This is a genomic window from Thermosynechococcus sp. HN-54, assembly GCF_023650955.1.
GTDB lineage: Bacteria > Cyanobacteriota > Cyanobacteriia > Thermosynechococcales > Thermosynechococcaceae > Thermosynechococcus.
In genome coordinates, this window is the sequence record NZ_CP098039.1 from 461,374 (window position 1) to 519,044 (window position 57,671).

Here is a 57,671-nt window from a genome sequence, read left to right on the forward strand (position 1 = left end):
CTGAGGTATTGATTGCGGGAACTGAGGGCGAGGCCATCGACATCGCGGACAATCGGGCAGCTAATGATCTCCACGTCCAGATTCAAATCGGCGACACAGCGGCGAATCATCGCTAACTGCTGGGCATCTTTCTGACCAAAGTAGGCGCGATCTGGCTGCACTAGGTGCAACAGCTTCAGGACAATCGTCGCCACCCCGCGAAAATGGCCAGGGCGCGATCGCCCACAGAGACGCTCTGTTAACTCCCTTGGTGGCTCAACCACCGTGAGACCGTCCATGCCTGCTGGATAGAGTTCACCGACACTGGGTGTAAATAGGATGTTCACGCCCAACTGCTGGCAAAGGAGGGCATCAGCCTCAAGGGTACGGGGATAGCGGTCTAAATCCTCCTGAGGACCAAACTGAAGAGGATTAACAAAAATACTGACAACGACAACATCGCACTCTTGCCGTGCCCGTTGGATCAGGGCAGCGTGACCCCCATGGAGTGCTCCCATTGTGGGCACAAAACCAAGGGTCGTCCCAGAGGGGAGGGTGGCAAGGGCAGCCTGTAAGCCCGCCGTGGTGGTTAAATGGTAAAACTTACCCATAGAGCGTTGGAGGGGCGATCGCCCCGTGCAGTTTTGATACAATCTGTCATACTACAGCCCTTTTCACACCGAGAGAAGACATTCAAGCTTGTGAAAGCAACGATCAGAGAGGCGGGTTGGGTGTATCCGAATTTTAGAAAAGGGTTGTCCAACGCTCTTGGCCGCTTTTTCTGACCAAAGTTTGTACATTTGTTGCAAAGACTTTAATCTTTGGGGTAGGTTTTCTAAAATTCGAGTACTTTCGTTGCTCTGTACTAGCTAGCAGTGTAACGCGATCTCAACTTTCATCCCCAACTTAGCGAACGCTCGTTTTTTAACTGCTCAGCATACGCCGCGAGGATAGCCCCTATGGCCAATGAACTACAAAATGGTTTACAAAAATACCGTTTCGTCTGCACCCTCACCTTCGGGGATATTTATGGCCAAGTCATTGTTTGGCTGATTGTGATCTTTATTGGTTTGGCTGCGTCCCTCACCCTCTACAACAATCCCGTGCAGGCGTTTCTGGTCGGGGGGCTAATTTTGGTTCTAACCTTGCCCTTTTTGCTCTTTGCCTTTGTCACCACACTGCTCAACCATATTGAAATGCGACCTGTGACCGTCACAGAGAAGAAAAAGCGCAAAGATGCCGCCGTGGCCTCAACCACTGAGGTGGCTCCAGCGAATTAAAGAACCCTTAAAAATAGCGGGCGATCGCCCCCAAAATGCCATACTGGAGTTACCGCTGAGGGGGCAGATTGATGCTGTACTGGCTCACATTTCTCCAAGCATTACCCAACCCAGAATTGCCAGCTCCACCCCGAACGCAAACCCAAGCAACGGTACTTGCGGAACCTCCCCCTCTTGTCATGGGCAGCATGGGTGGGTTGCTTTTCTTTCCCAGTGTGATTGCCGGTATTGTCATTTTACTGCTGCTGAGCATTTGGGCCTATACCCGCGTCTATGTGATTACCCCCAACAACGAAGCCTTTGTGCGCACGGGGGGTGTTTTTGTGAAGAAAAAAACAGTCATCCTCAATGGTGGCTGCATTGCCCTGCCAGGGTTCCATGAGTTGACACGGGTGCCCCTGCGAGAAATCTCCATTGATGTGGAACGGACGGGCAAATTGGCGGTGCGTACCCAAGATTACTTGCGGGCTGATATGCGGGTCACTTTCTATGTCTGTATTAACGCCACCGAGGAAGATGTGCTCACCGCCGCTGCGCGCCTCTCCCAAAATAATCGCATTACTCCGGAAGACATTAAAAATGCCCTCGAAAAACGCGCTGACGATGCCATTCGTGCCGCGGCAAAACACAAGTCCTTAGCAGAAATTGACTCCGACAAGCTAGGCTTTGCCCAAGAGGTGCTCAACCTGATGCAGCAGGATCTGCAAAAAGTCGGACTCACGCTCAACAACATTGCTATTTCAGAGGTTCAGGAGAGCGACACCTACGACGAAAACAACTTTTTTGATGCCCAAGGGGTGCGGTTGCGCACGGAAACGATTCAACGCTCCATCCAGCAAAAACGAGAAGTCGAACTCTCAACCCGGGTGGCGATCGAACAAAAGGAACTGGATGCCCAAAAACGCTCTCTGCAAATCGAAGAGGAAAAAGAAGCGGCTCTGTTGAGCCAACGCCTGAAGGTGGAAGCGCTGAAAGCACAGCGGGAAAGGGAAATTGAGGAGGCCAAAGCAGCAGAGGCAGCCGCGATTCAGCGGGCAAAATTGCTCCAAGCCCAAGCGGTTGAGGAAGAAGAAATCCGCAAAAGACTCGCCATCCAACAGAAGGAAATTGAGGCCAGCATTGAACTGGAGGAAAAAAATAAACTCCTCAAGGTGACGCAAGCCCAACAACAACAGGAGGCAGAAATCGCCGAAATCAGTCGCCAGCAGCAGGTGGAGGCCAACCGTCTGCAAGCCCAAGCAGCTATTGCGGAGTCGGAGCGCCAAGCGCGCCTTGCCCAAGAGGAGGTGGCGATCGCCATCGCCATGAAGAAAAAAGAAAGTCTGATTGCCGAAGCCGAGCGAGCACGGGCAGAATCCGCGGTCACCACCGCCATCGAAGTGGAAAAAGCCGATCGCGAGAAAAACCTAGCCATCATTGCTGCAGAACGGGAAGCGGCTGAAAAGCGGGTGCTAGAGCAAAATGTGGTGGAGATTGATGTCTTCCGCCGCCGTCGTCAAGCGGAAATTGCCCAGCAGGCAGCTGAACTTGAAGCCGAAGCCATTCGTACCCTTGCTGCTGCCAACCGCGATAAAGCCCTTGCCGAAGCTGAAGGGATAGAGGCCATGCTCGCAGCGAAGAATGTCATTAGCAACGCCAACCTGACGGCTCAAGTGATTACAGCCCTCTGGCCAGAACTGGCACCGCAACTGCCCCAAGTGCTCCAAGCCCTTGCCCCCCAACCTGGTGTGATTGGTGACGCCAAAATCTACACTTTTGCCAATGGTGGGGCAACCCCTGATCTCAATAAATTGCTCCTGTCCACCAGTGGTCTGGCCTTGATCAATGCCCTTTTTGAGGAAGGAAAGCTGGGACAACTCTTAGCGCAAATCAAATCCCTGTTGCAGGAAACACCCCCCACTGCCTAAAACTGCATTGCATACTCCTAAGGTCAAGATTGGATAACTTTACAGCAGGCTGTTGCAGCAAGTGAACCAATAATTGACTCGATTCGTCTATATTTCCGAAATTCATAGGACTTTATCAATGGGGCAAATATAAAAAAAAGATTAAGAACCGTCAAAGGTCAGTGTTAGTATTCCGAGGAACAGATTTAGAAATGTTAAGATTCTTAATATATGTGACATATCTCCGCAAACACTGTTAAAGCACCGTTGGCTTGGCCGCGATCTTTAGCAGGGGCGATCGCCCACCCTATAGAGTAAAGCGATATTCCTAAGCCTTGGACGAATCACTGCTGTCAACCTTGAGAACGAGCGAGAGGGACTATGGATACCTCAAAAGATTTAGTGCGCACTTACCTACGGGAGATTGGCCGTGTGCCATTGCTCACCCACGAACAGGAAGTGATCTACGGCAAACAGGTGCAGCAGCTTGCCGCCATGAACGAGATTCGCGAAAAGCTCGCGGCAGAACTCAACCGTGAACCCACCCGTGCTGAGTGGGCGGCAGCCGCTAACATCAGTGAAGAGGAACTGGAGACGATTATCGAGAACGGTGAGCGCGCTAAACGGAAAATGGTGGAGGCCAACCTGCGGCTCGTGGTCTCAGTGGCCAAAAAGTACATCAAGCGCAATGTGGATCTCCTTGATCTGATTCAAGAGGGGACGATTGGCATGCAGCGGGGGGTAGAAAAATTTGACCCCACCAAAGGGTATCGTTTCTCCACCTATGCCTACTGGTGGATTCGCCAAGCGATTACGCGGGCGATCGCCGAAAAAGGCCGCACCATCCGCCTGCCCATCCACATCACCGAAAAGCTGAACAAAATCAAAAAAGCCCAGCGACAACTATCCCAACGTCTTGGTCGCGCTGCCACGATTAATGAACTGGCAGCAGAACTGGAGTTGACCCCTGCCCAAGTGCGGGAATATCTTGAACGGGCGCGGCAGCCCCTCTCCCTTGATGTCCGTGTCGGCGATAATCAGGATACAGAATTGGGGGAATTGCTCGAGGATCCTTCCATTTCACCGGAGGAGTTTGCGGCTCAATCCTCGTTGCGCAGTGACCTTGAACGGCTGATGGCGGATCTGACCCCACAGCAACGCCATGTTCTCTCCCTACGCTTTGGTCTAGAGAATGGCCAGCCCCTCACCCTTGCCAAAGTGGGCGAACTGCTTAACATTAGTCGCGAGCGGGTACGCCAAATTGAGCGGGAAGCCCTCACCAAACTCCGCAAACGCCGTGGGGATATTCACGAGTACCTTGCCAGCTAACCCATGCTCACCGACGAACAGCACCGCCAAAAAATGCAGCAGCGCAAAGCCGTGCAGGCTCAACGCCTCGCGGAGCGCACCCGTGAAAAAGGTCTGATTATTGTCCATACGGGTAACGGCAAGGGCAAAACCACGGCGGCTCTGGGCATGGTGCTGCGTTCCTTGGGGCATGGCTACCGAGTGGCCATTATCCAGTTCATCAAGGGGGCGTGGGAGCCAGCGGAAAAAACAGTTCTTAGCCATTGGTCAGCCCAACTAGCCTTTCATGCGATGGGGGAGGGCTTCACCTGGGAAACCCAAGACCGCCAGCGGGATATTGCCTGTGCCCAAGCGGCTTGGGAGCTTGCCCTGAGCTACATCAGGAACCCTGAGTACCGTTTGGTGCTACTGGATGAAATTAACGTTGCCCTGAAGCTGGATTACCTGAATGTCGCGCAAGTGCTGGAGGGTCTTGCCCACAAGCCAGAAATGACCCACGTGATTCTCACCGGGCGCGGTGCTCCCCCAGCCCTGATTGACGCCGCAGATTTGGTAACGGAAATGACCCTTGTTAAGCATCCCTTTCGCGAGCAGGGAGTTAAAGCCCAGCCGGGGATTGAATTCTAAAGCAGGAGTTCGCCAGCGAAAATCGTAACCGCCTGACCCAATAGCAGCAGGCGATCGCCCCCATGGGGATGAATTTGAATCACCCCTCCCCGCGCTGAGGCTTGATAGGCCATTAATTCGTCCTTCCCCAGTTTTGCTCGCCAGTAGGGATACAGGCTACAGTGAGCCGAGCCAGTGACGGGATCCTCAGGGATGCCCAGTTGCGGGGCAAAAAAGCGGGAGACAATGTCGTATTCGGGGTCATCGGCCTGTGCCGTCACAATCAGTCCCCGACAGGGCAGGCGGGCAATTTCAGCTAAATCGGGTGTCAGCTCTCGCACGGCAACTGTCTCCCCCAGCTCAACCAAGAGATCGCTCCCCGCTTGCCCCATAAACACTGGGGTGATCCCCAACGCCCCAACAATCAATGCTTCTACCTGCTGATTCTCAAGGGGGGTCACCGGCTGCTGCGGAAAATCAAGGGCAATCCACTCGCCAAGACGCCGTGCTTGGAGCAAGCCACTGCGGGTATGAAAGTCTAAATCGCCGCTAACCCCCTGATGCTGCCAGAGGACATGGGCCGTTGCGAGGGTGGCATGACCACAGAGATCCACTTCTGCCACAGGGGTAAACCAACGCAAATGAAAGCCACTGGCCAGCGGTACGACAAAAGCCGTTTCCGAAAGATTCATTTCGCGGGCGATCGCCGCCAAGGTCGCATCCTCAAGAAACGCATCTAGAACACAAACCGCCGCTGGGTTGCCGCGAAAGGGTTCTTGGCTAAAGGCATCAACTTGGTACAGTGGTAGCGGCATCCGACCCCCGAAAACCGTAAAATCAATCCTGTAGATCGAGCAGAGGACATACTGCGTGGAACGGACATTTTTAGCCATTAAGCCCGATGGTGTTCAGCGTGGGCTAGTGGGGACGATTATCCAACGATTTGAACAAAAAGGCTACACACTGGTCGGTCTCAAACTGATGCGGGTCAGCCGCGAATTGGCAGAGCAACACTACGGCGAACACAAAGACAAGCCCTTCTTTCCGGGGCTTGTGAATTTCATTACCTCTGGACCAGTGGTGGCCATGGTCTGGGAAGGACGCGGCGTGATTGCCACTGCCCGCAAACTGATTGGGGCGACCAATCCTCTCAATGCTGAACCGGGAACCCTACGGGGCGATTTTGCCGTGGATGTGGGTCGGAATGTGATTCACGGCTCCGATAGTCCCGAAAATGCCGAGCGGGAAATCAATCTCTGGTTCCAAACGCAGGAACTGGTGCCTTGGGAACCGGCCTTTACCTCTTGGGTGTATGAGATGTAGGCTCATGGGTTGACTTGGAAAGGGTTGGAGGGGTGTCTGGCTCCTCCACCTCCCGCTTGGAAAAGCCCCACGTAAAGCAAAGCGCAATCAGGCTAATCATTAGCCAGTCAGAAGGCACCAGTTGCGGATTTAGCACGCGAATCAGCAGCCGCAAACCCACTAGCGTTACCGTAAAGTAACCTGCATCCTCCAGCCGAGGAAATTCTTTGAGCCAGCGGATAAATAGCTCCGCCATAAAGCGCAGCATGATCACCCCAATCGTGCCGCCGAGTAATACCAGCCAACGCTCATCCGAGAGGGCGATCGCCGTTGTCACGCTATCGAGGGAAAAGGCCAAATCCGCTAAGGCCAGCAGGGGCACCGCTTGCCAAAAAGAACGAATCACCCGCTCGTGTTCATGTTCTGGCTCGGTCGTAAAGAAAAAGTACTTTGCCGATAACCACAGCAGATAGAGTGCCCCCGCCAACTCAAACTGCCAGAATTTCAAGACCCACGTCGCTGTGAGGATTAGCCCAATCCGAAAAACATAGGAAATGGCGAGTCCCAGATTGAGTGCTCGCCGCTGCTCATCTAAGTTTTCGATGCCTCGTACCAAGGCCGCTAGGGCGATCGCATTATCCGCTGAGAGAACTGCTTCCAGTGCCAACAACACCACAAGTAACAACAGGGTATCCAGTCCCCAATTGGGCGAGAGTTCCAATAGTTCATCAATCATCGGGCGAGGGAAGTTCTCCAGATTTTTGGCTGCTTATATTTATCGTCGCACAGTAGCGGTACAGCCTTTTTCCCAAGGGGGGAACACCCTCAAATAAGTACAAGGAATCCTCAGCCCTGAGGTACGATGCGGCGGCTAAACTGCTGAATCTCCTCGCGAATGCCTCGTGGTAATTGATTTTGTTTAGCGATGGCTTGCTGGAAGTATTGCTGTGCCTGCGATCGGTTGCCACTGGCGGCTAAAATTTGCGCTTTCAGATAAAGGAGTTCTGGATTGTTAGGGGCAAGTGCCAAGGCTTGATCAACGGCGTTTAAGGCTTGCGGCCATTGCTTGCGATCGCGATAGGCCAAGGCCAAGCCTCGATAACTCAAGTAATTGGGAGCAGCGTAGGTTTGCAGCGTTTCAATGGCCCGATCCATACTGACAAAGCCGACATTACTGGCAATGCCCCATTCCATAAAACCGCGGATCAGGTTCAATTCCGGATCGCGAGGATTGACAGCTTCGGCTCGCCCCACATGGTCAAGAACCCGCTGTACGCGCAACAGAGCGGCTGGGGCACCGGCCACAGGACCTGAGCCAGCATCGGAGATCTCATAGCCAGCGATCAGAAAATGACCGACGGCTTGGTAAAGGTTCCCCCGCAGGGGATCGCGACTCGTCAGAGCTTGGGCAGCGCGGAGGGTCTCCTCTGCATAGCGTTTGTACCCTGCCCAGTCTTCATTGAGATAGGCAATGGCAGCCGCCAATGTCAGGGTAAGGGGTTCGCGGGAATCGCGCTCCAAGGCCGCAGGCAGTAACTCCTTACCTTTGACATAGTTGCCATCGCGAAAGAGGGCGACAAAGACGGCTTCCGTTTGATCCGAAATCGGTCGCGCCTGTGAGCCGGTACGAAAAGGATCTCCCGCAAGGGCAGCAGTACTCAGTACCCAGGGGGCGATCGCTCCACTAAGATAGAGAGCAAAGCGTTGCCACAGGCGCAATTGACGTACTTGCACGATCCTCACCTCCGGAGTCTGCATCTTGTTTTCAGTTCACCATCTCAGCTACCACCCTGCCGCCACCCCCCAGCCCATTTTGCAGGATATTAATTTAGACTTGGGCATGGCTGAACTGGGATTGATCATCGGACCTAGTGGATCCGGCAAGACCACCCTACTAGAGATTCTAGCGGGCTTGGCCACCCCCAGTCGCGGGATCATCCAGTGGCAGGATCAGGTACTGACACCTGACCATTTACAACAGTTGGCTGGATTGGTCTTTCAGTTCCCGGATCGCTACTTCTGTGGCCGCACGATTCTTGAGGAACTGCGCTTTGGCCATCCTGAAATTCCCTACGAAAACTTTTACCGTGCCCTTGCCGATGTTGGCCTTGATCATCTCCCCTTGCACACTCGCCCTGAATCCCTCAGTGGTGGTCAACAGCGTCGCTTGGCTCTAGCGGTACAACTGGTGCGGCAGCCCTACTTACTCTTGCTCGATGAACCGACCGCTGGCTTGGATTGGTCAATGCGCCGACAATTGGTACAAGTACTGCGCCGCCTCAAGGAGCATTGGAGCTTGCTGGTGGTGACCCACGAAGCAACGGAACTACAAGAGATTAGCGATCGCGCGTGGCGGCTGGAAAACGGTTGTCTGGTACCATTGATTTCTCATCAGTCAAGTCATGTAATAAGTTTTAATACTTAGGTAGCAAAACTTTGCAATTTGTTACCACAGGGGCGCAAAGTCGCTCCACAGCTTGATTTTCTGCTACAACCACAAGAGGTATATCCCACTTGGGGTTTGGTCTCGATCGTTACAAGGAGTTTGAACGCATGTTCACCCACGTCAAGTCCACAATTCGGCATATCGCGCCAGCGGCGTTAAATGGGCGATCGCTGTTGCGAGTAGTGTATGTGGTACTTGAAGCCCAATACCAGAGCGCGCTGTCGGCAGCGGTTCGCAGCATTAACGACACCCATCCACAGGTGGCCATTGAAATCAGTGGCTATCTCCTTGAGGAACTGCGCAATCCCGAAAATTATGCCGCCTTCTGTGAGGACGTGGCGCGGGCGAATGTATTCATTGCCTCCCTGATTTTCATTGAGGACTTAGCGGATAAAGTCGTCGAAGCCGTCCAGCCCTATCGTGATCGCCTTGATGTGGCAGTTGTCTTCCCCTCACTGCCCCAGGTAATGCGCCTCAACAAGATGGGCAGTTTTTCCTTGGCTCAAATTGGCCAATCCAAGAGCGTCATTGCCAACTTCATGAAGAAGCGCAAGGAGAAATCCGGCGCTGGCTTCCAAGATGCCATGCTCAAACTCCTGCGAACCCTGCCCCAAGTCCTGAAGTACCTCCCCATTGACAAGGCTCAGGATGCCCGCAACTTCATGCTCAGCTTCCAGTATTGGCTGGGGGGGTCACCCGAGAATCTGCAAAACTTCCTGCTGATGCTGGCCGATCGCTACGTCTTCAAAGGTCAGCAAACCAGCAACCTCAGCTACCAAGAACCCGTCACCTACCCCGACACCGGCATTTGGCACCCCCTTGCACCGCAAATGTTTGAGGATCTCAAAGAGTACCTCAACTGGTTCAACAGTCGTCGCGACATTGGTGCCGATCTCAAAGACCCCCTCGTGCCCACCATTGGCCTGCTGTTGCAGCGTACCCACCTTGTTACCGGTGATGACGCCCACTATGTCGCCATTGTGCAAGAATTTGAATCCCAAGGCGCACGGGTGATTCCCGTCTTCTCTGGCGGACTGGACTTTTCGACACCGCTGGAAAAATTCTTCTATGATCCCATCAACCCTGAAAAACCCGTTGTTGACACCGTCGTTTCCCTCACGGGATTTGCCCTTGTGGGGGGGCCTGCCAAGCAGGATCATGCCAAAGCTGTGGCGGCACTGAAAAAACTCAACCGTCCCTACATGGTAGCACTGCCCTTGGTGTTTCAAACCACTGAGGAATGGGAGGAAAGTGATCTGGGGCTGCACCCGATTCAAGTGGCGCTGCAAATTGCTCTACCGGAACTGGATGGTGCCATTGAGCCAATTATTCTTTCCGGTCGCGATGGCATGACCGGTAAGGCGATCGCCCTCCAAGACCGCGTCGAAATGATTGTGCAGCGGGCACTGAAGTGGGCGAATCTGCGCCGCAAACCCAAGGTGCAAAAGAAAGTCGCCATCACCATCTTTAGCTTCCCGCCGGATAAAGGCAACGTCGGTACGGCTGCCTACTTGGATGTCTTTGGCTCCATCTACAAAGTCATGGAAGCCCTGAAAAACAACGGCTATGACGTGCAGGACATGCCCGAGAGTGCCGAAGCCCTGATGCAGGAAATCCTCCACGATGCCCGTGCCCAAGTGGGGAGTCCCGAACTCAACATTGCCTACCGCATGAGCGTGCCGGAATACGAGCGCCTCACCCCCTACGCCAAGCGCCTCGAAGAAAACTGGGGCAAACCGCCGGGGCACCTCAACAGTGACGGCCAAAACCTGCTTATCTACGGCAAAACCTACGGCAACGTCTTTATTGGCGTGCAGCCCACCTTTGGCTACGAAGGAGATCCAATGCGGCTGCTCTTTTCTCGCTCCGCCAGTCCCCACCACGGCTTTGCTGCCTACTACACCTTCCTCAATCACATTTGGCAGGCGGATGCGGTGCTCCACTTTGGCACCCATGGCTCCTTGGAGTTCATGCCGGGTAAACAGATGGGGATGTCTGGGGATTGCTACCCCGATAATCTCATTGGCTGTATTCCCAACCTCTACTACTACGCCGCCAATAACCCCTCCGAGGCCACCATTGCCAAGCGCCGCAGCTACGCCAACACCATTAGCTACCTCACCCCACCGGCGGAAAATGCCGGTCTCTACAAAGGGCTGCGGGAACTCAGCGATCTCATTGGCTCCTACCAAACCCTGAAAGATAGCGGTCGGGGGGTTCAGATTGTCAACACGATCATGGACAAGTGCCGCATGGTGAATCTCGATCAGGATGTGGCTCTTCCCGATAAGGACGCGGCAGATCTCAGTGCCGAGGAGCGCGATACCCTCGTGGGCAAGGTCTATATCAAGCTAATGGAGATTGAAAGCCGCCTCTTGCCCTGTGGCCTGCACGTGATTGGCAAACCACCGACAACGGAAGAAGCAGTGGCCACATTGGTGAATATTGCCAGCTTGGATCGCTCTGAGGACGGCATTAAGAGCTTGCCCCGGCTCATTGCCGAGAGCCTAGGGCGAGACATTGACGAAATCTATCAAAATAGCGATCGCGGGGTACTCGCGGATGTCGAACTGCTGCGCCAGATTAATGAGGCCACCCGCGCTGCCGTCAGTGCCCTCGTCCAAGCCCAAGCCGATGCCGATGGTCGTGTGTCGCGGGTCTCGAAGCTGAACTTCTTTAACATGGGGCGCAAAGAGCCGTGGATTGAATCCCTCCATGGCGCGGGCTATACCCAAGTCGATGCCGCTGCCCTCAAGCCCCTGATGGAATACCTCGAATTCTGTTTGCAGCAGATTGTGGCTGACAACGAACTGGGGGCACTGCTGCAAGCCCTAGAAGGGGAATATATCCTCCCCGGTCCCGGTGGCGATCCGATTCGTAACCCCGATGTCCTACCCACCGGGAAAAATATCCACGCCTTGGATCCCCAAGCCATTCCCACCGCAGCGGCCGTGCAGTCCGCCAAAGTTGTGGTCGATCGCCTCCTAGCGCGGCAAAAAGCGGAAAACAACAACCAATGGCCAGAAACGATTGCCATGGTGCTCTGGGGCACAGACAATATCAAAACCTATGGCGAGTCCCTTGCCCAAGTGTTGTGGCTCGTGGGTGCTCGGCCTTTGCCGGATTCCTTGGGGCGGGTCAACAAGGTGGAACTCATCCCCCTAGAGGAGCTGGGGCGACCCCGCATTGATGTTGTCGTCAACTGTTCTGGGGTCTTCCGCGATCTCTTTATCAACCAGATGGCGCTCATTGACCGTGCCATCAAGATGGCTGCCGAAGCCGATGAACCCCTTGAGCTGAACTTTATCCGCAAGCACGCCCTGCAACAGGCCTCAGAATTGGGGATTGACCTGCGCCAGGCGGCCACACGGGTCTTTACCAATGCCTCCGGCTCCTACGCAGCCAATGTCAACCTAGCGGTGGAAAATAGCTCTTGGGAACAGGAGTCAGAACTTCAGGATATGTACCTTTCCCGCAAGTCCTTTGCCTTCTCGGCTGATTCACCGGGGACAATGCAGCAGGCGCGGGAACTCTTTGAAACGGCTCTCAAAACGGTGGATGTGACATTCCAAAACCTCGACTCCTCAGAAATCAGCCTCACCGATGTCAGCCACTACTTTGACTCGGATCCGACCAAGCTGGTGGCGGCACTGCGCGGCGATGGCAAACAACCCAAGGCCTATATTGCCGATACCACCACAGCCAATGCTCAAGTGCGTACCCTCTCGGAAACCGTTCGCCTCGACAGCCGTACCAAGCTCCTAAATCCCAAGTGGTATGAAGGAATGCTCTCCCACGGCTACGAAGGGGTGCGCGAGATCTCGAAACGGCTCGTGAATACGATGGGCTGGTCGGCGACGGCAGGGGCTGTGGATAACTGGGTCTATGAGGAGGCGAATGCCACATTTATTCTCGATGAGCAGATGCGGCAGCGGCTTCTGAATACCAACCCCCACTCCTTCCGCAAAATGGTCAGCACCTTCCTCGAACTCCATGGGCGCGGCTACTGGGAGACCAGTGAAGCTAATCTGGAACTGCTGCGGCAACTCTATCAAGAGGTCGAGGACAAGATTGAGGGAGTTGAGTAAGCAACGTTAAACGTTAATCGCATGGGGGGAAGCTCTCCCCCCTTTTTATTTGGTCGCAGATGTGATCGGAACCCTCCCTATAAATTGAGCGTCAGACCCCGCAGTACGTTTTTTCTGTGGAGGAGTTGACGATGTTGAAAACACTCCAAGTCGTTGGCCTGTCGTCCTTGACTGGTTTAGCTGTCCTTTCCTTTGCGGATACAGCCGCTGCGCAACTGAATGTCAACGTAAATCTTGGTGGTTCCCGTCAGCCGGTGTATGTGGTGCCGAGTCCCCCCAGCCAACCCGTCTATGTGGTGCCCACCCCTCAAACGCAACCAGTGTATGTGGTACAGCCAGGACTGGTTAGTGTTCCGCCAGCCTCCCTGCGATCGCGCCCTCACCGCAAAAAGCCCCATCCCAATCAACCGCAGTATGTGATTCCCGCCAATCCTAGTGGGGTGCTGATCACGTTTTAAGGATTCCAGCCAGAATCGCCACCCCTTCTGCTAAGATGGATTTACACATCGGTATTCCGACCGACTTATCGTAGATTCATGCAGCATGGGTAGTTGGCGACGAATTAGGGTTTGGTTGGTACTTTTCTTGCTTGGACTCGGTCTGAGTAGTCTCACGGGGGCTTGTCAATTTCAGGCCACCCTGCCCGATGGTCGCCCTGCTCAAGTCAACCTAACCCTTTCCTCCTTTGCTGTGACCAAAAAAGCCCACGAGGCTATTATGCCCTTGTTTGCAGCCCAGTGGGAACGGGAACATCAACAAAAGGTTCGCTTTCGCACCAGCTATGGCCCCTCTGGGAGTCAGTCACGGGCAGTGATTGATGGCTTAGAGGCCGATATTGTGCATTTGTCCCTTGGGTTGGATGTGGATCGCATTGCTCAGGCAGGGTTAATTCGTCGAGATTGGGCGAGTCAAGCTCCCCATAACAGCATTGTCACCACATCGGTCTGTGCCCTGATTACCCGTGGGGGGAATCCCAAAAATCTGCAAACATGGCAGGATCTCACTCGTGAGGGGGTGACGTTTGTCACTGCCAATCCCAAAACCTCTGGGGCAGCCCGCTGGAATTTCCTTGCCCTATGGGGATCGGTGACCCAAACCGGGGGAACCCCTCAGCAAGCCCAAGCCTTTGTGACAGAGGCATTTCGCCACGTGGCTGCTCTCCCCCGCGATGGCCGTGAAGCGACCGATGCTTTTTTGAAACAAGGACAGGGGGATGCCCTGATCAACTATGAAAATGAAGTCATTTTGGCACGACAAAAGGGGAAGACCCTGTCGTATAAAATTCCCGAGGCCAATATCCTGATTGAAAACCCAGTCGCGATTGTGGATAAATACGCCGATAAGCACGGTACCCGTGAGGTAGCCGAAGCGTACATTCACTTTCTCTATACCCCTGAAGCCCAAGAAATTTTTGCTCGCTATGGCTTTCGGCCAGTGGATCCAACCGTCCTTGCGGCTCATGCCCAAGAATTTCCACCCGTGCCCACGCTCTTTACCGTGGCCGATCTAGGGGGATGGGAGACCGTGCAAGCCCAATTTTTTGCCAATGGTGCCCTGTTTGATCAAATTCAGCAGGAGAATCAAGCCTGATGACCGTTACAAATCCCATGCCACCCGCCTTTGCTTCCCAAAAATCTCGCTGGCAGTTCCCTTGGGTCTGGAGAATCACGGTCTTTTACTTACTCGTGATGCTGGCTGTGCCCATTGCTGCCCTCTTGAGCCGTGCCAGTAGTGCTGGGCCGCTGCATTTTTGGCAGGTGGCAACGCGGCCGATCGCCCTCTCGGCCTACGAAGTCACATTTGTCACTGCTTTACTCACTGCCTTAATTAATGGTGTTTTTGGCACCCTGATTGCTTGGGTTTTAGTGCGCTACTCCTTTCCGGGGAAGCGTTTCTTCGATGCTGTTGTGGATCTCCCCTTTGCACTGCCAACGGCGGTGGCAGGTCTGACCCTAGCTACGGTTTATAGCGAAAATGGTTGGATTGGCAGTTTATTCACCCCTTTGGGAATCAAAATAGCCTTTAGCCGTTGGGGGGTAGCGGTGGCCATGCTCTTTATTTCCCTGCCCTTTGTCATTCGCACGGTGCAACCGGTGCTGACAGAGATGGAAAAAGAGGTGGAGGAGGCAGCTTGGTCGTTGGGCGCCAGTCATACCCAAACGTTTTGGCGAGTGATTTTGCCGCCGTTGATGCCTGCCATTCTCACGGGGGTTGCCTTGGGGTTTTCGCGGGCGGTGGGGGAATTTGGCTCGATTGTCATTATTTCCTCCAACACCCCCTTTCGGGACTTGATTGCCGCGGTGCTGGTGTTTCAGAGCTTAGAGCAGTATGACTATGAGGCAGCAACCATTATTGGTACGGTGATGCTCTTGGTGTCCTTGGGAATTTTATTTGTGATCAACCTACTGCAAGCGTGGGGACGTCGCTATGCGAAGTGTTAAACCCTCGCCCACGCAGGAGAACCCGTGGCTGCATGCCCTTTTAATTGTCATTGCCATCGGCTATCTTGCCCTTGTGCTTTTGATGCCGGCGGCCAATGTCCTTTTCCAAGCCTTTCACAAGGGAGTCATGCCCTTTTTGGAAAATTTGCTGGAACCGGATTTTCTCCATGCGGCGTGGCTGACGTTTGCCCTTGCCTTGGTAGTGGTGCCCCTAAACACGATCTTTGGCCTCTGTGCCGCTTGGGCGATCGCCCGCCATCGCTTTCTGGGACGCACCCTCTTGCTTAGCATTATTGACTTACCTTTTTCCATCTCCCCCGTTGTTGCCGGACTGATGCTGGTGCTCGTCTATGGCCGCAATGGCTGGTTTGGGGGCTTGCTGCAAGCTTTAGATATTCGCGTTATTTTCTCTTTTCCGGGGATGGTGCTGGCAACAGCTCTCGTGAGTTTGCCCTTTGTGGCGCGAGAAGTCATCCCTGTGCTGGAGGAAATCGGCACTGAGCAGGAGGAAGCCGCAAAAACTCTTGGAGCCAATGAGTGGCAAACCTTTTGGCGAGTCACGCTCCCCAATATCCGCTGGGGTCTGCTCTATGGGGTCTTGTTGACTAATGCGCGAGTGATGGGGGAGTTTGGTGCTGTGGCAGTTGTCTCTGGCAATGTGGCAGGTCTGACGCAAACCCTGCCCCTCTTTGTCGAAGACGCCTACAAAAACTACAACACGGAGTCGGCCTACGCAGCAGCAGTGATCCTTGGTTTGCTCGCCCTCGTGACGCTGGTGGTGAAGGAAATTTTGGAGCGGAAAACAGGGATCAAGTCCAACCCCTAGGAGGTACCCAATACCCGCAAAATCGAGGGTACAGCCTCAATATCCGCCATTTGGGCAATCTCGGCCATCGCTTGGCGAAACTCCCCTTCACGCACATGGTGGGTGACAATGACAATTTCTGCCAGCTCGTTGTGGCTGCCAATTTGAACCAAGGATTCTAGACTAACGTTATGGTTACCAAAGCAGGTGCCGAGTTTCCCCAGTACCCCCGGATGATCTTGGGCATGGACACGGGCATAGAAGCGACTATCCACCTCTGTCATGGGCAGCAGCGGGACGAACTGATCGTGCTGGCAGGTGAGTAGGGGATGACTGGCGCGTCCTTGGGGTAACAGTGCCGCAATGTTGATTAAATCCGCAACCACGGCACTGGCGGTGGCGCCGGCACCCGCCCCTGGACCATAGAACATCACCTGTCCCAACGGCTCTGCCTCCAAGAGGATGGCATTAAAAACCCCATTTACGCCAGCCAAAGGATGTTCAAGGGGCACCAGTGTGGGGTGAACACGCACCTCTAAGGGCTGACCGCTGAGTTGGCGGGCGATCGCCAGCAGTTTAATGCGAAACCCCAGCTTCTCGGCATAGGCAATATCCACGGCCGTGATTCCACGAATGCCCTCGCAATATACTTCCTCGCGGCGAATTCGCCCCCCAAAGGCAAGGCTGGCAAGGATGGCAATTTTGTCGGCCGCATCCCACCCCTCAATGTCAGCACTGGGATCGGCTTCGGCATACCCTAGGCGTTGGGCATCGGCGAGGATGGGAGCAAACTCCCCCTGCTCCTGCTGCATGCGGGTCAGGATATAGTTGGTGGTGCCATTGAGAATTCCCGTAATGCTGTGGATGCGATTTGCCCCCAGACTTTGTTTCAGGGCTTGAATGACGGGAATGCCACCAGCGACAGCCGCCTCCAGCATCACATAGACCCCTTGAGCATTGGCGGCGTCAAAAATTTCCGCGCCATGACGGGCAATGACGGCCTTGTTGGCGGTCACAATGTGCTTGCCATGGGCAATGGCCTTAAGCATCAGCGATCGCGCCGGTTCAATGCCGCCCAAGACTTCGACAACAATGTCAATCTCAGGATTAGTCACAATGCTTTCTAAGTCTGTTGTCAGGAGTTTCGGATCAAGGGCAACGGCACGAGGCTTATGGGGATCCCGTACCCCTACTTGGGCGATCGCCAGTTCCTTGAGTAGGGGATGGCGCCCCACTGGATCCGCAAGAATTTGGGCAACACCACCACCGACAGTGCCCAACCCCAGTAAACCAATGTGATACATCAGACCCGTCCTAGTGCACTGTTCCTATTATCCGCCGCCCTCGCCCTAGTCACACACATGGCGAACGTAGGGTTCCTCCTCAGGCAGAAAGGATTCAAAACTAGCCATCTGGGCAGCAATGAGATCGGGTGTGGCCTCGGCAATATCCCCCTGGCGATCGCTGAGACGACGGCGCAGTTCCTCTGGCGGCGCACTACAAAAATGAATCTCTAGGGGCACGTGCAGTTTTTCGGCTAAAGCAATCACGGGCTGCCGCAGAGCCCCGCGATCGTACTTCGCATCCAAAATCACCGTTTGTCCCTGCCGTAGCAACAATTCCGCATAGGCCAAGATCTGATCATAGGTTTTTTGGGTCATGGCCTCGGAGTAGAGAGCCACCTCGGGAAAATCACTGCTGCGGCGGTCAAGGGGTAAACCCGCCAAATGTTTGCGCACAGCATCGGAGCGGATTTGAATGGCTTGCTCCGCTTGGGCTAGCCCCCGTCCCCGTGTACTTTTGCCTGCCCCTGAGAGACCGCACATGACATAGAGCTTTGCTTGCCGCGGTTGGGTATAGCGATAGGCAGCTTCATAGTAGGCCGCAGCAGTGGCTTGAATCTGTGCCTTTTCGGCCTCGCTAATGGCGGGATCATTGAGGGCCAAGGCATTCACATTGCCGCGAATATAGGCCCTTACACAGAGGTACAGCGGCAAGAGCACTGCTCCCTCATAGTCACCACTCCATTCCAAGTAGGTGTTGAGGAAGAGATTGGCCAAGTCGCCGCGCCCGCGAAACTCCAGATCCATCAGCAAAAAGGCGGCGTCATAGATGCCATCAATATTGCGAAATTCTTCGTTAAACTCAATACAGTCAAAAATTTGCACCCTGCCATCGTAGAGACAGATATTGTTCAGGTGCAGATCGCCGTGGCATTCGCGGATTTTACCCCCAGCTTGCCGCTGCACAAACCACTCTTGATGACGGGTCAAAAAGTCGTCGGTAAAGGCTTGAATCGCCGCATACTGCTCTGGGGATTGACAACGACCGACAAACGGCGCTGCCAAGGCATGGCAATTGTTAATCACTTGGGCGATCGCCCGCGGCGAACCAAATTCACTAATGTGGGGACTAGTGGCAGCGGTGCGGTGGAAGTGGGCCAATGCTTTGCCGAGGGATTCAATCAGACTAGGGGTGACTTGGTTGGCAGCAAAGAGGTGCGATAACAGTTGCGATTGATCAAACTGCCGCATTTGCACGGCATAGTCAATCACCTCAGCCCCAGCCGGCAGATTTTCAGAGTCAGCAACCCAGTAGCGATCGCCCACCGCCACAATGGGCACCACGGCCAAGTACAGATCGGGAGCCAAGCGTTGATTAAGCCGCAGCTCCTCCTGACAGTAGAACTGGCGTTTTTCTAGGGTTGTAAAGTTCAAAAAACCAAAATCCACGGGCTTTTTCACCTTGTAGGCATACTCCCCCGTGAGAAACACATAGGAAATGTGCGTTTGCAGCAGTTGAATTGGGGGGGTCACCGCATGGGGGTAAGCAGCAGGCGTTAATAACGCTTCAACAAAGGCAGGCAAAGACATGCGTACTGTGGCCGACATCGCGCAATCATCATATCACTTCTACCCTATTCCCTGTGGCTAAATTGACGTTTTCGCCCTTCCTTTAGAGGATGGGGATACAACCCTCCGATGGTACATGGAATTATGGTGCGTCGCCCCGTGACATTGCCCCAACTCCAACAAAAAAAACAGCAGGGAGAGCCGATTACCATGCTCACCGCTTGGGATTATCTCTGGGCACGCCTATTGGATGCCGCTGGCGTGGATGTGATCCTTGTCGGGGATTCCCTTGGTATGGTTGCCCTTGGCTATCAAACGACATTACCGGTCACCCTCGACCAGATGATTCACCATGCGCAGGCGGTCCGCCGAGGAGTTACCCATAGTTTCCTCGTGTGTGATCTGCCCTTTTTGAGCTACCAAGAAAGCCCGGAACAGGCTCTGCGCTCAGCGGGGCGCTTAGTCAAAGAAGCGGAAGTCCAAGCGGTGAAAATGGAAGGTGCCTCGCCCGTAGTGTGTGCAGCAACACGGCGCCTAGTGGAGGCCGGCATTCCCGTGCTGGGTCATGTGGGCTTGTTGCCGCAGCAGGTGCATCAGTTGGGGGGCTGGCGACAACAGGGGAAGACGCCTCAGGGAGCGGAAGCGATTCTGGCAGATGCCCTTGCTCTGGCGGAAGCAGGTGCCTTTGGCATCATTTTGGAGCATATTCCTGGGGATTTGGCGCAGCAGATTACCGCCAAGCTGGAAATTCCCACAATTGGAATTGGGGCTGGCCCCCACTGTGATGGTCAGGTGCTCGTCACGGCTGATGTCTTGGGCTTGAGTCCGCAGGTGCCTCCCTTTGCCAGAGTGTATGCCGACTTGGGAACCCAAGCGATCGCTGCCATTGAAACTTACTGCCAAGCCGTGCGATCGCGACAATTTCCCTAAAACTTAGGCAAAAATTTCGACAACACTAGCCCACCCTAGACCAGCCAATGGGCACGAGGATTAAACGTACGTAGCGATCGCAACTTTTCGTAGAGTTCTTTTTCTTGGGCACTCAGGGATTTGGGAGGCACAATTTGCACCTTGGCAAGCAAATCTCCGGCACTGCCCCCACTGCTGCGCCACCCTTTGCCTCGCAACCGCAGCAATTGCCCGGATCGCGTGCCAGGAGGCACATTCAAAACCACATTTCCAGAGGGAGTGGGGATCGTGACTTGAGCACCCAAGGCGGCTTCATCCGGCGTGATTGGCAAATCAATCACCAGTTGATCCTCTTCAAAGCGGAAGAGGGGATGGGGTGCCACCTGTACCGTGAGATACAAATCACCCCGCTGTTGGGTGTAGGGGTTATATTGACCTTTGCCCCGCAGCCGCAACTTCGTCCCCGGCTTAATACCAGCGGGAATGGTGACTGTCACCTGTTCATCGCCAATTTTGAAGGTTTTTTGACACCCCTGAAAGGCTTCTTGGAAGCTAATTTGCACTTCCGCATCGACATCGGTACCCCCAAATGCCGATGGATCAAAGCCAGCGCTGCTCCAAGTGCGGGTACGCCCTGTGGTCGTGCCTGTGGCAAATCGCCCTAGCAATTCATTAATAAAGTCTTCAAAGCTGCTAAATTGGCTAAAATCAGCACCAAAGTCACCGATATTGACATTAAAGCCACCAGCTCCCGCCGCACTGGCCTGTTGCCAATACTGACCAAATTGATCGTATTTGCGCCGTTTTTCTGGATCAGACAGAACTTCGTGGGCTTCGTTAATTTCCTTAAAGCGAGCTTCTGCCTCTTTGTCCCCCGGATTTAAGTCAGGGTGATACTTGCGCGCGAGGCGGCGAAAGGCTTGCCGAATTTCGGCATCCGTGGCATTTTTGCTGACCCCGAGGATTTCGTAGTAATCTTTGAAGTCGGTACGCGCCATAGGAACATTCGCCTCTACGTAATCAAAAGATGAAGATTGAGTGTCAGGGCTGGCAGCAAATTAGGGCAAAAAGCTCAGTGTTATTATAGTTGAATCCCTTTATACCGTCTTGGCATGGCGACGTTTCTTCGTCCAGAACTGAGCAACCTCCGCGCCTACTCCACCCCCCCGAGCGACTCCCTACCGCCAGAACTGGATTACCTCGATACCAATGAGTTTCCGTGGGATTTGCCCACTGCCCTTAAGGAGGCGTTAGCTCAACAGTACGTCAGCACCCTCGCCAGTCATCGCTATCCCGACAGTCACCATTGGCCGCTGCGGCAGGCGATCGCCCGCTATGTCAGTGAACATAGCCCAACTCAAATCTCCCCACACCAAATTGCGGTTGGCAACGGCTCGGACGAGCTGATTCGCTCGATTCTGCTGGCCACAGCGATCGGGGGCTACGGTTCTATCCTAGTGGCCGAACCGACTTTTTCCATATACGGGATCCTCGCCCAAACCCTAGGGATTCCCGTCCATCGGGCAAAGCGAGATCCTGAGACCTTTGTCGTGCAAATTACTGAAGCCAATACCCTCATTGCCCAAGCAGATCCCCCTGTGCGCGTCCTCTTTATGCTGCAACCCAACTCGCCAACGGGAAATCCCCTAACCGCAGCAGAGGTGGACTGGCTACGGCAGCTGCCGGAGGAGATTTTAGTGGTGATTGATGAGGCCTACTTTGAATTTTCCGGCAAAACGCTAGTGGGTGAATTGGCCGAGCATTCCAACTGGGTGATTCTGCGCACGTTTTCCAAAGCCTTTCGACTGGCAGCGCACCGCGTGGGCTATGCCATTGCCAATGCAGAGGTCATTGCTGTTCTGGAAAAGGTACGTCTGCCCTATAACCTACCAACATTTTCCCAAGTGGCAGCGCAAGCTGCCCTAGAGCATCGGCAGGAGCTATTGGCAGGGATTCCCACAGTCCTTGCGCAACGGGAGCACCTTTATCAGCGGCTTCAGGCGTGCCCCCACCTGCGGGTATGGCCGAGTGTGGCCAATTTCCTCTTTTTCCGCTTGCAGGAGCCAGAGCAGACCCAGCCCCTGTGTGAGGCCTTGCGCACTCAGGGCACCCTTGTGCGGGCGATCGCCGGCGGAATTCGAGTCACCATTGGCACGCCAGCGGAGACGGAGCGCTTTTGGCAACGGCTGCAAGCTTTTTTGAACCAGCTTTAGCTAATCGGACAAGCGGCCATTGGGCAGGACTGTGCCCCGCAGGGCTGCCGTGGCTAAAGAGGTGTGGGTCAGTGTGGCACCCCGCAGGTTGGCGCGACTCAGGTTGGCTTGGTGCAATTGCACACCCGTTAGTTCGGCATTAATCAGCTTAACTTCAATCAGCTTGGCATTCGTCAAATCCACGTTGGTCAGTGTGGCATTGCTTAAATCCGAGCCACTGAGATCTGCCCCTGCCAAATTCACATCTTCTAGGGTGACACCGCGCAAATCCAGTCGCCGAAAGTCACGCCGCCCTTTAGCATAGTCTGCCAGCATTTGATCGGCTCTATTTTGATTAATAATGGCTGGGGCGTAGCGACTGAGAAAACCGTGTTTATCAAAGGCGTCTGAAGGTCGCCCCGAAGAAGCAGACATCACTAAAGTAGGATCAGGATTCTATCTTACTATAGCTTAAGCCTAGGGCAGCAACCGTTTTTTGGACTCGTGGCCAAAGAGCCTAAAGAAAGTGGCATACTGCTATAGATAAGGAACCAATAGGGAGATAACGCTGTGGGACTGTTTGATCGCATCAGCCGTGTGGTTCGCAGTTGGATGAATGCGGTGGTGAGCGCTGCCGAGGATCCCGAAAAAATTCTCGAGCAGACCATGATTGAAATGCAGGACAATCTGGTCACACTGCGGCAAGCGGTGGCTCAGGCGATCGCCTCCCAAAAACGGCTAGAGCAACAGTTCAACCAAAATCAAGAGCAGGCAGCAGAGTGGGAACGCCGTGCCAAAATTGCCCTGCAACATGGGGATGAGCAACTCGCTCTTGAGGCCTTGAGTCGCAAGAAAACAGCACTGAATGCAGCCATGGCACTCAAAGGGCAACTGGAGCAGTCCGTGACCCAAGTGGAAGCCCTCAAAAAACAAATGCAGCAGCTGGAAAGCAAGATTGCCGAAGCGAAAACCCGCAAAGAAATGCTGGTGGCACGGGCACGGGCAGCCAAGGCCTCAGAGCAACTGCAACAAACCTTTAGCAGCATCAACACCCATGCCCCCATGGCCGCCTTTGAGCGCATGGAGGAACGCGTTCAGGAAATGGAGGCTCGCTCCCAAGCCGTAGCTGAACTCAACAGTGATACCCTCGAAGCCAAGTTTGCTGCCCTAGAAGCGGGTAGTGTGGATGAGGATTTAGCCCGACTGAAGGCAGAATTGGCCAATCCGCAACTGTCACCGAGCAGCCCCCCTGCCTACGATCCAGAGTTGGAAGCCCTGCGGCGGGAACTGGAGAAAAACTAGTTATTTTCCATGGATCTGTTGCGATCGCTCCCTTTGGGGCTGTACCTTGAACAACCGGTGACTTGGTTGCACCGCCTTGATCCGCGGGTTAAGTTGGCATGGTTGATGACTTTTTTATTGGCACCCATTTTGGCGGATGTCACTTGGCGGTTGGGGCTAGTGGTCAGTTTAATTCTCTTGACGCTCCTGGGGGGGATTCCCGCGCGGGTGTGGCGGCAGCAACTGCTGTGGCTCCTCTTGGTGGGTAGTTTAATTCTGGTGATCACGGCTTTAATGCCCGATGGGATGGCGGTCACCTATCAACCCCGTCGTCCGTTGGAACCCACCGTTCCGCCAACGAGTTACAGTTATATCCTGTGGCAATTTCGTGCCCAAGTGGGTCAGTTGCCCATTCATCTGCAAGTCTCCCAGCGATCGCTGGAGTTGGGATTACGACTCAGTACGCTCCTGTTTACCCTGCTGTACAGTACCCACCTGTTTTTGCTGACAACTGCCCCCGAAGAGGTCACCGCCGGCTTGGAAAATCTGATGCAGCCCCTCAAGCGCTTTAAGCTACCGGTAGCAGAAATTGCCCTGACCTTGACGCTCTCCCTGCGTTTCATCCCTTTGGTGTTGGAAGAGGTGCAAAACCTGAGTCGCTCAGTGCGGACTCGTGCCATCAATTGGCGGCTGGTGGGCATTAAGGGCAGTATCAAGCTGTGGCTAGCCCTAGCTGTGCGGCTGTTGGACAATTTGCTGCTGCGGGCAGAACAGGTGGCCTGTGCCATGCAGGTACGCGGCTTTCAAGAACCGGGCACCTATGATAACCCGTGGCATCATCTGCGACTGCAACGGCAAGATTGGTTGGCTTTGGTGGGCATGGCGCTGTTTTGGTTGGTGCGTTTGGGTTGGTTGGGGGTTGAGCACTCGTGATCCGCCCCTGTCAGCCGTGGCTGTGGCGTTGTCTGCCCCTACGGGGTCGCACGGGTCGCGCTATTTTTCAGCAGTTATTTTTGGCGGAGCCGATTGCTGTTCTCCTCGAAAGTCCAGCCCAAGCCCCCACACCCCAAGCTCGCTATTCCATTTGCGCGGGGTCACCGCGGTGCGATCGCCAGTGGGTCTTATCCCTCGGTGATGTCTTGCCCACGTTACGAACATTTCCCCAAGGGGCGGCTGTGCCCGATGAAGTGAGCCATCTGCCCTTTACGGGCGGCTGGTTGGGATGGCTGGGGTATGAGTTGGCGTGGGAAATTGAGGCTCTTCCCCCTCTGAAGCCCGATCCTCTCCCTTTCCCACTGGCGTTCTGGTATGAACCCCAAGCCTTCGCAGTTTTAGATCATCGGGCAGATCTCCTTTATCTTGCTGCTTCCACCCCGGCTCAACTGGCTGTTTTGCAACAGGCCTTAGACCCAACACCCCCTGAACAGCCCCTGCTGGTTCCCGATCGCCCCAGCAAGATTGAATTGGCTGCGGGTTGGCAAGCCGATACCTACCAAGCAGCTGTAACCCAGATTCTCCGCCGTATTCGCGCTGGCGATATTTTTCAAGCCAATCTTTCCGCCCGCTTTTGTCATTACGGTTCCGTTGATCCATGGCAACAGTACCTGCGGCTTCAGCAGATTAACCCCTCTCCCTTTGCCAGTTTTTGGCAGACCCCCTGGGGCTACATTGTCAGTTGCTCACCCGAACGCTTGGTGCAAGTTCAGGGAGACAGCGTGCAAACGCGACCCATTGCCGGTACCCGTCCGCGCGGCCAAACGCCAGCGGGCGATCGCGCCCATGCCGAGGAACTCCTCAACAATACCAAGGAACAGGCAGAACACATTATGCTCGTGGATTTGGAGCGCAATGACTTGGGGCGGGTATGCCAGTGGGGCAGTGTGGTGGTGGATGAACTTTTGACCTTGGAGTACTACAGTCATGTGATTCACCTAGTGAGCAATGTTCGCGGCCGTTTGCAATCGGGGATATCCCCTGTGGATGTCATCTGTGCCCTCTTTCCCGGTGGCACGATTACGGGCTGTCCCAAGGTGCGCTGTATGGAGATTTTGGCAGATCTTGAACCCTTTCCCCGCAATTTGTTCTACGGTTCCTGTGGCTACTGGGATCAGCGGGGACACCTAGATTTGAATATCCTCATTCGCACCCTCTTGGTGGCGGGCGATCGCCATAGGACTTGGGGACAAGTGGGCGCCGGTATTGTCGCCGACAGTGATCCAGAGCGAGAATGGCAAGAATCCCTCAGCAAAGCCCAGGCCCTGCTCCTTGCCCTTGGGACACCCAGCCCCATCGGTACAGGTGCCTAAGCCTCCTCAATCAAGACGTGCCACTCCACAACCACAGCAGCGGGAACCGCGATTTCAATGCCCTGCTCCTCTAGGGGCGGACGCAACACTAAGGGTTCACTCTGGGGGAGGTGGGGTACAAGGGGCAACAGATCAAACTGTCCCACATTGGCAACGCTGTCTGCCTTGGGAAAGTCATCCACGGCTGTCAGGGTTTGACCGCTCGACGTGATCAGCACCAAGGGATCGGGATGGCGAAAGTGGTACTGCTCGGGAAACCCCACCAAGCGCAACTGCAACTGGTCACGACGGGAAAAGAGAATCACCTGCCATGTAAAGCCACGATTATCGCGCAACTGATGCCGAGACTGCACCACCACTTGATTGGGAGCTTCCTCAATTGTGCGAATCATGGCATTGCTGCTAGGGGACACCGCAAGCCACAGGGGAATCACTAGCAGGATCAGCAGTAAACAACGTTGCCAAGGTGCCATTGGCGTTCCTCCTTCTCCTTAGGGTGAGGTTTGGAGGGCCTGTTGAATTTGCGGAATCGTCACGGCGTACATGCCCCGTAGATCGCCAACGCGAAAGTCAAAGGCGCGATCGCTGGGATATTTTTCTTGAATAAAGGCAGGGCGGCGATTTTTCGCCCCATGGCAGGCAAGGCAACTGGCTTGGACATCAATGCGACGGAAGTAATGCACTCCCTCACGATCCGTTTGCCAAAAGGCTTGCAGTTGACGATTGTTGTCAAATTGATTCAGGGCTTGAACTTCAAGAGCGGTACGCGGGGCGTGGTTGGGGTTGCGGTACTTTAGGGCTACCTGACGCACTTGCCAACCGTTGGTGGCAGCAATTTCCTTGGCTTTCTTGCCTACGGGCGCACAAACAGCCTTAAAGGTGTCAAGGGTGGGTTCGCTGGGACTCCCTTCTAGGGTAGAGGCAAGGCCAATGCGCATTTGATCCAATTGTTCAATGGCGGTTACGGCTTTCCCCAGTTCATCGGGATTCACACTGGCCAATGTGGCTAAGGAACCCTGAGCCCATAGGGATACCATCAATAGCCCTATGAGAAAGATTCGCACCATACAAGTTGCTCCTTTATTAAATTTTGTCAATGTTTACCTGTTAAACTTTCACGGTTGGTTGCTGCTCTAGCAACGCGGTGGATTGCAGGGGACGCACGAGGGAGAGGCCAAAGAATAGCCGCAGTCCCCACTGTTCAAACCAAGGAACACTTAGCCCCCATCTCATTTTCAGCAGGAAGTAGTGCTCAAAGACAGCCTTGACCCAACTGACCCACAATCCTTGAATGGCGTAGGCCAAGCGGCGCTTTTGCCCGAGGGCCTCAGGAATCACAGGAGCGGCAATATAGGCAATACCCGTATCACCAAAGTCAGCAAAACAGAGGGCATCCAGTGTTGGCACGACAGGGTCAGCGGCTAATTCCCCAAGGGCAACAGCAATATTGTGGCTGGCAGCGATCGCCATCTCCTCGGTCATTTGCCCGGTTTTGGGCAACCCCACGGGAACAGGGGTGACTTCTAAAGGCTGAAGGTGAACACTAATGCCAACCCCATAGATCTCAGGATAGTTGGGATGTTGAAGGGTAGGCAGCAGGGGCAAAAATCCCTTTTCATTGCCAAGGCCGCAGGCGCGCACAAACGAGGCTCCGCGAAAGGACGGCAAAATCATGCTGTAGCCAAAGGGGATGCTCCGTCCATCTCGTAGCAGAATCCGATGCGGCTCAAGGGCGGTGATCTCAGCGTTGGTGATCGTTTCAATGCCCCGTTCCTCAATCAAGTTGCGGGTGAGTTGATCGCTGTTGGCCAAGCCGCCAATTCCCAAGTGGCCAACGTAGGGTTCAGGGGTAATGAACGTGATCTTGACGCGATCGCGCAACCCATGACGCCGCAGGGCATGCTCCGCCAAAAACAGAAATTCATAGGCAGGTCCAAAGCAACTGGCTCCCGGCGCCGCACCCACAACTAAGTCCTTGGGGTCTTTGAGAAATTCTTGCCATGCTCTATGGGCGGCCACTGCATGGGCGGGAGTACACACCGAATGACTATGGATGCCAAGGCCGGGAATCAGATCGAGGGCGAGTTCTGCCCCTGTGGCAATCACTAAGTAGTCGTAGTCAAGGGTTTGCTCAGGCAAATAAACCTTCTTTGCTTCAGGATCAACCCGCTGCACTTTGCCCTGCACCCATGTCAACCGATGCCGACGGCTCACCGTCTCTAAGGGTACTTGTAGGCGTTCGAGGGAATTGTGTCCTAGGGCAACCGCCACTAGTCCCGGAATAAACGTAAAGCGATCCACATCGGAGACTAAGACCACTGCATGGCGATCGCCCAAACGATGCTTCAATTCATAGGCTGTGGGCAATCCGCCGATGCCCGCCCCTAGGACAACCACCCGTGCCATGACCGTATCCTCTGCAAATTTATTTAATTAACTATATGGTAGTATAAGAATATGCAATTGGCTACAACCGTCTGTGCTACGGAGAACCCTAGAGTCGCACTGAATTGATCCTGTGGCCTTGTCGCGGCAGCCGTTGGGACTATACTGGAAAGAACACGACCTGTTGGAAGCCCATCGGATGAATAGTTGCGTCCTCTTTGCAGAAGTGATTCAAGCGCCAGAACTGCGCTACACCCAAGAAAATCAGATGGCAGTGGCGACAATGGTGGTGCAGTTTGCCAGCTTGCGCAGTGAAGAGCCACCTATGAGTTTGCGGACAGTAGCTTGGGGCAATTTGGGGCAAAAAATGCAGGCGGAGTGCAAAGTGGGCGATCGCCTGATCCTCGAAGGTCGGCTAAAAATGGACACGATTGACCGCCCGGAAGGCTTCAAAGAAAAACGTGCCGAGCTGGTGGTGAGCCGTTTCTACACCGTTGAAGGAAATATTGTGGATCATCCGGCACAGCCGGCAACCGCCCCCATGGCCACACCCGCAGTTACAGCACCTGTGACACCTAGGGTGGCACCCCCACCCCCTGAACCCGAAGATATTAACCTAGATGAGGTGCCTTTCTAGGGGTGCAGTCGGCAGGTTTGAATTTGCCACGGGCTAAGGGTGACTACATCGGCATCCTCTGCGGGGGTCTCTAAGAGCGTTTGCAGTGCTTTGATCTGCCATGGGATGAGCGTTGAGTGCAGCACCAAGGTGCCCCCTTCCCCAGCCACGTCTGCCACTCGCAATTGCCAACCCTGTCCATCCTCTGCCTGTTTTAGAGCAAGACATTGAATGTGGGCATCCGACCAATGGAGCAGGTGGGCGTGGGGAGGTAAGGTTCCTGAGGGGTTGGGAGGGGCAAACAGCTTCGCTGTGCCATGGGCGATCGCGCTCCTGAGGGGATGATTAAACTGAGCCACCCATTGGGGGACAGCAGCCGCTTGCCATGCGCCACTGTGGGGAAACACGCCATAACTAAAGCGGTGCTGACGGCGATCGCTCGTCGGATCGGGCCAAGTGGGCGATCGCAAGAGGGTCAATCGCAGTTGATTGGCTTGGGCATCAAGGCCGTGCTTGCAGTCAGTGAAGAGGCTCACCCCATACTCTGGCGTACTCAAATCCACCCAAGTGAGAAAGGGCACCTCCCATTTCGTTTGCTCGTGGGCGGGCAGCTGGGGATTGGGGAGGGTGGGGCGCACCGTGACGCCGCCGGGAGTTTCACAGGTGATCTGCTCAGCACGGATACCCAAGGGAAAGGCAGCCTTGAGGAGAATATGTTCCTCCTGCCAATCAATTTCCGTATCAATGCGCAGCCAAGGGGTTTGATACTGCAACACATAGTCCTGCTGAATCCACGAGGACTGAAAGCGCCACCTCACCCGTAGCCGTTGCTCCAATTGATGCCACGTCACCCATTCAATGGCTTCTAGGGTTGCCCCCGCCAGTCGGTGCTGCCCATAGTTGGGGTCAATGTTCCAAGCATCCCAGTACTGCCCCTGATCACGGAAAAATTGCAGTTGATTGCCGCGATCGCCCAAGCAGGGACGATGATTCAACTTGTCATACAGATTGGTGATTTCCCCGGTTGCTGGATCAATTTCAACGTGGAGATAGTTATTTTCCAAGACATAGCCCAAGGGTGGGGTTGGTAACGTATCAGGGCGCGATCGCGGGCAAAGCCACAGCAGCGTGTAGCCGATGCCCGGCACCTCAGGGGTACGAAACGTCAGGCAACCTTGGGGAGCATTCAACTGCACTGGTAAATCGTAGTCGCCCCGTGGACAATAAACCCGCCAAGAGGGAATCTCCTGCGGTAGCTGCGCCAAGTCAATGTGGACAACTCCGGCGCGATCGCCCACTAAGCCATTGAAGATCACAACGGGAATTGCCCCTGTCACAGGAGGGGCGCCGCAGTCAATAGACTGGTACAGTGCAGTTTGCGCTTCCTCTAGAACGGTCTCTGTCGTCCTCAGGAGTTGTTGCCACGTTGGTGCCACCTCAGCATAGACCTCTGGAATCGAGGAGCCGGGGAGAATATCGTGGAACTGATTAAAGAGCAGTTGCTGCCAGCAGGTTTTGAGTGCTTCTGTAGGATAGGAAAAAGAAGTCGTGATAGCTGCAAGAGCAGACCAACATTCTGCCTGCTGGAGTTGGCGTTGGGCGCGATCGTGGGCAGCCTTTTGATCCCCATGACTGGTGTAGCAGCCACGATGAAATTCCAAGTAGAGTTCCCCTTGCCAATGGGTGGTCGGCGGTGTTTCTTGGCTTAATTGCTCCAGATACTGCCGCACCGTTGTCCACCGCCACTGCGGGCCAATTCCCCCCAGTTGTTGCCAGCGCCGCACCTGTTGCAGCATTGCCGCGGTTGGTCCACCGCCATGATCGCCCACACCGGGGAGCCAGAGACTGCGCCGTGATCCCGTTTGTTGCCACCACTCTTGGGCGTAGGCAGCCATTTTCACTGGATCAATGCCCTCACCAATAGGCGCTGACATCAGCGCATTTACCTCAGCCCCCGCCACATCCCGCCAAACAAACCAGCCGTGGGGAAAGCGCGTGGTATCATTCCAGCGCAATTTTTGGGTGACAAAGTAGCGAATGCCCCCCTGAGCCAAGAAACTAGGGAGTCGTTCGGGAAAGCCGAAGGTGTCCGGCAACCAAGCAATGGGACTGAGATTGCCAAAGGCCTGCTGCACATACTGCTGACCATAGAGAATCTGGCGGACAATGGATTCACCGTTAATCAGATTCAGTTCCGGCTCCACCCAAAGACCCGCCGCCACATCCCACCAACCCCCTGCCACCGCTTCCTGAATCCGCCCAAAGAGTTCCGGGGCATGGGTTTGCAAATAGGCATAGAGGGCGGGGGTGGAGTGGGTAAACGTTAGTTCGGGGTAGTGTTCCTTCAGCTGTAAGATGGATCGAAAAGTGGACTGTGCCACTTGCCACGTTTCCGCGATCGGCCAGAGCCACGCCAAGTCCAAATGCGCATGGCCACAGAGGTGCATGGTGAAGTCCCGCAAGGGGGTGGCGATCGCGTGCAATCTCCCGTGCAGCTTGGTGAGCAGTGGATCAAGGCTTGAGCGCTGCCCTTGGCTCTCTAAAATCTCCTGAAGAAGCGGCTCTAGGGGTTGCGGGTTCAGTGTCTCGCCAAAGATCTCCAGAATCTCTAACTCAGTGGCGACAAAGTCCGGATCAATTCCCGTTGGCGAGGCAAACCGCAGGCGTGATGCCACCAAGGCGCCGTCATCGTGGCTGGGACTAAGGAGATGCAGCATCACCTCCCAAGTTTGGCCGGCGCTGACCGCCTCCTCCAAGCAAAAACTCACCGAATGATCAAACAAATCCCCCGCGTGAACCGCCTGCCCATTCACATACACCGTTGCCTGATCCGCCCACCACGTGAGATCGAGGTATAGGCTCAGGCCTGTGACATCGTAGCCTCGAACGGTTGCGGGTACTGTGATTCGCTGTCCCAACCAGAGGGATTGCTGCCCCTTCGGCCAAGCGAGGTGACCTTTGGCATTGACGGGATAAGGCGTATCACCTAGCTCTTTGCAGGAGGGCGAAGAAAGGGGGAACCACTGGTGATGGCTCTCAATCACCGCCAGTGAATGCAGGTAATCACGAGATTTTTTGATCAATTCTGACAAGTGCATAAAACTTCGTTAATTTTTCTGCGATCGGCCTAGGCCAATTGCTATGCTAGGGGTGTGAGGAGCGGTCGTCATTTATTTAAGCAAACTGCCAATAAAATAAGTGAATTTTCTTCAAGAGGAGTGACCCAATGGTAACCCGATTTGAGCCGTGGCGGGGCTTTTTGATCTCCTCGCTCTGTGGGGTACTCACAGCCCTCGCGATCGCCCCAGTGACACCTGCCCAAGCTCAGCGACCCTCAGCCCCCGATCAACCCGTAGAAACAGTAGTCACAGATCCGCTTCAGAGTCCTTTCCCGCTGCCTTGGAAATGGATTGACGATGGCTACGCCGCTGCTGTCAAGGCCAAGAAATCTCTAAAATTCACTCAACAAACCCCCCAATACGTCTCTCCCGATGGCCGCTATGTGGCTCAAGCCACCCTCTACTTCACGGCTCATCCAGACGCTCATCGGCAACAACTGGTGAGTGTCCTAGAGATTCGCGATCGCCAGAGCGGCAACCAGCAGCGGATTGAAAGTCTCAAGGAAATGCCGCGGGAATTTTTGGCAGAGGTGCCCCAAGGGGAAGGCCTAATTGCCGTGCTTGTCCCCGTGGGTTGGTCAGAAACGGGCAACCGTCTCTTGGTACGTCAGCTGGGTGGTCTTTTTGCCACCGATTTAATCAGCGACGGCGCGTGGATTTGGCAGGCGGGGGTGGGTCATGTGGCCACAGTGTATCCCACTGCTGAGGAATATGATTTTGCCACCCTCTTGGGCTGGAGTACCACGGATCCGCAACGAGTGCTCTTTCAAACCCAAACCATGGGGAACCCCAAAGCCACAATCTGGGCAGTGGATACCCAAGGCAGCACCCAATTGGCACAAGGCGATCGCCCCCGTGTCTATGGCACCACCCTACCTGCCACTGCGAATGCCCAGCGTTAGATCACCTCAAGGGGAGACCAACAACTGGCCAAGATAGCGATCAATCAAGCCAATCATCACCGCAGGACATTCTAATTGCGGCGTCAGTCCCACCCCTGGAATCACATCAAAGGCACGAATCGCCTCGGGGTTTAACTGTGCCAAGCGTTGACCCACGGCCACCGGGGGGAGTTTGGCCTGTTCTCCCCAAACGATATAGGTCGGCACCGTCAAATGGGGTAGGAAGCGACTGAGGTCGCAGCAGAGATCACCCCGCACAAAGGCCAGTGCGGCAAATTCTGCCCCCGCCGACTGCGCTACTTGGGTATAGGTGGCAACCATTTCTGGGCTGATGCGGTTAGGTCGGGCAAACTGTTGATTGGCCATAAAGGACTGCACACTCAGGGCATTGGCCACGCCGAGGCGATAAAAGGTGATATCCACATAGGGCTGGCGGGCAATCTGGGCAAGGGGAGTCTGGCGGTAGTCTTGACCAAAATCACTCAACCCCGTTGGGCAAGTGAGGATCAGGGCACGGAAGCGTTGGGGATGGGCGATCGCCCCCTGAATCGCAAAAGCCGCTGTCAATGAGGAGGTGATCACCACGGCCGGTTCAGTCGTCAAGTGACCAAGGCACTCTAGAAGGTGATCCACATAACCCGCCACCGTATAGGGTTGATCAAGATGGGCAGAGGCACCCCAACCCGGCAAATCCAAAGCAAAAAGGGGATACTCAGCCGCAAAGGCCGGATAGACCGCCGACCACTCATACCGACTAGAGCCGCCCCCCAAGCCATGCCAAAAAAACAGCGGTGGTTGGGAATGGGAATGTGAGATCGCTGCCAACTCATTGCTGACATAAGCCACCTCACCCATCGCCGTCGTTAGGGTGCGCGATCGCAGGCAATCAAACATCGGAATTTCCTAAAAAGAAGAAACCTGCTATGATAATAAATCGCGCTGAATTAAACGGGTAGCAATTGGGCTGCCCCCGCCCCAAGGAGTGCCGCCGTGACTAAGAGTACCGAAGGCGAAAAGCCCACTAGTGGCTTTCATCTAACCGAGTTTTTCCGTGAAACCAAGGAAGAACTCAGCAAAGTGGTGTGGCCCGATCGCCAGCGTCTGATTGGCGAATCTGCGGCAGTGATTCTTATCGTTTCCCTTTCGGCTGCGGTCATCTACCTAGTGGATGAACTCTTTCGTTGGCTGGCCACACTAATTTTCTAGACAGCCAAAGATTTCTACGAGTACGCGCCTATGGTGAGTGAATTTACTGATCATTCTGATCTGAGTGATCCTCTTGACGACATCGTTGAAGTGGCCGAAGGGGATCAGGCGGGTAAGGTCAAGCGATTCTGGTATGCCGTGCAAGTGGCCTCCGGCTGCGAGAAAAAAGTGAAAAGCACCATCGAGCAGCGGCTCCATACGCTGGATGTGGCCGATCGCATCTTTCGCATTGAAATTCCCCAAACCCCCGTCATCAAAATCAAAAAAGATGGCTCGCGGCAAACCATTGAGGAAAAAGTTTTTCCCGGTTATGTTCTTGTCCAAGTGCGGGCACAGCAGTCCCCCGAAACGGGTGAATGGCAAATTGATGATGAAGCGTGGCAGGTGATTAAAAACACCCCCAATGTGATTAACTTTGTTGGTGCCGAGCAACGCCGCAGTACAGGCCGCGGACGCGGTCACGTCAAGCCCATGCCCCTGAGTCCGGCCGAAGTGGATCGCATCTTCCGCAAAGCCCAAGAACAAGAACCGGTTCACCGCATTGATCTCAACAGTGGTGATAAGATCAAAGTTCTCAATGGTCCCTTTAAGGACTTTGAGGGAGAGGTGATCGAAGTCAGTGCTGAACGCAGCAAACTGAAAGCATTACTCTCGATTTTTGGCCGCGAAACGCCGGTCGAACTCGAAGTGACTCAAGTGGAAAAAGTAGATTAGGACGCTAACTCACTATGGCGAAAAAGGTCGTCGCAGTTATTAAACTTGCCATTCAAGCGGGTAAAGCCAACCCTGCTCCCCCCATTGGTCCGGCTCTTGGTCAGCACGGTGTGAACATCATGATGTTCTGCAAAGAGTACAATGCTCGCACCGCTGATCAAGTGGGGATGGTTGTTCCCGTTGAAATTTCAGTCTATGAAGATCGCAGTTTCACCTTTGTTCTCAAAACTCCGCCCGCTTCCGTGCTGATTCAGAAAGCTGCGGGCATTGAAAAAGGTTCTGGCGAACCCAACAAGAAAAAAGTGGGCAGCATTACCCGTACCCAACTGCGGGAAATTGCCGAGAAGAAAATGCCCGACCTCAATGCCAACGATATTGAAGCGGCCATGCGGATTATCGAAGGCACTGCCCGCAATATGGGCGTGACTATTACTGATTAAAGCTTTCTGAGTGTGTTCCTGTTGAGTCCTTTGTTGTATTGGGGGAGAAACTTCGTTTCGTTAGTACCCCGTGGAGGTAAATTCTGATGCGTAAACTCTCGCGACGACTGCGCGAACTCTATACCAAGGTGGAGGATCGTCCCTACGCTCCCCTCGAGGCCTTGCAACTGCTCAAGGAAACGGCCACAGCCAAGTTTCCTGAATCGGCAGAAGCCCACATTCGCTTGGGGATTGATCCCAAATATACAGACCAACAATTGCGTACCACCGTGGCGCTGCCCAAAGGCACTGGTCAAACCATTCGCGTGGCGGTCATTGCCCGTGGTGAAAAAGTGACCGAAGCCAGTGCCGCTGGTGCCGATGTCGTGGGTTCAGAGGAACTCATTGACGAAATTCAAAAGGGGCGGATGGATTTTGACCTAGTCATTGCTACCCCCGATATGATGCCCCAAGTGGCCAAAGTGGGTCGGATTCTCGGTCCGCGGGGGCTGATGCCTTCGCCGAAAGCGGGTACGGTCACCTTTGATCTACCCCAAGCCATTCAGGAGTTCAAAGCAGGGAAAGTGGAGTTCCGTGCCGATCGCACTGGGATTGTCCATGTGCTCTTTGGCAAAGCTAGCTTCAGCGCCGAAGACTTGCTGGTGAATCTCAAAGCCCTGCAAGAGAGTATTGACCGCAACCGTCCGAGCGGTGCCAAAGGTCGCTACTGGCGCAGTGTCTATGTGGCCGCCACCATGGGGCCGAGCATTCAAGTGGACATCAACGCCCTGCGGGAGCTAAAACTGGCCGAAGCCGCCTAAGGAGGACTTGCCTATTGCCCAATGCTTGACAACTCAAGACGGCAACCGAAGACCGCAGGGGTCTGGCTCAGACATAATCTTCCTGCCGAGGTTTGCGAAGTCCATCCGTTGGGATTGGGCGATCGCCCCGGCACCACTGCTGGGGTTTTTCTTTCACTGACTACAGGAGGTGATGCGCGTGGGACGCACGCTAGCAAACAAAAAAGAAATTGTGGCGGAGCTAAAGGAACGCCTGAGCGAGTCACAAATGGCACTGGTGATTGACTACCAAGGTCTCACCGATGCTGAGATGAAGGATTTGCGGCAACGCTTGCGCAAGTGCAATGCCAGTTGCAAGGTTACTAAAAATACGCTGATGGAATTGGCGGTCAAAGAAAGTGACGCTTGGCAACCCATGACCCAATTCCTCAAGGGACCTTCAGCGTTCCTGTTGGTCAAGGATGACATTGGCGGCACGATCAAGGCCTACCAAGAATTCCAAAAGGCCACGAAAAAAACCACCCTACGCGGTGGGGTCATGGAGGGACGTGCCCTTGACGAAGCGCAAGTGAAGGCCATTGGTGATCTGCCCTCAAAAGAACAACTCATGGCGCAGATTGCTGGTGCCCTCAATGCCGTCACAGCGAAGATTGCCATTGGCATCAAGGAGGTTCCCGCTTCCTTGGCGCGGGCAACGCAGGCGATCGCCGACAAAGGCGCGGCATAGATCGATCCTGCTTTTGGTTTCCCTTGGGAAACCACCTGTTCTTGTTTTCCAACTTTAAAACGATAGGAGTTGACAATGTCTGCTGCAACCGATGAAATTCTCGAAAAGTTGAAATCCTTGACCCTGCTGGAAGCCGCTGAGCTGGTCAAGCAAATTGAAGAGGCCTTTGGTGTGAGTGCCGCTGCGCCGGTCGGTGGCATGATGGTCGCCGCTCCCGTGGGTGGTGGTGCTGCTGCTCCCGCAGAAGAAGTCGAAGAGAAAACCGCCTTCGATGTCATTCTCGAAGAAGTCCCCGCCGATAAGAAGATTGCGGTGCTCAAAGTGGTGCGCTCTTTGACCGGCTTGGGTCTCAAGGAAGCCAAGGAAGTGGTGGAATCCACGCCCAAACCCGTGAAAGAAGGTGCCACCAAGGAAGACGCCGAAGCTGCCAAGAAAGAGCTAGAAGAAGCGGGCGCCAAAGTCAGCATCAAGTAGTCTTTGTTTGGCCTTTAGTCATGCAGAGGGTGGTATTTTTGCCACCCTTTTTTATTGGTTGATTGGCGGCAATTGCAAGGGGGATACCCATGACCGATATTCGTGCCATTTATACCGATGGTGCCTGTGAGGGAAATCCAGGGCCGGGGGGCTGGGGCGTGGTCATTTACTTTGCCGATGGCTCTGTGCAGGAACTGGGAGGACATCACCCGGCCACGACGAATAATCGCATGGAATTGCAGGCGGCCATTGAAGCCCTCAAGGCATGGCGCCAACTGGCTCCGGGGAGCGCGATCGCCCTTTACACCGACAGCGAGTATGTGCTCAAGGGGATTACCGAGTGGATCCACAACTGGAAACGGCGGGGCTGGAAAACAGCTGCCAAAAAGCCCGTTCTCAACCAAGACCTGTGGCAGGAGTTAGATGCCCTCAATGATCCCTTAGTCCAGTGGCACCATGTCCGCGGCCATAGTGGCGATGTCGGCAATGAGCGCTGCGATCTTATTGCCCGCAGTTTGAGTCGTGGTCAGCCAATTGCCCTAAGAACGCTGCCACCACCGCTGGGGTAATGTCGCGAGTGTGCTCAAAAACTGCACTGGCTCCCGCTGAGCGCAGGCGATCGCCATACAGTTGACGATCTTCAGGTTTGACATGGGGAGGAATCACCCCAAGGGCAATCCATGGCGTTGTTGCCTGTTCTTTGCGGGCATTGACAACGGTCTGCATATCCGCCACTGTATCCCCGACATAGAAAGCAGGAATCGTTGCTTGGTCAGTAGCATGACGGTAGGCCAGCCGTAGCCCTGTGGGGTTGGGTTTGCCCGGTGCATCCTCCATGGCGATCAAAAGGGGCTGATCCAGACCCAAGCGGTGTTTCAGGACATATTCTGCTGAGTCCCGCGTGGCGCCACTGACAAACCCCCAGCGCATCTGCGCCTGATCGAGGGCTTGAAAGTAGGACATATCCACCAGCAGCGCCTCATCTTGAATATAGCCTGACCAATTGGGGCCACTATAGCGCTCCTCAAAAAAAATCACGAGGGCTTCATAGTCCAAGGGTACTTGGGAGCGGGGTTTCCCTTGGCGTTCAAAGTAGCGGTAGATGAGTTCACGCGACCCTTCCCAGTCGTTGTTCCAGCAGCCTTCCGCCTTGAGGTCGTCAATTTCCTTTTGACTAGGACGATAGGCTCCCCCCGTAAAATGCTCAACCGTATCCGCTAGGGCCCGGCGATAGGAACGACTGACATCGCGAATTACCCCATCAATATCAAAAAAGATACAGGCACAGGGGGGACTCAAGGGTGGCTCTCCAGAAACTTGTATGCAGTTGGCCTGATTGGTTATTATAAAGGATGGCCTGTTGTGAAAAACGAGTTTTAGGAGGTTGCAATTGTCCCGCTTTACCCTGAGAGTGCTTTGGCTAGAAAAAGATGTGGCGATCGCTGTCGATCAGATTGTTGGCAAAGGGACAAGCCCCCTCACCTCCTATTTCTTTTGGCCGCGCACCGATGCTTGGGAACTCCTCAAGGCCGAACTAGAGAAAAAATCTTGGATTACGGAAGCCGAGCGCATTGAACTCCTCAACCGTGCCACAGAAATTATTAACTACTGGCAAGAAGAAGGCAAAAATCGTCCCGTCAGCGAAGCCCAAAAACGCTTTAGTGATGTTAGTTTTGTAGGCACGGCCTAGGATACCCTTCATGCCGTGGCCAATCATTGCACGTTTGAGGAGAAATACCAATGGGAATTGTGCTGTACTTTGTCATTGTTGCTGGCGCGATCGCCCTCGCTACGATTTTGTTTCACACGCTACGTACAGTGAAGCTCATTTAGCTGCATCATAACCTCCGAATACATTTATCTTTCAGTTCTGCATAGGGAGAGAGCCTTCGTGTCCCACGCTGTTACCTTAATTCGCGGCGACGGTATCGGTCCTGAAGTTGCCGCTGCCACTCGCACCGCCATTGATGCCACTGGGGTCAAAATTGACTGGGTGGTGGTGGATGCCGGTGTGGAGATGATGGAACGCTACGGCACCCCCTTGCCCGAACACGTTCTCGATGCCATCAAAAGCACGAAAACAGCCATCAAAGGGCCGATTACGACACCCGTGGGCACCGGCTTTCGTTCTGTGAATGTGGAAATCCGCAAGCGGCTCAATCTCTATGCGAACTTACGGCCGGCTAAATCCATTGTTGGGGTGAAAAGCTATTTTCAAAACATTGATCTAGTCATTGTGCGGGAAAACACCGAAGACCTCTATGCGGGAATTGAGTTTGAATACACCAGTCCCGAAGCGGCCAAAGCCCGTGCCTTTTTGAGTGATCTATCGGGTAAGCCCATCCGTGAGGATGCTGCCATTGGAGTGAAGCCCATTTCCGTGCTGGGGAGCGATCGCATTGTTGAGTTTGCCTTCAAATATGCCAAGGCCAACAATCGCAAGAAAGTGACAGCCGTTCACAAGGCCAACATCATGAAATTTACCGATGGCCTTTTCCTCGAACGTGCCCGTGAAATTGCCAGCCGCTACTCCGAGATCGCCTTTGAAGATCGCATCGTCGATAACATGTGCATGCAGTTGATGCAGAAGCCCGAACTCTACGATGTGATGGTGATGCCCAACCTCTACGGCGATATTCTTTCAGACCTGTGTGCAGGGATGATTGGCGGCCTTGGGGTGGCTCCCGGCGCCAATATTGGCGATGAATATGCCGTTTTTGAGGCGATTCATGGTTCAGCCCCCAAATATGCGGGGCAAAACAAAGCCAATCCCACGGCATTGATTCTCTCTGGCGTGTTGATGTTGCAACATCTTGGCGAAATGGAAGCGGCACGGCGTCTACAAGCGGCTGTTGAAAAAGTGATTGGTGAGGGGCGCTTTGTCACCTACGACTTGGCGGCTCCCGGTCAAGAACCCGTGGGTACCCAAGAAATGGCTGCCGCCATTGCCAAGTACGCCGCTCCCTAGCCCACTAGTAGATTTTCCTCAGGATACTGCACATTAGAGGGCTGAGGATCGCCGATAATGGCGGCCATTAGCAGCAAAATACCGACGCGGCCAGCGTACATCGTCACAATTAACACCAATTTAGAAAAGACGGTTAGCCCACTGGTAATCCCCGTCGAAAGACCCACAGTGGCAAAGGCAGACACGGTTTCAAAGAGGATGTTAATGAAATTCTCTTCAGGGTCGGCGATCGCGATCAGCGTTGTCGAAACCAGCACCGTAAACATTGAGCCAAAGGCCACAGCCACTGCTTTCATGATGAGGGAGGGCGGTACCTGACGGCGGTAGAGCAGCACCACTTCCTTGCCTTGGAGTGCTGACTTGGTGATCCCTGCCAGAATCCGCAACGTGGTTGTTTTAATGCCCCCTGCGGTGCCACCGGGGCTACCACCAATAAACATCAGGGCAATCATAATAAATAGCCCGCCATTATTGAATTCACCGATATTGACGGTATTAAAGCCAGCCGTGCGCGCTGTGACCGACTGAAACCACGCCAAAAGGAGCTTTTGGTCAAACGAATAAAGACCAAACCGCTCTGGCGCTCGCATCTCCGTCAGGAACAGCATCACCGTTCCCAAAATGAGGAGAATCGCCGTCGTACTCGTCACAATTTTGAAATTGAGACTAAACGTCATCTGGCTCGCCTTGCGGATTAAATAGGCGGGTTTACCCCAGTGGCGCAGATGCTCCCGCAGCCAAAGATAAAATTCAAAGATCACCTCATAGCCAATGCCACCAAAAATAATCAGCAGTGAAATCACCAAATTCAAGGGCACAGAGGTTTGATAGCTCATCAAGCTGTCACTAAACAGGCTAAACCCAGCATTATTCCAAGCACTGATACTGTGAAAAACCGCGAGCCACAGTGCCCGCGGATCACTAAAATCTTGGCGAAAAATCAGCCAGAGCAAAAAGGCACCCGTGAGTTCAAAGAGAAAGGTTAAACCCAAAATTGAGCGCACCAACTGCCGTGCCCCTTGGATGCCGCGGCGATCTAACGCCTGCTGTACCGCTATTTTTTGCCGCAGATTAAACTTGCGTCCCAGCAAAATAATCAAAAAGGTGGTCGCCGTCATGTACCCCAGACCGCCTACTTGGATGAGCAACAGAATCACCAGTTGGCCAAAGGGGGAGAAATGGGTAGCTGTATCAACAATGATATGACCCGTCACACAGACCGCCGACGTGGCTGTAAATAGGGCAATGACCAAGGGATTCCAATGCCCATTACTGGTGGACCAAGGCAGGCACAGGAGCAGCGTCCCCACCGTAATCACCGCCAAAAATCCAAGGCAAATTGTCCGTGGAACCGTCAACATCAATGAATACGTATCCAAAGGGTCTGAGGCTAATCTACCGCAGGATTGTATTGGCAACAATCGTTCTCGGTACTGCAAAACCCTAACTAGTGGCTCTAAATCGGGATGACAGGATTTGAACCTGCGACCCTCTGCTCCCAAAGCAGATGCGCTACCAAGCTGCGCTACATCCCGGCAGTTAATTTCTATCCTACCACCGAATTCTCAGCACAATCGGACAGAGACGCTTAGAATCAAGAAAGGAGTTTTTCTTTTTGTTAAGGTTGCCCTCGCTGGTATGACCGACGTCCCCGTTTCCCACATTCGCAATTTCTCGATCATCGCCCACATTGATCACGGCAAATCGACCCTTGCCGATCGCCTGCTGCAATTTACGGGCACGGTGGATCCCCGTGAAATGAAGGAACAGTTTCTCGACAATATGGAACTGGAGCGGGAGCGGGGAATTACGATTAAGCTGCAAGCTGCCCGCATGACCTACACCAGTCGTGATGGCGAAACCTACATTTTGAACTTGATTGACACCCCTGGGCATGTGGATTTTTCCTATGAGGTGTCGCGATCGCTAGCCGCCTGTGAAGGGGCACTCCTCGTCGTGGATGCGTCCCAAGGAGTAGAAGCGCAAACGCTGGCAAATGTTTATCTCGCTCTAGAGCACAATTTAGAGATTATTCCTGTCCTCAACAAAATTGACCTGCCTGGTGCCGAGCCAGATCGCGTGAAGGCAGAAATTGAAGAGATTATTGGCCTCGATTGCTCCCAAGCGGTCTTAGCTTCGGCTAAAGAGGGAATTGGCATTGAAGAAATTCTGGAATCCATCGTGCATTTGGTGCCCCCTCCCCGCGATACCGTGGATCAACCTCTGCGGGCATTGATTTTTGATAGCTACTACGATGCCTACCGCGGCGTGGTTGTCTATTTTCGGGTCATGGATGGTGTGGTTCGCAAGGGCGATCGCATTCGCTTGATGGCCGCCGGCAAAGAATACGAAATCGATGAACTCGGCGTCCTCGCCCCCCATCAGAAACCCGTGGACAGTCTCCACGCGGGGGAAGTAGGCTACCTTGCAGCCGCCATTAAAGCCGTTGGCGATGCCCGCGTCGGCGACACGATTACATTGGCACAAAACCCCGCCAAGGAACCCCTGCCCGGCTACGCTGAAGCCAAGCCAATGGTCTTTTGTGGTCTCTTTCCCACCGATGCGGATCAGTTTGAGGATCTGCGGGAAGCCCTTGAAAAATTGAAGCTCAATGATGCGTCGCTCCACTACGAGCCGGAAACCTCCAGTGCCATGGGCTTCGGGTTTCGCTGTGGCTTTTTGGGGCTGCTGCACATGGAAATTATCCAAGAGCGGCTAGAGCGGGAATACAATCTGGATTTAATCATTACCGCCCCTTCGGTGGTCTATCGTGTAACCACGGTGAAAGGGGAAGTGCTCATGATTGACAACCCCAGCCTGCTGCCGGAACCCCAATACCGCGAAAAAATTGAGGAACCCTACGTGCAGCTGGAGATGATTACCCCCGAAACCTATGTGGGAACCCTGATGGAGTTGGCGCAGTCCCGACGGGGCATCTTTAAGGATATGCGCTACCTCACCCAAGGGCGAACCACCTTGGTCTATGAAATTCCCTTGGCGGAAATCGTCACCGACTTTTTTGACGAGATGAAATCGCGATCGCGCGGCTATGCCAGTATGGAGTATCACCTGATTGGCTACCGTCCCAATGATCTGGTGAAACTGGATATCCTCATCAATAATGACCCTGTGGATTCCTTGGCAGCCATTGTCCACCGCGATAAGGCCTACTATGTGGGACGTGCCCTTGTCAGCAAGCTCAAGGATTTAATCCCCCGCCACCAGTTCAAAATTCCGATTCAAGCGGCCATTGGTTCACGGGTGATTGCCAGCGAAAGTATTCCCGCCTTGCGCAAGGATGTCTTGGCCAAGTGCTACGGCGGTGACGTGACCCGTAAACGCAAGCTATTGGAAAAACAAAAAGCGGGGAAAAAACGGATGAAGGCGATCGGGCGGGTAGATGTGCCCCAAGAAGCCTTTATGGCGGTGTTGCGACTCAACAACGAGTAGGAGAACCCAGAGATGTCTAAGCGGTCATCGGGCAAATGGGTGGCGATCATTACCGGTACCATCTCCCTTTTGCTGGGCGTTGGCTATTTACTTTTAGTACAACTCTTGGATTGGCGTGGTGATTGGCAACCCGCCCCTTTAGGAGTCATTTTCTTGCTCCTGTACCAAGGTCAGGTTTAGGCAGGACTAGGGGGCAACTCGCCGTGAATCGTGAAGCGCACATGGTTGAGGGCTAAGTCTCCAAGGCGCACCCCGCGATCGCGATAATTCGTGGTCTCAAAGCGAATCCCTTTGCCCGCTTCGACGTGGTACCAGGGGAGAGCCATAAAGAACCGTGTCGGATAGGGACCGCGCTCCACCACATCATCTGGGTTCGACTCCATGGGCAACCAGCCAACCCCCGGCACATAAAATTCCAACCAGACATGGTTATAGGTGGGCTGGAGGGGAATACCGCGCTTTTGGGGATGGGGGGGACATTTGTAGCGACCCACCGTACGGCAGGCAATGCCATTTAATCGCGCCAAGGCAAGAAGCACCCCCACGTACTCACCACAGGATCCCGTTCCCCGTTTCAACACCAAATCCGGTGTCTCAATCGTGGGTCGCATCGCATAGCTGAGGCGATCGTACACATAGTTACGAATCTTGAGCATCTTGCGCAGGATATTGGTCTCTGTGCCCACAGCTTCCCGTGCTGCCTCCTGGACAATGGGTTGATCCATCGCCAACTCATCGTTATCCACCAGATACTGTGCTGCAAATTCTGGCGGCAGCGGTAGCGTCTCATCAATGTCAGCAGGCGTGAGATGGTACTTAATGCCTCTGACTTCTAGCCAAGCCCGCCAACCAAAAAGGCGAGCCTCGTAGGGACGCAGTTCGGGAAACTCAAACACTGCCACCTGCTGATCCCCCGCTGTTTCCACGCGAAAGGGCATGCCCACGGGTTCCACCCGCAGGAGTTTTTGCCGCAAAGAATTGGCCGGCAGAGCAATCCGCCACTCGAGGTTATCTAGGTGCAGCGCATCAAGGGCAGACATTTCTTCCACGTAGGCCATCTCAATCAGATAGCCATTGGAGACGGTGTAATGCTGCTCCCTATGAGTCTGGTAGAGCAGGGGATGAATCAAACAAATATCGCGGTGATCAATTTCGAGGGGGGCTTCGCGGTTGTTGGGGTTATCCCGCAGATAGGGTTCCTCACCGCCATAGGCCACCCACAATCGCCCCGCCGCATCAAAGGTGAAAGCCGTAGGCTGGGCAAAGGGGGTCAAGGCCACCCATTCAATACGGCCACTCTGGCGATCGAGACAATAGATGGATTGCTCTAGGCGATCGCTCACCCACAGATAGCCATCCCTCAGGGCTAGGTTTTCAAAACCAATGCCAGGGGCACTGACGCGATACTGCTCCCGCCCCGTCTCGTCAAAACAGTGGATGTAGCCTGACTTTTGGCAAGCTACATAGATACCTGTATCATCCACCGCCACACCGTAAATGGGATAGCGGCACTCCAGCACCTTTTCCACCTGCCAATCGGGGAGATGACAGCGATAGAGCCATGTGTCGCGACAAAACCAAAGGGTTTCCCGATGCAGACAGAGACCATCGGCATCGAGAAATGGCTCTAGATCGTAGGGATTAAGAATCTCACTGTGGTCGTTTTCGCCATTAATGAGCAAAATAAAGCCCCGCACCCGATCCAAGGCCAAGAAACTGGCACCAAGGGTGGCTTGGCAAAAGGGTAAACGGGGCAGTTGTCGCAGCCACAGAGCTTGGGGATCGACCCATGCCAGACCATGGATTTGGTAAGCCCCTAAGGGATAAATGGTGCGCCACTCGTGATCGAGCAACGGGGATGTTAGAGGCTCCCCATAAACCTCTGCCGCTGTCTCTGGCATAGGAAGCGAATACCCTACTCAACCGCTTGGGGCAACAGCTCACGCCGAGGTTGAGCTTGGATTTTCACTTGACCGGATTCATCCACATCAATGAGAGCCGTATCCCCTTCGCGAATCCGTCCAGAGAGCATTTCCTCAGCAAGGGTGTCCTCTAGGAGACGCATGATCGCGCGACGCAGTGGTCGTGCCCCATAGCTGGGGTTATAGCCCTCATCAATGAGCCGTTCTTTGAAGCGCTCGGTCACCTCTAAGGTGATGCCTTTTTCTGTCAGGCGCGAGAACACTTCCTTGAGGAGAATGTCGGCAATTTGCTTGACTTCGTCCTTCGTCAGTTGACGGAAGACAATGATTTCATCAAGGCGGTTGAGGAATTCGGGGCGGAAGTACTGCTTCAGTTCCTCATTCACCAAGGAGCGAATGCGGTTGTACTGGGATTCGGCGGCATCCTCAGTGCCAAACTCAAAGCCAAGACCGCCAGCGCCCTTCTCAATCACCTTCGAGCCAATGTTCGAGGTCATGATCAAGAGGGTGTTCTTGAAGTCAACGGTGCGACCCTTAGAGTCAGTGAGGCGACCATCCTCCAGAATTTGCAGCAGCAAGTTAAAGACATCGGGGTGAGCTTTCTCAATTTCATCGAAAAGCACCACCGTATAGGGACGCCGCCGCACGGCTTCGGTCAGTTGACCACCTTCGTTGTAGCCGACATAGCCGGGGGGTGAGCCAATGAGCTTGGAGACGGTGTGGCGCTCCATGTATTCGGACATATCCAAGCGGATCATTGCCTCTTCAGAGCCAAAGAAGTAGGCGGCCAAGGCTTTCGTTAGCTCGGTTTTACCCACACCGGTTGGCCCAGAAAAGATAAAGCTAGCAATAGGACGGTTGGGATTTTTCAGGCCAACACGGGCACGGCGAATGGCACGGGAGATGGCTTTCACCGCTTCATCTTGGCCAATGACCCGCTGGTGCAGGGTCTCCTCCATGTGCAGCAGTTTTTCCGACTCACTTTCGGTGAGCTTGCTGACAGGTACCCCTGTCCAAGAGGCCACAATGTGGGCAATGTCCTCTTCGGTAACGACGGGGGTTTCCTCTTCACCATTGGCGCTTTCAGATTTTTTCTGCTGGGCAATGGCACGGATTTGCGCTTTCAGTTCCATCTCGCGATCGCGCAATTCACCCGCTTTGTCAAAGTTTTGGGCACGCACGGCATCGTCTTTTTCTTTGAGTACTTGCCGTAGTTCGCGATCCAGTTCCTTGGCCGCCGGCGGTAGTTGCGAGTTAATCAGGCGCACCCGTGAGCCGGCTTCGTCAATGAGGTCAATGGCCTTGTCGGGCAGATAGCGATCGCTAATGTAGCGATCAGACAGCTTCGCTGCCGCCTCAAGGGCTTCATCGGAAATTTTCAGCTTGTGGTGCTTCTCATAGCGTTCCCGCAGGCCGTAGAGGATCTCAATGGTTTCCTCAACGGAGGGTTCACCCACCATCACCGGTTGGAAGCGGCGCTCCAAGGCAGCATCCCGTTCGATGTGTTTACGGTACTCATCTAGGGTGGTGGCCCCAATGCACTGCAATTCACCACGAGCCAAGGCGGGTTTGAGGATATTGGCCGCATCAATCGCCCCCTCGGCTGCGCCAGCGCCAATGAGGGTATGCACCTCATCAATGACGAGGATGACGTTACCGGCTTGGCGGATCTCATCCATGATCTTCTTCAGCCGCTCTTCAAACTCACCGCGGTACTTGGTGCCCGCCACCAGCAAGCCAATATCAAGGGTGACTACCCGCTTGTCTTCGAGAATATCGGGAACATCTTTGTTGGCAATTCGCTGGGCAAGACCTTCGGCGATCGCCGTTTTACCTACCCCCGGTTCACCGATCAGCACGGGGTTATTTTTGGTGCGGCGGCCAAGGATTTGAATCACCCGCTCAATTTCTTTTTGCCGACCCACCACGGGATCTAGCTTGCCATCAATGGCCATCTGGGTGAGGTTGGCACCAAATTCGTCCAGCGTCGGTGTTTTGGTGCGTCCTTGGCTGGCACCAGCGGCTACTTCTGCGGTTTCACCCAGCATGCGAATCACTTGGGTGCGGACTTTCGACAGGTCAACGCCAAGATTTTCCAGAACCCGTGCCGCTACCCCTTCCCCTTCGCGAATCAACCCCAAGAGAAGGTGCTCAGTACCAATATAGTTGTGTCCTAGTTGGCGGGCTTCTTCGAGGGAGAGTTCCAACACTCGCTTGGCACGGGGGGTAAAGGGAATCTCCACCGCGACAAAACCAGACCCACGGCCAATAATTTTTTCCACTTCGATGCGGGCATCCTTGAGGTTCACGCCCATGGAACGTAGGACTTTCGCAGCCACACCGGTGCCTTCACCAATCAGTCCAAGAAGAATTTGTTCAGTACCGACAAAGTTGTGGCCGAGGCGGCGAGCCTCTTCCTGTGCCAGCATGATGACTTTAATGGCTTTTTCTGTAAACCGTTCAAACATGACCCTTCCCCTAATGGCTCCTGCGTGCTGGTAACACTCATCTTAACACGTTCACTTTGGCGTGTTTTTGTATGCCAACTTACTATTACTGTAGATGTTGACTCATTTTTTTGCAGGTGCGGTTGCCCGTATTTTAGTTGAAATTGCGTCGGCTGTCCTGTGATCACTGCGAATAGGATTGTCAGCAGTTCCTAAAAAACTGCCTAGCGCCCTTGCGGAGAAAAAACGATACACTACACTTGCTGGCTGCTGACTTTTCTTCAATGGCTAATTTATCCGATTTCTTCGCGGTTGAGCCGTCTCAACGTGCCCTGATTTTTGATATGGATGGGGTCATCTGCCATACAATGCCCTATCACATTGAGGCGTGGCGAGTTTATGTCGATCGCACCCCAGAGCTGCGGCAGCACATTAACCTTGAACATTTGAAGCAGATGGGGGGTAAACGCAATGCCGAACTCCTCCCTGAATTGCTAGGACGACCGGTGAGTGAGGCGGAGGTACAACGTTGGGGGGCGGGCAAAGAAGCAGTGTTTCGGGAACTACTGGCGCCCCACCTAGAGCTACTGCCAGGGTTATTGCCCTTTCTCAAAAGTGCCAAGGAAAAGGGCTATCGCTTGGGTTTGGGCACCTCTGCCTGCGCTGCCAATGTCGAACTGGTGCTCTCCTGCGAGGGGGTGGGCAACTTTTTCGACACAGTCGTGATGGAGCAGGATGTGCAGCGGGGCAAGCCCGATCCAGAGTGCTATCTACTGGTGGCGGAGCGATTGCAGGTGTTGCCGCAGCATTGTCTTGTCTTTGAGGATGCAGTGGCGGGGGTGATGGCGGCAGTACGGGCAGGGATGTGCTGCTGGGGAGTCCTGACAACCCAATCGGCGACAGCGCTTGAAGCGGCGGGAGCAGCGGTCTGCATTGAGGATTTTACGGATCCGCGGCTCCAGAGGCTATTGTCCTAGGGCATTTTCAGCGATCATGGGTACTGGTGCGTTAGGAATCCACCACCTTGGGCGTTGATCTGCGCAGTTATGTCTATCTCGACTCGATTCAACCGCAACACGCGGCCTACTTGGGAACCGTGGCGCAGGGGTTTTTGCCTTTGCCGGGGGATTGCTCCCTCTGGGTGGAGATTTCACCGGGGATTGATGTCAATCGCCTCTTAGATATTGCCCTGAAGTCTGCGGTGGTGCGGCCGGGAGTCTTGTTTATCGAGCGACTCTACGGGCTATTGGAGGTGCATTCGGGCAATCAAGGGGAAGTGCGGGCAGCAGGAGAGGCCATTTTAGATGCGATTGGCGCCCGAGTACAGGATTGCTTGCGGCCACGAGTGATTTCGAGTCAAGTGATTCGCAACATTGATGCCCACCACACCCAACTGATTAACCGCTCGCGCAAGGGCAACATGATCTTGGCGGGGCAAACTCTCTATGTTTTTGAAGTGGAACCTGCCGCCTATGCCGCACTAGCCGCCAATGAAGCTGAAAAGGCAGCACTCATTAATATCTTGCAGATTTCAGCCGTGGGCAGTTTTGGCCGACTCTTTTTGGGGGGCGCGGAGCGCGATATTCTGGCGGCGGAACGGGCGGTCTTGGCAGCGATGGAACGCTTACCGGGGCGCGATAGCCTTAGCGATCGCCGGGAGTAGCCTTTGCATGGTGCTTTAGCTTCTGTTCTAGGGCGGGGATAAAGGGGCAGGGGGCACTGTCTTGCAGTTGATAAAACCCTCGCCAATTAAAGTTCTGCCAGTTAAAGGGGGCTTGGTGGGCAGCAGCCAACCAGAGTAAGCGCTTGGCACGGGTCATGGCCACGTAAAGCAGGCGATATTCCTCAGCAACTTTGGCCTCTTTCGCTTTTTGATAGGCGGTTTGCCAGTCAGGAAGAGATTGCCGATGGCCGTAGGCACGCAGTTGCGATCGCACCACTTCAATAAAATCCACCTCTGGACTGAGAAACTTGGTATTGGCCGCCACCCAACTCTCGCCGGGCAGGGTTCTTTCCTCCAAAAAGGGGACAAAGACAGCATCCCAATCCAAACCCTTGGCACGGTGCATGGTCATGATTGTTACCTGCCCTGAACGCACCAACCGGCTATGGAGGTCTTCCATCTCAACAGCGTCAAAGCGATCCGCTGCCACCAACTCTTGCCAGTGGGGATGAATGCGCTCCCACAGTTGTGTTGGTTCCTGCTGTGCCAACTGGCAGATGAGGCGATCGGTGGTGGCCAATTCAGCGGCATCATAGCCCAATTCCTGAGCACAATAGGTAATTAGAGGAAAGAGGGAAAGTTCCAAGCGAGCTTTGAGGAGACGATGACAGTAGTGCCGTGCCTTGAGCACCGGTTCCTCGGCAGGAGGGTCTAAAGGACCGGGGTAGAGAAAGACCTCTGGCTGGGCTGCCAAGCGATCTAAATTTTGTGGCGGAATGCGTTTGCGCTCCTGAAGCACACTCAGGGCTGCTTTGACCGCTTCGGGAGAATAGGGACAGTGGAGAAAGTAGAGAATGTCGAGCAACTCTCTAGGAACCTGCGATCGCTGTTCAATTCCCGATACATCCAGAATTGGAATTCCCTGAGCGCCCAGATCTACAATGTTGTTGAAGTCAGCAGGAGAGCGCAACAGATCCGCGAGAAATTCCCCTTGGCGGTTAGTACGCACGAGTACGGCAATTGAGGCCTCAGGATGCTCTACCAAGAGCTGAGAAATGCGTGCTGCTAGCTCGCGCACAGTCTCGAAAATGGTTGCAGGTCGGGCAATTTCTACCCCTTCGCCCCAAGGGGGTGGGTTTGCCCCCGGTTGCGGGTTCGTCGCTGAGACAGGCTGAATTGCTTGGTTCCGAAAGGGGAGTTCTTGACCTTTGAGGGCATGATTGACCCAGTTCACTAAAAAGTTGGCTGATCGAATCACTAATGGGGTCGATCGCCCCGCTTGGGTCATTTGATAGAAGGCCTGCTGCTGGGCACATTCGTCACAGAATGCATTAAAAAAAAGAGGATTTGCCGCCGTAAACGTGGAGTTAATGGCTTGATTGGGATCCCCCACCCGCACAAAATTAACTTGCCCTGTGGTGTTGTCCTCGGCTAGAAGTCGCAGTAACCGCGATTGCAAGGGAGTCGAGTCCTGCGCCTCATCCTCAAAGACGCCATACACCCGCTGTTGCCATTCTTGGCGGCACTGGCGATCGCCCTCTAGGAGTTGTACCGCTGCCAAAATCATCTCATCGTAGTCAATTTGCTCTCGCTGCGCTAAATGGTGCTGGTATAGCTCCAAAAGGTCGGCACCAATCTCTAAAAAAGGATAGGGTTCTACTGCTGCTGTACTTTGGGGGCGCAACTGCTGGGACAACTGCCGCAGATCATGGGGTGTCAACGCCATACTGCGGGCACTGCTAATAACGGTTTGTGCCAACTTCACCAAGATGTCAGTCAACAGCGCAATCCTGCGGCCATCGTGTTCAACGTCGCTGAGAGGACTGGTATCGCAACCTTGGATCAGTTGCTCGAGGATGTCGGGGTGCGATCGCGCCCATTCCTTAACACAGGTGACACATAGGCGTCGCTGCTCATGCTCACTCATTAAATTCTCGCCACTCCAACGCAGACCTGCCGTGGGATGGCTAGTGGCAATTTTCAAGGCCAAACTGTGGAGGGTCTGCACACTAAAACCATTGCGGGGCAACCCCATCTCCCGTAGGTACTTGCGAATCCGCACCTTGATATTGGCGGCCGCCGAACGACTATAGGTGACTACGACTAGTTGCCGCTGTTGATGGAGTTTTTGGCGAGCGATGGCGATCGCTGCTCCTACGGCCATGCCATGGGATTTACCCGCTCCGGGCACTGCCGATACCGCCAAGAGACCCCCTTGCCATTCACTGATTTCCCTTTGACCCGGACGCAACGTCCTTAGGAGGTGACTGGCACTGGCGGGGAGTGACAACAAGTTCATAGAAAGACTGTAGGAGAACTAAAGATTTATTACAAAAACCGGCTTCTACCCAATGAAGATCAAAAAATCGTATAATAGAATACAGAAAGTTGGGAGCAAGTTGCTTCCTAACGCAGACCACCTGAAGCTTGATAACGAGTCAATAGTATTCACCTAGGAGCCTTGATTTAATTATGCAACTCATCTATCGCGGCGTTAAATACGAAACTTCTGACCAGCACATTCCCCTTGTTGAATCGGGTGCCAAGGGTCTCTACCGGGGGGCGCAATGGGTAGGGCACAAAGCGGCTGCACCGGTTCCTCAAGCGAATCATGTCCTCTGCTGGCGGGGGGTGACCTACCAAACGAACGGTACACCAGTTACCACAACCGCTCCGACGACGAGTGCTGCCCCATCTGTGCTTCCCCAGCGTAAGCGCGACTCCTTGGCCGAAGCTCATCGCCATGCGATTCTGAAAACTCTTGAGCGGCGGCTTCAGGTGGCGCGGAGTCAGGGCAACGAAGACCTCATCAGTCTGTTGGAAGAAGAGTGGCAGCAATTTGCCTAAGGTTGGATCACCGAAACCCAGAACTCGGTGTCGCTGGTAACAGCGGCACTTTTTTTATGCTTTGATATTTGAGATTTAACAAGAATTGCTAATTTTTTTTTCTTTTTCTTGACGAAAAGCTGCTGCTTGGGCAAAGGCTGCCGCCGCCCGCTCGCGATCGCCCAAGGCTTCATAGGCGCGTCCTAGTTGTTCCGCCGCAATCTCGCGCACATAGCCCAAGGGAAAAATCATCTGCTTGCTGTAGCCATTGGTGCGCCCCAGTTCAAGGCAATACTCAAAGTAGGCCGTTGCTCCCAAGGGAAATCCCAAGGCCATCAGCCAGCGCCCAGCCAAATCAATGAGGGGCGGATAGGTGGGAAACCACACCAGACTTTGCTGACATAGGAGTTGCAATGTTTCGTGATCCCCGATAGCCAGCAGACGCCGCCCGAGTTGATTCAGAATTTCGGGCAGTGCACCGGGGGCATTCTCAGGCAGTTGGCCGGTGAGGAGATGGGGCAAGAGCCGCTCAAAAAGTTCTTGGTAGCAGTCATCCGCAGCCGTGGGGTTATTCACAGCGTCGTACATATCCGCCAAGGCAAAAAGGAGATTCAAGGGCAAACCTTCACTGGCGCGGATGCGTTCTAAAATCGGGATGTTGCGATCGCGCATCTTGGCTTGAATTTGTGCGGGTTGATAGCCATAGTGGTCAATGCGCAGCGTTTCCAGAGTACCAATGGTCAGCGGTTCTGCTGCTGTGGACATCAATTGCTCATGGAAGCGTCCCTGATAGCGCAGCGTCGGCAGGTTGCGAAAGAGTCGCACAATCGCAAAGTCAGAAAATTGCTGCCCCGTGCCGATTTCCCGCCGTAGGAATTGATAGGCACTGAAAGTGCTGCCCTCCAGTTGTTGCCCTAGGGGCACAGGTGGCTCCTGCAATGTCACGAGCACCTCATCGGCATCAATCACCAAAATCCAATCGCCCGTGGCCTGCTCTAGGGAGTAATTACGCGCGGCGGCAAAATCATCCTGCCAAGGGAAGGTAAAGATGCGCTCTGTAAACTGGCGCGCGATCGCGATCGTTTCATCCGTTGACCCAGTATCGACAACAACGATCTCATCTACCCAAGGCTGAACACTGCCCAGACAGCGTGCCAAATGGGCTACCTCATTTTTGACAATCAGACAGGCACAGACCCGCACCATCTACAGCAGCTTTTCAAATTGCTGGCGCAACTGATTCAGTTCACTTTCGGAGAACTCACTCTCAGCAGCGGGGGGTACGCGATTTTCTAGTTCCCAGTCAGTTTCTTCGACGTTGCGTTCAGGGGGCGCCAAAAAGAGACGTTCAGCATCATTGGTGGGGACAAATCCTTCGGGCACTAGGTGACAAGTATAACCGGAGGATTCGCAAAATTCTTCAATTTCCTTGGCATCAATGGGAACGACACTGGGGGGATGAAAATCCTGTGCCTCCAAGAGCATGGCATACCGATTGGCATCGTCTTCGCTTTCAAACATGAGAATCAGGTTGCGATCGCCCAGTTGCAGAGAATGAATGCCCTCATTTTCAGTTCCCGGGTTGTAGAGCAACACGTAAACGCGCATGATGCCTCGCCAATGAAATATCAACAGCGATTATAACGATTTTGGTTCCCCCTACCCGCAGGATTTTTGAGGTTATCCCTCTTTATGCCAATTCAATAATGAATGACCAGCCCATCAGAGAACGAATCACTCCTGCCGTCATTTGTGACAATACGGATTACAACTTTTGACGCAACGCTTCCAGTGTTTCGGTCGATTATAGTCTGAGTCTCAAGGACAGAACCGCAATTCCCCATGCCCCTAAGCTACGCTATAAGTGGCAGTACCCGTGCGAAGTTTATGATGGCTACGTTTCGCTCCATTCTGGGTTACTATCGCGCCTATCGGGGGATAGCGATCGCCAGTATTACTGCCGCCAGTCTCTGCGAACTGGTGGATTTGCTTGTGCCCTATGCCATTGGCCAAATTCTGAATCTGCTGTCGCAACAACCCCTTGACCCGCCAATTGCGGCGATCGCCCATACGCTCCAAACATGGACGGGCTGGAACAACCCGTTTGCTGTCAACCTCACCGTTCTGGGCGCGATTGTCTTTTTGGCCACTGTGGTGCGTGCCCCGATTCAACCGTGGCTGGGGGTATGGTTCCACTGGTGGATTGCCCTAGCTGCTCGTCGCGATCACAGTCGCAAAGCGGTGGAGAAAATCCTCACTCTACCCCTAGAATTTTTTGAGGAAAACAACCCCGGCCGTATTGCCAACCGTGTCAGCAAAGGCATTTCCAACCATACGTGGAGCTATCCTGAAATTGCCGGTCAACTGATTCCCAAACTGGTACGGGTGCTAGGCATTGGCGTGATTGTCTGGTGGCTGGATTGGCCGATCGCCCTTGGGCTGTTGATCTCCTTTACAGTGATCTTGGTGCTGACCCTGCGCACCCTACGGCGCATTATTCAAAAAGAAGAAATCCTCGACAGCCACATCGAAAGCACAGAAAGCCGCACCTCAGAAATCATTACCAACATCAAAACCGTTAAAGCCTTTGCCACGGAAGCCCGTGAACTCGCTCGTCAACAGCAGCGCCTCGATCGCGAGTTCAAGATGGTCATTGACCGCATCCATCGCGGCTATATGCATTTGATTACTTGGCAGGGAACTGTAGTCCAGTTCTGTCTGTTTAGTTTGTTGGGGTTTTCCCTAGCGGCGACGATCGCCGGACGGGTGTCCATTGGCCACTTTATTACGATTTACACCCTTGCCAGTATGGCCTATGCCGAAATTACCCCCCTCTCGCAGGTGTCGGAGGTGTTTGCGCGCCGCTATGCCTCCATTTTGCGCTTCCATGAATTTATGGAATTGCCCCCCGGTCGCGATGCCATTGATCTAGAGCAACAGGAGATTCCCAGCCTGAAGTTTTCCGGCAAAGTGGATTTTCAGTACGTCTGGTTTAGCTATACGCCGGGGCGTCCCATTCTGCGGGATATTAACTTACTTATTGAACCCTGCCAAACGGTGGCCTTAGTAGGGCGATCGGGTTCGGGGAAATCTACCCTGATCAAGCTTCTCTTTCGCTACTTCCAGCCAGATCACGGGCAGATCCGCATTGATGGCCAAGATATTCAAACCCTTGATGTGCGCGCCTATCGCCGCCGTCTGGCCATTGTTCACCAAGAAGTCGATGTCTTTAACGGCACGCTGTGGGATAATCTCACCTATGCCAATCCTGAGGTCAGTGCCGATGCGGTCTATGAGGCCTGTGCCATTGCGCGGGTGGATGAATTTGTGCATCAGTTGCCCTTGGGCTATCGCACAATTGTTGGCGAACGGGGGTTGCGGCTTTCGGGGGGACAGCGGCAGCGGCTAGGGATTGCCCGTGCCCTCTTGGCGGATCCCGATGTACTGATTTTTGATGAAGCTACCTCAAGTCTGGATTATGAATCGGAGCGGGAAATTCAACTGGCTCTGCGCTCCATTACCGGTACACGGACGATGATTGTGATTGCCCACCGCCTAAGTACGGTTCGGGATGCCCATCAAATTGTGGTCTTGGATCAAGGCACAATCCGTGAGCAGGGAGACCATGAGACACTCCTCGCCCAAGGGGGGTTGTATGCCCATCTCTATTCCATTCAGCGCGATCGCGCCCCCCATGCCTAGCTGAGATCTACCCCTAGGAAGCGATCCAAGAGCCGATAGCGCCAAAAGCTGCGCAGGAGAATCACCCATAGCAAGACAATCAGCACAATCAATGCCCACAGCGACCACGAAAGGGGTTCCAACTCCGCCACTGCCCGTAGGGTCGGCGAGAAACTGATGATCAGGAAGGCAGCCAACAGAGCTAAAACCACAGCAACATAACGCCAGTTGCCCACTAAAGGCGCGCCACCAACCCATGTGCCATGGGGAGGTTTGAGAAACAGGACTAAACAAAGGGAGGCCAGCATCAGGGTCGTCACCAAGGCCGTACGGGCGATCGCCACACTGTGACCCAATTCCGAGAGCACCTCGCGACCATTCAACAGCGTTGGATCAAACCGCCCTTGGAGCAATTCCACAAGGGGCGTCAGTTCCCGTGCCAAAACCCCCAAGTACATGAAAATGGCCAACAGCGCAAGGCTTAGGGTAGCGGGGATAACAAAGTGCAGTAATGAACGAATCAAGGATCGATGGGGACGCGGCCCCGGCACGGCCCAAAAAGCCACTGCCAGGGTAGGCAGACCCACTCCCCACAGGGTCAGCAGGCTATTGTGCTTAATCAGCAGCGGAAAAGCGCGCCCTGCCATCACAGTCACAAGGCAGAGCAAACTAAAGCTAAAGACCCGCACTAAAAAGAGCTTGGTGACATCCTGAATACCGTTGTAGATGCGCTGCCCCTCACGAAAGGCTTCTGGCAAAGCGGCAAAGGAATCCGCAAGCAGCACAATATCAGCCACATTACGGGTAATGGCACTGCCACTTTCCATAGCAATCCCCACATTGGCTTGTTTGAGGGACAGCACGTCGTTCACCCCATCACCAATCATTGCTACTTGATGTCCAAGGGCACGCAAGCGAGCAACTAGTTTAGCCTTTTGCTCTGGGGTAATGCGACCAAAGACCGTGGCTTTCTCAGCCATTTGATCAAAGCTCGCATCATCCATAGCGGCGAGTTCTGCTCCGGAGATGGCGATCGCTGCCGCATCGAGGCCGACTTGTTTACCCAAGGCAACCACTGTTTCCGCATGGTCACCGGAGATAATTTTGATTTGAATCCCGGCCTGTTGAAAGCGTTCCAAAACATCGCGGGATTGGGGTCGCAGGCGATCGCCCACCCAAATGACTGCCAAGGGTTCTAAATCTGGGGGCAACAAGGGGGTTTCCTGACGCTCATCCCACGTTGGATCACTGCTGCTGCGAGCAAAGAGCAGTACCCGCAGTCCCTGCCGCCGTCCCCGCTGGAGTAATTCAGCCACCTCAGGCGAGAGGTCTTCAGCTTTGAAGAGGACATCCGGTGCCCCCAAAATAAATGCTTCTGAGTCATGCCACGCTGTGGCACTCCACTTATAGGCGGAGGAAAAGGGAATTTCGAGGCGTAGGGGTTGGGGACTGCCGCCAAAGGCCTCTGTGAGCGCAACAATGGTACGGTTTGGAGCACTGACACTAGCGGTAAACGTGGCTAGAGCCGCTTTTGTCTTTTCTTCTGTATCGGTGAGGGCATACCAGCTATGGAGTTCAAGGGCATTAGCCGTCAGCGTGCCCGTTTTATCAAGGCAAAGAATATCCACGCCACTGAGGGACTCAATGGCATTTACCTGCTGCACCAAAACA

Annotated in this window: 54 protein-coding genes, 1 tRNA gene and 1 other annotated feature (2 of these 56 only partly in view); of the genes, 33 read left to right on the forward strand and 22 right to left on the reverse strand. The window is 54.1% G+C overall.

The genetic code is table 11. The features are described from left to right. Positions 1-590 carry the start of a bifunctional pantoate--beta-alanine ligase/(d)CMP kinase gene (locus NBE99_RS02270; RefSeq protein WP_305879894.1) on the reverse strand. The gene continues 955 nt to the left of window position 1, outside the view, so only the first 590 of its 1,545 coding nucleotides appear in the window; it begins with the start codon at positions 588-590; its stop codon lies off the left edge, out of view. 348 nt (positions 591-938) lie between these two features. On the opposite strand from NBE99_RS02270, the gene NBE99_RS02275 reads away from it, so the two are divergent. From NBE99_RS02275 to cobO, 4 genes are all read left to right on the forward strand, one after another. Further along, positions 939-1,259, forward strand: coding sequence for a hypothetical protein (locus tag NBE99_RS02275; RefSeq protein WP_149821421.1), 321 nt, complete (start codon positions 939-941; stop codon positions 1,257-1,259). Positions 1,260-1,330: 71 nt separating this feature from the next. Continuing rightward, positions 1,331-3,166, forward strand: coding sequence for a flotillin family protein (locus tag NBE99_RS02280; protein WP_250682898.1), 1,836 nt, complete (start codon positions 1,331-1,333; stop codon positions 3,164-3,166). A gap of 360 nt (positions 3,167-3,526) precedes the next feature. Continuing rightward, a complete protein-coding gene (locus NBE99_RS02285; RefSeq protein WP_250682899.1) occupies positions 3,527-4,474 on the forward strand; it encodes an RNA polymerase sigma factor, RpoD/SigA family in 948 nt (315 codons plus the stop codon). Between the two features lie 3 nt (positions 4,475-4,477). After that, positions 4,478-5,080 carry a cob(I)yrinic acid a,c-diamide adenosyltransferase gene (cobO, locus tag NBE99_RS02290; RefSeq protein ID WP_250682900.1) on the forward strand — a complete coding sequence of 201 codons (603 nt, stop codon included), beginning with the start codon at positions 4,478-4,480 and terminating at the stop codon, positions 5,078-5,080. Here cobO and NBE99_RS02295 read toward each other — a convergent pair. Beyond that, entirely contained in the window at positions 5,077-5,874 is a 798-nt protein-coding gene (locus NBE99_RS02295) for a PhzF family phenazine biosynthesis protein (RefSeq protein ID WP_250682901.1), read from the reverse strand. The two genes, cobO and NBE99_RS02295, sit on opposite strands and share 4 nt — an antisense overlap. Positions 5,875-5,929: 55 nt before the next feature. Between NBE99_RS02295 and ndk the strand changes: the two genes are divergently transcribed. After that, complete coding sequence (ndk, locus tag NBE99_RS02300; protein WP_250682902.1) at positions 5,930-6,382, forward strand: nucleoside-diphosphate kinase; 453 nt, start codon at positions 5,930-5,932, stop codon at positions 6,380-6,382. Here the strand turns inward: ndk and NBE99_RS02305 are convergent. Continuing rightward, positions 6,357-7,097, reverse strand: coding sequence for a TerC family protein (locus tag NBE99_RS02305; protein WP_250682903.1), 741 nt, complete (start codon positions 7,095-7,097; stop codon positions 6,357-6,359). The genes ndk and NBE99_RS02305 overlap by 26 nt on opposite strands. Positions 7,098-7,207: 110 nt before the next feature. Further along, positions 7,208-8,095: a Sll0314/Alr1548 family TPR repeat-containing protein gene (locus tag NBE99_RS02310; RefSeq protein ID WP_250682904.1), complete on the reverse strand. Its 888-nt coding sequence runs from the start codon at positions 8,093-8,095 to the stop codon at positions 7,208-7,210. 25 nt (positions 8,096-8,120) lie between these two features. Between NBE99_RS02310 and NBE99_RS02315 the strand changes: the two genes are divergently transcribed. The 6 genes from NBE99_RS02315 (at position 8,121) to cysW (ending at position 16,162) form a co-directional block, all read left to right on the forward strand. After that, positions 8,121-8,786, forward strand: a complete 666-nt coding sequence (locus NBE99_RS02315; protein ID WP_250682905.1) for an ABC transporter ATP-binding protein — start codon at positions 8,121-8,123, stop codon at positions 8,784-8,786. Positions 8,787-8,914: 128 nt separating this feature from the next. After that, complete coding sequence (locus tag NBE99_RS02320) at positions 8,915-12,895, forward strand: magnesium chelatase subunit H (RefSeq protein ID WP_250682906.1); 3,981 nt, start codon at positions 8,915-8,917, stop codon at positions 12,893-12,895. A 131-nt stretch (positions 12,896-13,026) separates the two neighbouring features. Continuing rightward, positions 13,027-13,353: a hypothetical protein gene (locus NBE99_RS02325; protein ID WP_250682907.1), complete on the forward strand. Its 327-nt coding sequence runs from the start codon at positions 13,027-13,029 to the stop codon at positions 13,351-13,353. Positions 13,354-13,468: 115 nt separating this feature from the next. Next, a complete protein-coding gene (locus NBE99_RS02330; RefSeq protein WP_250682908.1) occupies positions 13,469-14,485 on the forward strand; it encodes a sulfate ABC transporter substrate-binding protein in 1,017 nt (338 codons plus the stop codon). Between the two features lie 17 nt (positions 14,486-14,502). Then, positions 14,503-15,336: a sulfate ABC transporter permease subunit CysT gene (cysT, locus tag NBE99_RS02335; protein WP_315897302.1), complete on the forward strand. Its 834-nt coding sequence runs from the start codon at positions 14,503-14,505 to the stop codon at positions 15,334-15,336. Further along, the gene (gene cysW, locus NBE99_RS02340; protein WP_250682910.1) at positions 15,323-16,162 is read left to right on the forward strand and encodes a sulfate ABC transporter permease subunit CysW; all 840 of its coding nucleotides are present in this window, start codon (positions 15,323-15,325) and stop codon (positions 16,160-16,162) included. The genes cysT and cysW overlap by 14 nt, the downstream gene beginning before the upstream one ends. On the opposite strand, the gene NBE99_RS02345 is transcribed toward cysW, so the two are convergent. Together NBE99_RS02345 and NBE99_RS02350 are read right to left on the reverse strand one after the other, a co-directional pair. Beyond that, positions 16,159-17,445, reverse strand: coding sequence for a homoserine dehydrogenase (locus NBE99_RS02345; protein WP_250682911.1), 1,287 nt, complete (start codon positions 17,443-17,445; stop codon positions 16,159-16,161). The two genes, cysW and NBE99_RS02345, sit on opposite strands and share 4 nt — an antisense overlap. Positions 17,446-17,490: 45 nt before the next feature. Further along, complete coding sequence (locus NBE99_RS02350) at positions 17,491-19,032, reverse strand: bifunctional aminoglycoside phosphotransferase/ATP-binding protein (RefSeq protein WP_250682912.1); 1,542 nt, start codon at positions 19,030-19,032, stop codon at positions 17,491-17,493. 105 nt (positions 19,033-19,137) lie between these two features. Between NBE99_RS02350 and panB the strand changes: the two genes are divergently transcribed. Then, positions 19,138-19,923: a 3-methyl-2-oxobutanoate hydroxymethyltransferase gene (panB, locus tag NBE99_RS02355; protein ID WP_250682913.1), complete on the forward strand. Its 786-nt coding sequence runs from the start codon at positions 19,138-19,140 to the stop codon at positions 19,921-19,923. A gap of 35 nt (positions 19,924-19,958) precedes the next feature. Here panB and NBE99_RS02360 read toward each other — a convergent pair whose 3' ends face one another. Then, positions 19,959-20,900: a DnaJ C-terminal domain-containing protein gene (locus NBE99_RS02360; RefSeq protein WP_250682914.1), complete on the reverse strand. Its 942-nt coding sequence runs from the start codon at positions 20,898-20,900 to the stop codon at positions 19,959-19,961. 114 nt (positions 20,901-21,014) lie between these two features. On the opposite strand from NBE99_RS02360, the gene NBE99_RS02365 reads away from it, so the two are divergent. Next, the gene (locus NBE99_RS02365; protein WP_250682915.1) at positions 21,015-22,115 is read left to right on the forward strand and encodes a histidinol-phosphate transaminase; all 1,101 of its coding nucleotides are present in this window, start codon (positions 21,015-21,017) and stop codon (positions 22,113-22,115) included. On the opposite strand, the gene NBE99_RS02370 is transcribed toward NBE99_RS02365, so the two are convergent. Next, positions 22,116-22,529 carry a pentapeptide repeat-containing protein gene (locus tag NBE99_RS02370; protein ID WP_250682916.1) on the reverse strand — a complete coding sequence of 138 codons (414 nt, stop codon included), beginning with the start codon at positions 22,527-22,529 and terminating at the stop codon, positions 22,116-22,118. It lies immediately after the preceding gene. A gap of 135 nt (positions 22,530-22,664) precedes the next feature. Here NBE99_RS02370 and NBE99_RS02375 point away from each other — a divergent pair, with 135 nt between their 5' ends. Genes NBE99_RS02375 through NBE99_RS02385 form a run of 3 tightly spaced genes read left to right on the forward strand, consistent with a single transcriptional unit; the run spans position 22,665 to position 25,681 of the window. Further along, the gene (locus NBE99_RS02375) at positions 22,665-23,396 is read left to right on the forward strand and encodes a PspA/IM30 family protein (protein WP_250682917.1); all 732 of its coding nucleotides are present in this window, start codon (positions 22,665-22,667) and stop codon (positions 23,394-23,396) included. A 9-nt stretch (positions 23,397-23,405) separates the two neighbouring features. After that, complete coding sequence (locus NBE99_RS02380) at positions 23,406-24,308, forward strand: energy-coupling factor transporter transmembrane protein EcfT (RefSeq protein ID WP_250682918.1); 903 nt, start codon at positions 23,406-23,408, stop codon at positions 24,306-24,308. Then, the gene (locus tag NBE99_RS02385) at positions 24,305-25,681 is read left to right on the forward strand and encodes an anthranilate synthase component I (protein WP_250682919.1); all 1,377 of its coding nucleotides are present in this window, start codon (positions 24,305-24,307) and stop codon (positions 25,679-25,681) included. Before NBE99_RS02380 ends, NBE99_RS02385 begins: the two co-directional genes overlap by 4 nt. On the opposite strand, the gene NBE99_RS02390 is transcribed toward NBE99_RS02385, so the two are convergent. The 3 genes from NBE99_RS02390 to NBE99_RS02400 form a co-directional block, all read right to left on the reverse strand. After that, the gene (locus NBE99_RS02390) at positions 25,678-26,154 is read right to left on the reverse strand and encodes a DUF3122 domain-containing protein (RefSeq protein ID WP_250682920.1); all 477 of its coding nucleotides are present in this window, start codon (positions 26,152-26,154) and stop codon (positions 25,678-25,680) included. The two genes, NBE99_RS02385 and NBE99_RS02390, sit on opposite strands and share 4 nt — an antisense overlap. 18 nt (positions 26,155-26,172) lie before the next feature. Beyond that, entirely contained in the window at positions 26,173-26,718 is a 546-nt protein-coding gene (locus tag NBE99_RS02395) for a DUF3365 domain-containing protein (RefSeq protein ID WP_250682921.1), read from the reverse strand. A gap of 70 nt (positions 26,719-26,788) precedes the next feature. Beyond that, entirely contained in the window at positions 26,789-28,087 is a 1,299-nt protein-coding gene (locus tag NBE99_RS02400) for an NAD(P)/FAD-dependent oxidoreductase (protein WP_250682922.1), read from the reverse strand. A 112-nt stretch (positions 28,088-28,199) separates the two neighbouring features. Here NBE99_RS02400 and NBE99_RS02405 point away from each other — a divergent pair, with 112 nt between their 5' ends. Then, complete coding sequence (locus NBE99_RS02405) at positions 28,200-28,703, forward strand: single-stranded DNA-binding protein (RefSeq protein WP_250682923.1); 504 nt, start codon at positions 28,200-28,202, stop codon at positions 28,701-28,703. Here NBE99_RS02405 and NBE99_RS02410 read toward each other — a convergent pair. Next, entirely contained in the window at positions 28,700-31,780 is a 3,081-nt protein-coding gene (locus NBE99_RS02410) for a glycoside hydrolase family 38 C-terminal domain-containing protein (RefSeq protein ID WP_250682924.1), read from the reverse strand. The two genes, NBE99_RS02405 and NBE99_RS02410, sit on opposite strands and share 4 nt — an antisense overlap. Before the next feature lie 128 nt (positions 31,781-31,908). Here NBE99_RS02410 and NBE99_RS02415 point away from each other — a divergent pair, with 128 nt between their 5' ends. Next, the gene (locus tag NBE99_RS02415) at positions 31,909-32,703 is read left to right on the forward strand and encodes a hypothetical protein (protein WP_250682925.1); all 795 of its coding nucleotides are present in this window, start codon (positions 31,909-31,911) and stop codon (positions 32,701-32,703) included. Between the two features lie 6 nt (positions 32,704-32,709). Here NBE99_RS02415 and NBE99_RS02420 read toward each other — a convergent pair whose 3' ends face one another. Then, positions 32,710-33,597 (reverse strand): alpha/beta fold hydrolase, encoded by an 888-nt coding sequence (locus tag NBE99_RS02420; RefSeq protein ID WP_250682926.1) that lies wholly within the window; start codon positions 33,595-33,597, stop codon positions 32,710-32,712. A 96-nt stretch (positions 33,598-33,693) separates the two neighbouring features. Between NBE99_RS02420 and secE the strand changes: the two genes are divergently transcribed. From secE to rnhA, 7 genes are all read left to right on the forward strand, one after another. After that, the gene (gene secE, locus NBE99_RS02425; protein ID WP_250682927.1) at positions 33,694-33,909 is read left to right on the forward strand and encodes a preprotein translocase subunit SecE; all 216 of its coding nucleotides are present in this window, start codon (positions 33,694-33,696) and stop codon (positions 33,907-33,909) included. A gap of 30 nt (positions 33,910-33,939) precedes the next feature. Next, on the forward strand, positions 33,940-34,623 hold the full coding sequence (gene nusG, locus NBE99_RS02430) for a transcription termination/antitermination protein NusG (RefSeq protein WP_250682928.1): 684 nt from the start codon (positions 33,940-33,942) through the stop codon (positions 34,621-34,623). 14 nt (positions 34,624-34,637) lie between these two features. Next, positions 34,638-35,063: a 50S ribosomal protein L11 gene (rplK, locus tag NBE99_RS02435; protein WP_250682929.1), complete on the forward strand. Its 426-nt coding sequence runs from the start codon at positions 34,638-34,640 to the stop codon at positions 35,061-35,063. Between the two features lie 83 nt (positions 35,064-35,146). After that, positions 35,147-35,863: a 50S ribosomal protein L1 gene (gene rplA, locus NBE99_RS02440; protein WP_315897304.1), complete on the forward strand. Its 717-nt coding sequence runs from the start codon at positions 35,147-35,149 to the stop codon at positions 35,861-35,863. A 27-nt stretch (positions 35,864-35,890) separates the two neighbouring features. Continuing rightward, positions 35,891-36,023, forward strand: a sequence feature (ribosomal protein L10 leader region). A gap of 18 nt (positions 36,024-36,041) precedes the next feature. Next, complete coding sequence (gene rplJ / locus NBE99_RS02445; protein WP_250682931.1) at positions 36,042-36,569, forward strand: 50S ribosomal protein L10; 528 nt, start codon at positions 36,042-36,044, stop codon at positions 36,567-36,569. A gap of 75 nt (positions 36,570-36,644) precedes the next feature. After that, complete coding sequence (gene rplL, locus NBE99_RS02450) at positions 36,645-37,043, forward strand: 50S ribosomal protein L7/L12 (protein WP_149817205.1); 399 nt, start codon at positions 36,645-36,647, stop codon at positions 37,041-37,043. An 89-nt stretch (positions 37,044-37,132) separates the two neighbouring features. Next, a complete protein-coding gene (gene rnhA, locus NBE99_RS02455; protein ID WP_250682932.1) occupies positions 37,133-37,612 on the forward strand; it encodes a ribonuclease HI in 480 nt (159 codons plus the stop codon). Here rnhA and NBE99_RS02460 read toward each other — a convergent pair. Next, positions 37,545-38,342: a TIGR01548 family HAD-type hydrolase gene (locus tag NBE99_RS02460; protein ID WP_250682933.1), complete on the reverse strand. Its 798-nt coding sequence runs from the start codon at positions 38,340-38,342 to the stop codon at positions 37,545-37,547. The two genes, rnhA and NBE99_RS02460, sit on opposite strands and share 68 nt — an antisense overlap. A gap of 85 nt (positions 38,343-38,427) precedes the next feature. Between NBE99_RS02460 and NBE99_RS02465 the strand changes: the two genes are divergently transcribed. Then, positions 38,428-38,733: a 30S ribosomal protein PSRP-3 gene (locus NBE99_RS02465; protein WP_315897281.1), complete on the forward strand. Its 306-nt coding sequence runs from the start codon at positions 38,428-38,430 to the stop codon at positions 38,731-38,733. A 201-nt stretch (positions 38,734-38,934) separates the two neighbouring features. Beyond that, complete coding sequence (locus NBE99_RS02470; RefSeq protein WP_250682934.1) at positions 38,935-40,011, forward strand: isocitrate/isopropylmalate dehydrogenase family protein; 1,077 nt, start codon at positions 38,935-38,937, stop codon at positions 40,009-40,011. Here the strand turns inward: NBE99_RS02470 and NBE99_RS02475 are convergent. Further along, entirely contained in the window at positions 40,008-41,372 is a 1,365-nt protein-coding gene (locus tag NBE99_RS02475) for a TrkH family potassium uptake protein (RefSeq protein ID WP_250682935.1), read from the reverse strand. The genes NBE99_RS02470 and NBE99_RS02475 overlap by 4 nt on opposite strands. A gap of 100 nt (positions 41,373-41,472) precedes the next feature. Further along, positions 41,473-41,546: transfer RNA gene (locus tag NBE99_RS02480), tRNA-Pro, on the reverse strand. A 103-nt stretch (positions 41,547-41,649) separates the two neighbouring features. Here NBE99_RS02480 and lepA point away from each other — a divergent pair. Further along, positions 41,650-43,461 carry a translation elongation factor 4 gene (gene lepA, locus NBE99_RS02485; RefSeq protein WP_250682936.1) on the forward strand — a complete coding sequence of 604 codons (1,812 nt, stop codon included), beginning with the start codon at positions 41,650-41,652 and terminating at the stop codon, positions 43,459-43,461. Between the two features lie 12 nt (positions 43,462-43,473). Then, positions 43,474-43,641, forward strand: a complete 168-nt coding sequence (locus NBE99_RS02490; RefSeq protein WP_250682937.1) for a hypothetical protein — start codon at positions 43,474-43,476, stop codon at positions 43,639-43,641. On the opposite strand, the gene NBE99_RS02495 is transcribed toward NBE99_RS02490, so the two are convergent. Then, positions 43,638-45,362 (reverse strand): transglutaminase domain-containing protein, encoded by a 1,725-nt coding sequence (locus NBE99_RS02495; RefSeq protein ID WP_250682938.1) that lies wholly within the window; start codon positions 45,360-45,362, stop codon positions 43,638-43,640. The two genes, NBE99_RS02490 and NBE99_RS02495, sit on opposite strands and share 4 nt — an antisense overlap. A gap of 14 nt (positions 45,363-45,376) precedes the next feature. Beyond that, a complete protein-coding gene (locus NBE99_RS02500) occupies positions 45,377-47,851 on the reverse strand; it encodes an ATP-dependent Clp protease ATP-binding subunit (protein ID WP_250682939.1) in 2,475 nt (824 codons plus the stop codon). 263 nt (positions 47,852-48,114) lie between these two features. On the opposite strand from NBE99_RS02500, the gene NBE99_RS02505 reads away from it, so the two are divergent. Together NBE99_RS02505 and NBE99_RS02510 are read left to right on the forward strand one after the other, a co-directional pair. Beyond that, positions 48,115-48,807, forward strand: a complete 693-nt coding sequence (locus NBE99_RS02505) for an HAD family phosphatase (protein WP_250682940.1) — start codon at positions 48,115-48,117, stop codon at positions 48,805-48,807. Between the two features lie 47 nt (positions 48,808-48,854). Then, a complete protein-coding gene (locus NBE99_RS02510; protein WP_250682941.1) occupies positions 48,855-49,493 on the forward strand; it encodes a hypothetical protein in 639 nt (212 codons plus the stop codon). Here NBE99_RS02510 and NBE99_RS02515 read toward each other — a convergent pair. Next, on the reverse strand, positions 49,474-51,792 hold the full coding sequence (locus tag NBE99_RS02515; protein WP_250682942.1) for an ATP-dependent helicase: 2,319 nt from the start codon (positions 51,790-51,792) through the stop codon (positions 49,474-49,476). The genes NBE99_RS02510 and NBE99_RS02515 overlap by 20 nt on opposite strands. Before the next feature lie 173 nt (positions 51,793-51,965). Here NBE99_RS02515 and NBE99_RS02520 point away from each other — a divergent pair, with 173 nt between their 5' ends. Then, on the forward strand, positions 51,966-52,340 hold the full coding sequence (locus NBE99_RS02520) for a DUF4278 domain-containing protein (protein WP_250682943.1): 375 nt from the start codon (positions 51,966-51,968) through the stop codon (positions 52,338-52,340). A gap of 75 nt (positions 52,341-52,415) precedes the next feature. Here the strand turns inward: NBE99_RS02520 and NBE99_RS02525 are convergent, their stop codons facing one another. Both NBE99_RS02525 and NBE99_RS02530 read right to left on the reverse strand, forming a co-directional pair. Beyond that, entirely contained in the window at positions 52,416-53,525 is a 1,110-nt protein-coding gene (locus NBE99_RS02525) for a glycosyltransferase family 2 protein (RefSeq protein ID WP_250682944.1), read from the reverse strand. Beyond that, the gene (locus NBE99_RS02530; protein ID WP_250682945.1) at positions 53,526-53,927 is read right to left on the reverse strand and encodes a DUF3110 domain-containing protein; all 402 of its coding nucleotides are present in this window, start codon (positions 53,925-53,927) and stop codon (positions 53,526-53,528) included. Between the two features lie 282 nt (positions 53,928-54,209). On the opposite strand from NBE99_RS02530, the gene NBE99_RS02535 reads away from it, so the two are divergent. Beyond that, on the forward strand, positions 54,210-56,021 hold the full coding sequence (locus NBE99_RS02535; protein ID WP_250683678.1) for an ABC transporter ATP-binding protein: 1,812 nt from the start codon (positions 54,210-54,212) through the stop codon (positions 56,019-56,021). Here NBE99_RS02535 and NBE99_RS02540 read toward each other — a convergent pair. Continuing rightward, on the reverse strand, positions 56,018-57,671 hold the 3' portion of the coding sequence (locus NBE99_RS02540; RefSeq protein ID WP_250682946.1) for an HAD-IC family P-type ATPase. The gene runs 827 nt beyond the window's last position; only the last 1,654 of its 2,481 coding nucleotides appear in the window; its start codon lies beyond the right edge, outside the window; the stop codon is at positions 56,018-56,020. The two genes, NBE99_RS02535 and NBE99_RS02540, sit on opposite strands and share 4 nt — an antisense overlap.

Bases quoted from the DNA above. Each gene is read 5' to 3' on its own strand.
- NBE99_RS02275 (WP_149821421.1), top strand. From the start codon at position 939: ATGGCCAATGAACTACAAAATGGTTTACAAAAATACCGTTTCGTCTGC.
- NBE99_RS02280 (WP_250682898.1), top strand. From the start codon at position 1,331: ATGCTGTACTGGCTCACATTTCTCCAAGCATTACCCAACCCAGAATTG.
- NBE99_RS02285 (WP_250682899.1), top strand. From the start codon at position 3,527: ATGGATACCTCAAAAGATTTAGTGCGCACTTACCTACGGGAGATTGGC.
- cobO (WP_250682900.1), top strand. From the start codon at position 4,478: ATGCTCACCGACGAACAGCACCGCCAAAAAATGCAGCAGCGCAAAGCC.
- NBE99_RS02295 (WP_250682901.1), bottom strand. From the start codon at position 5,874: ATGCCGCTACCACTGTACCAAGTTGATGCCTTTAGCCAAGAACCCTTT.
- NBE99_RS02305 (WP_250682903.1), bottom strand. From the start codon at position 7,097: ATGATTGATGAACTATTGGAACTCTCGCCCAATTGGGGACTGGATACC.
- NBE99_RS02320 (WP_250682906.1), top strand. From the start codon at position 8,915: ATGTTCACCCACGTCAAGTCCACAATTCGGCATATCGCGCCAGCGGCG.
- NBE99_RS02325 (WP_250682907.1), top strand. From the start codon at position 13,027: ATGTTGAAAACACTCCAAGTCGTTGGCCTGTCGTCCTTGACTGGTTTA.
- cysT (WP_315897302.1), top strand. From the start codon at position 14,503: ATGCCACCCGCCTTTGCTTCCCAAAAATCTCGCTGGCAGTTCCCTTGG.
- cysW (WP_250682910.1), top strand. From the start codon at position 15,323: ATGCGAAGTGTTAAACCCTCGCCCACGCAGGAGAACCCGTGGCTGCAT.
- NBE99_RS02345 (WP_250682911.1), bottom strand. From the start codon at position 17,445: ATGTATCACATTGGTTTACTGGGGTTGGGCACTGTCGGTGGTGGTGTT.
- NBE99_RS02350 (WP_250682912.1), bottom strand. From the start codon at position 19,032: ATGTCGGCCACAGTACGCATGTCTTTGCCTGCCTTTGTTGAAGCGTTA.
- panB (WP_250682913.1), top strand. From the start codon at position 19,138: ATGGTGCGTCGCCCCGTGACATTGCCCCAACTCCAACAAAAAAAACAG.
- NBE99_RS02360 (WP_250682914.1), bottom strand. From the start codon at position 20,900: ATGGCGCGTACCGACTTCAAAGATTACTACGAAATCCTCGGGGTCAGC.
- NBE99_RS02365 (WP_250682915.1), top strand. From the start codon at position 21,015: ATGGCGACGTTTCTTCGTCCAGAACTGAGCAACCTCCGCGCCTACTCC.
- NBE99_RS02370 (WP_250682916.1), bottom strand. From the start codon at position 22,529: ATGTCTGCTTCTTCGGGGCGACCTTCAGACGCCTTTGATAAACACGGT.
- NBE99_RS02380 (WP_250682918.1), top strand. From the start codon at position 23,406: ATGGATCTGTTGCGATCGCTCCCTTTGGGGCTGTACCTTGAACAACCG.
- NBE99_RS02390 (WP_250682920.1), bottom strand. From the start codon at position 26,154: ATGGCACCTTGGCAACGTTGTTTACTGCTGATCCTGCTAGTGATTCCC.
- NBE99_RS02395 (WP_250682921.1), bottom strand. From the start codon at position 26,718: ATGGTATCCCTATGGGCTCAGGGTTCCTTAGCCACATTGGCCAGTGTG.
- NBE99_RS02400 (WP_250682922.1), bottom strand. From the start codon at position 28,087: ATGGCACGGGTGGTTGTCCTAGGGGCGGGCATCGGCGGATTGCCCACA.
- NBE99_RS02410 (WP_250682924.1), bottom strand. From the start codon at position 31,780: ATGCACTTGTCAGAATTGATCAAAAAATCTCGTGATTACCTGCATTCA.
- NBE99_RS02415 (WP_250682925.1), top strand. From the start codon at position 31,909: ATGGTAACCCGATTTGAGCCGTGGCGGGGCTTTTTGATCTCCTCGCTC.
- NBE99_RS02420 (WP_250682926.1), bottom strand. From the start codon at position 33,597: ATGTTTGATTGCCTGCGATCGCGCACCCTAACGACGGCGATGGGTGAG.
- nusG (WP_250682928.1), top strand. From the start codon at position 33,940: ATGGTGAGTGAATTTACTGATCATTCTGATCTGAGTGATCCTCTTGAC.
- rplK (WP_250682929.1), top strand. From the start codon at position 34,638: ATGGCGAAAAAGGTCGTCGCAGTTATTAAACTTGCCATTCAAGCGGGT.
- rplL (WP_149817205.1), top strand. From the start codon at position 36,645: ATGTCTGCTGCAACCGATGAAATTCTCGAAAAGTTGAAATCCTTGACC.
- rnhA (WP_250682932.1), top strand. From the start codon at position 37,133: ATGACCGATATTCGTGCCATTTATACCGATGGTGCCTGTGAGGGAAAT.
- NBE99_RS02475 (WP_250682935.1), bottom strand. From the start codon at position 41,372: ATGTTGACGGTTCCACGGACAATTTGCCTTGGATTTTTGGCGGTGATT.
- lepA (WP_250682936.1), top strand. From the start codon at position 41,650: ATGACCGACGTCCCCGTTTCCCACATTCGCAATTTCTCGATCATCGCC.
- NBE99_RS02490 (WP_250682937.1), top strand. From the start codon at position 43,474: ATGTCTAAGCGGTCATCGGGCAAATGGGTGGCGATCATTACCGGTACC.
- NBE99_RS02495 (WP_250682938.1), bottom strand. From the start codon at position 45,362: ATGCCAGAGACAGCGGCAGAGGTTTATGGGGAGCCTCTAACATCCCCG.
- NBE99_RS02500 (WP_250682939.1), bottom strand. From the start codon at position 47,851: ATGTTTGAACGGTTTACAGAAAAAGCCATTAAAGTCATCATGCTGGCA.
- NBE99_RS02505 (WP_250682940.1), top strand. From the start codon at position 48,115: ATGGCTAATTTATCCGATTTCTTCGCGGTTGAGCCGTCTCAACGTGCC.
- NBE99_RS02515 (WP_250682942.1), bottom strand. From the start codon at position 51,792: ATGAACTTGTTGTCACTCCCCGCCAGTGCCAGTCACCTCCTAAGGACG.
- NBE99_RS02520 (WP_250682943.1), top strand. From the start codon at position 51,966: ATGCAACTCATCTATCGCGGCGTTAAATACGAAACTTCTGACCAGCAC.
- NBE99_RS02525 (WP_250682944.1), bottom strand. From the start codon at position 53,525: ATGGTGCGGGTCTGTGCCTGTCTGATTGTCAAAAATGAGGTAGCCCAT.
- NBE99_RS02530 (WP_250682945.1), bottom strand. From the start codon at position 53,927: ATGCGCGTTTACGTGTTGCTCTACAACCCGGGAACTGAAAATGAGGGC.
- NBE99_RS02535 (WP_250683678.1), top strand. From the start codon at position 54,210: ATGGCTACGTTTCGCTCCATTCTGGGTTACTATCGCGCCTATCGGGGG.